41 protein-coding genes and 2 pseudogenes are annotated in these 57,671 nt (G+C 71.6%); 24 read left to right on the forward strand and 19 right to left on the reverse strand.

From position 1 onward, the window contains the following. Window positions 1-185 precede the first annotated feature (185 nt). Window positions 186-1,106, forward strand: a complete 921-nt coding sequence (locus tag ABZV77_RS16905) for a MerR family transcriptional regulator (RefSeq protein WP_356257624.1) — start codon at window positions 186-188, stop codon at window positions 1,104-1,106. Window positions 1,107-1,118: 12 nt separating this feature from the next. On the opposite strand, the pseudogene ABZV77_RS16910 reads toward ABZV77_RS16905, so the two are convergent. After that, window positions 1,119-2,039: pseudogene (locus tag ABZV77_RS16910) on the reverse strand (glycoside hydrolase family 16 protein); the annotation flags it as partial. Between the two features lie 176 nt (window positions 2,040-2,215). Here ABZV77_RS16910 and ABZV77_RS16915 point away from each other — a divergent pair. The 4 genes from ABZV77_RS16915 (at window position 2,216) to ABZV77_RS16930 (ending at window position 6,105) form a co-directional block, all read left to right on the forward strand. Further along, the gene (locus ABZV77_RS16915; RefSeq protein WP_356256723.1) at window positions 2,216-2,833 is read left to right on the forward strand and encodes a DsbA family protein; all 618 of its coding nucleotides are present in this window, start codon (window positions 2,216-2,218) and stop codon (window positions 2,831-2,833) included. 112 nt (window positions 2,834-2,945) lie between these two features. Then, window positions 2,946-3,338 (forward strand): MerR family transcriptional regulator, encoded by a 393-nt coding sequence (locus ABZV77_RS16920; RefSeq protein ID WP_356256726.1) that lies wholly within the window; start codon window positions 2,946-2,948, stop codon window positions 3,336-3,338. Further along, window positions 3,335-3,685: a thioredoxin gene (trxA, locus tag ABZV77_RS16925; RefSeq protein WP_356256729.1), complete on the forward strand. Its 351-nt coding sequence runs from the start codon at window positions 3,335-3,337 to the stop codon at window positions 3,683-3,685. The genes ABZV77_RS16920 and trxA overlap by 4 nt, the downstream gene beginning before the upstream one ends. A gap of 164 nt (window positions 3,686-3,849) precedes the next feature. Further along, the gene (locus tag ABZV77_RS16930; RefSeq protein WP_356256732.1) at window positions 3,850-6,105 is read left to right on the forward strand and encodes a helicase; all 2,256 of its coding nucleotides are present in this window, start codon (window positions 3,850-3,852) and stop codon (window positions 6,103-6,105) included. On the opposite strand, the gene glgB is transcribed toward ABZV77_RS16930, so the two are convergent. The 4 genes from glgB to ABZV77_RS16950 form a co-directional block, all read right to left on the reverse strand. After that, complete coding sequence (glgB, locus tag ABZV77_RS16935) at window positions 6,080-8,512, reverse strand: 1,4-alpha-glucan branching enzyme (protein WP_356256735.1); 2,433 nt, start codon at window positions 8,510-8,512, stop codon at window positions 6,080-6,082. The genes ABZV77_RS16930 and glgB overlap by 26 nt on opposite strands. Before the next feature lie 26 nt (window positions 8,513-8,538). Beyond that, window positions 8,539-9,975, reverse strand: a complete 1,437-nt coding sequence (locus ABZV77_RS16940; protein ID WP_356256738.1) for a maltokinase — start codon at window positions 9,973-9,975, stop codon at window positions 8,539-8,541. A gap of 140 nt (window positions 9,976-10,115) precedes the next feature. Beyond that, complete coding sequence (treS, locus tag ABZV77_RS16945) at window positions 10,116-11,843, reverse strand: maltose alpha-D-glucosyltransferase (RefSeq protein ID WP_356256741.1); 1,728 nt, start codon at window positions 11,841-11,843, stop codon at window positions 10,116-10,118. Then, window positions 11,840-13,876: an alpha-1,4-glucan--maltose-1-phosphate maltosyltransferase gene (locus tag ABZV77_RS16950; RefSeq protein ID WP_356256744.1), complete on the reverse strand. Its 2,037-nt coding sequence runs from the start codon at window positions 13,874-13,876 to the stop codon at window positions 11,840-11,842. Before ABZV77_RS16950 ends, treS begins: the two co-directional genes overlap by 4 nt. Window positions 13,877-14,188: 312 nt before the next feature. Here ABZV77_RS16950 and ABZV77_RS16955 point away from each other — a divergent pair. Next, window positions 14,189-14,356: pseudogene (locus ABZV77_RS16955) on the forward strand (nuclear transport factor 2 family protein); the annotation flags it as partial. Between the two features lie 54 nt (window positions 14,357-14,410). Here ABZV77_RS16955 and ABZV77_RS16960 read toward each other — a convergent pair. After that, window positions 14,411-16,738: a protein kinase gene (locus ABZV77_RS16960; RefSeq protein WP_356256746.1), complete on the reverse strand. Its 2,328-nt coding sequence runs from the start codon at window positions 16,736-16,738 to the stop codon at window positions 14,411-14,413. A gap of 114 nt (window positions 16,739-16,852) precedes the next feature. Then, entirely contained in the window at window positions 16,853-19,534 is a 2,682-nt protein-coding gene (locus ABZV77_RS16965) for a serine/threonine-protein kinase (protein ID WP_356256749.1), read from the reverse strand. Between the two features lie 158 nt (window positions 19,535-19,692). Here ABZV77_RS16965 and ABZV77_RS16970 point away from each other — a divergent pair, with 158 nt between their 5' ends. From ABZV77_RS16970 to ABZV77_RS16980, 3 genes are all read left to right on the forward strand, one after another. Continuing rightward, on the forward strand, window positions 19,693-20,994 hold the full coding sequence (locus tag ABZV77_RS16970; RefSeq protein ID WP_356256752.1) for a carboxylesterase family protein: 1,302 nt from the start codon (window positions 19,693-19,695) through the stop codon (window positions 20,992-20,994). Window positions 20,995-21,070: 76 nt separating this feature from the next. Continuing rightward, entirely contained in the window at window positions 21,071-23,701 is a 2,631-nt protein-coding gene (glgP, locus tag ABZV77_RS16975) for an alpha-glucan family phosphorylase (protein ID WP_356256754.1), read from the forward strand. A 33-nt stretch (window positions 23,702-23,734) separates the two neighbouring features. Further along, window positions 23,735-24,289: a hypothetical protein gene (locus ABZV77_RS16980; RefSeq protein WP_356256757.1), complete on the forward strand. Its 555-nt coding sequence runs from the start codon at window positions 23,735-23,737 to the stop codon at window positions 24,287-24,289. Window positions 24,290-24,382: 93 nt separating this feature from the next. Here the strand turns inward: ABZV77_RS16980 and ABZV77_RS16985 are convergent, their stop codons facing one another. The 5 genes from ABZV77_RS16985 to ABZV77_RS17005 form a co-directional block, all read right to left on the reverse strand. After that, window positions 24,383-26,002 carry a M4 family metallopeptidase gene (locus ABZV77_RS16985; protein WP_356256760.1) on the reverse strand — a complete coding sequence of 540 codons (1,620 nt, stop codon included), beginning with the start codon at window positions 26,000-26,002 and terminating at the stop codon, window positions 24,383-24,385. Window positions 26,003-26,320: 318 nt separating this feature from the next. Continuing rightward, entirely contained in the window at window positions 26,321-28,393 is a 2,073-nt protein-coding gene (locus tag ABZV77_RS16990) for a M4 family metallopeptidase (protein WP_356256763.1), read from the reverse strand. 489 nt (window positions 28,394-28,882) lie between these two features. Beyond that, the gene (locus tag ABZV77_RS16995) at window positions 28,883-29,755 is read right to left on the reverse strand and encodes a hypothetical protein (RefSeq protein WP_356256766.1); all 873 of its coding nucleotides are present in this window, start codon (window positions 29,753-29,755) and stop codon (window positions 28,883-28,885) included. Window positions 29,756-29,759: 4 nt separating this feature from the next. Next, window positions 29,760-31,652 carry an ABC transporter ATP-binding protein gene (locus ABZV77_RS17000; protein ID WP_356256768.1) on the reverse strand — a complete coding sequence of 631 codons (1,893 nt, stop codon included), beginning with the start codon at window positions 31,650-31,652 and terminating at the stop codon, window positions 29,760-29,762. Continuing rightward, the gene (locus ABZV77_RS17005) at window positions 31,649-33,538 is read right to left on the reverse strand and encodes an ABC transporter ATP-binding protein (protein WP_356256771.1); all 1,890 of its coding nucleotides are present in this window, start codon (window positions 33,536-33,538) and stop codon (window positions 31,649-31,651) included. The genes ABZV77_RS17000 and ABZV77_RS17005 overlap by 4 nt, the downstream gene beginning before the upstream one ends. A 278-nt stretch (window positions 33,539-33,816) precedes the next feature. Here ABZV77_RS17005 and ABZV77_RS17010 point away from each other — a divergent pair, with 278 nt between their 5' ends. The 5 genes from ABZV77_RS17010 (at window position 33,817) to ABZV77_RS17030 (ending at window position 39,048) form a co-directional block, all read left to right on the forward strand. Beyond that, window positions 33,817-35,388 carry a glycosyltransferase family 39 protein gene (locus ABZV77_RS17010; protein ID WP_356256773.1) on the forward strand — a complete coding sequence of 524 codons (1,572 nt, stop codon included), beginning with the start codon at window positions 33,817-33,819 and terminating at the stop codon, window positions 35,386-35,388. An 82-nt stretch (window positions 35,389-35,470) separates the two neighbouring features. After that, window positions 35,471-36,373, forward strand: a complete 903-nt coding sequence (locus tag ABZV77_RS17015; protein ID WP_356256776.1) for an ABC transporter ATP-binding protein — start codon at window positions 35,471-35,473, stop codon at window positions 36,371-36,373. Next, a complete protein-coding gene (locus tag ABZV77_RS17020; RefSeq protein WP_356256779.1) occupies window positions 36,370-37,140 on the forward strand; it encodes an ABC transporter permease in 771 nt (256 codons plus the stop codon). Before ABZV77_RS17015 ends, ABZV77_RS17020 begins: the two co-directional genes overlap by 4 nt. A gap of 68 nt (window positions 37,141-37,208) precedes the next feature. After that, complete coding sequence (locus tag ABZV77_RS17025; RefSeq protein WP_356257627.1) at window positions 37,209-38,426, forward strand: sensor histidine kinase; 1,218 nt, start codon at window positions 37,209-37,211, stop codon at window positions 38,424-38,426. Beyond that, window positions 38,416-39,048, forward strand: a complete 633-nt coding sequence (locus tag ABZV77_RS17030; protein WP_356256782.1) for a response regulator transcription factor — start codon at window positions 38,416-38,418, stop codon at window positions 39,046-39,048. Before ABZV77_RS17025 ends, ABZV77_RS17030 begins: the two co-directional genes overlap by 11 nt. A 19-nt stretch (window positions 39,049-39,067) precedes the next feature. Here the strand turns inward: ABZV77_RS17030 and ABZV77_RS17035 are convergent, their stop codons facing one another. The 3 genes from ABZV77_RS17035 to glgX all read right to left on the reverse strand — a co-directional run bounded on the left by ABZV77_RS17035 (window position 39,068) and on the right by glgX (window position 43,904). Further along, window positions 39,068-40,459, reverse strand: coding sequence for a carbohydrate-binding protein (locus ABZV77_RS17035; protein WP_356256785.1), 1,392 nt, complete (start codon window positions 40,457-40,459; stop codon window positions 39,068-39,070). Window positions 40,460-40,565: 106 nt separating this feature from the next. Beyond that, a complete protein-coding gene (locus ABZV77_RS17040) occupies window positions 40,566-41,519 on the reverse strand; it encodes a LysR family transcriptional regulator (protein WP_356256788.1) in 954 nt (317 codons plus the stop codon). An 87-nt stretch (window positions 41,520-41,606) separates the two neighbouring features. After that, on the reverse strand, window positions 41,607-43,904 hold the full coding sequence (gene glgX / locus ABZV77_RS17045) for a glycogen debranching protein GlgX (RefSeq protein WP_356256791.1): 2,298 nt from the start codon (window positions 43,902-43,904) through the stop codon (window positions 41,607-41,609). Between the two features lie 154 nt (window positions 43,905-44,058). On the opposite strand from glgX, the gene ABZV77_RS17050 reads away from it, so the two are divergent. From ABZV77_RS17050 to ABZV77_RS17080, 7 genes are all read left to right on the forward strand, one after another. Continuing rightward, window positions 44,059-45,270, forward strand: coding sequence for an Ig-like domain-containing protein (locus tag ABZV77_RS17050; protein ID WP_356256794.1), 1,212 nt, complete (start codon window positions 44,059-44,061; stop codon window positions 45,268-45,270). 223 nt (window positions 45,271-45,493) lie between these two features. Further along, window positions 45,494-46,735 (forward strand): Ig-like domain-containing protein, encoded by a 1,242-nt coding sequence (locus ABZV77_RS17055; RefSeq protein ID WP_356256797.1) that lies wholly within the window; start codon window positions 45,494-45,496, stop codon window positions 46,733-46,735. 88 nt (window positions 46,736-46,823) lie between these two features. Next, entirely contained in the window at window positions 46,824-47,591 is a 768-nt protein-coding gene (locus tag ABZV77_RS17060; RefSeq protein WP_356256800.1) for an enoyl-CoA hydratase-related protein, read from the forward strand. 273 nt (window positions 47,592-47,864) lie between these two features. Continuing rightward, window positions 47,865-48,368 carry an ATP-binding protein gene (locus ABZV77_RS17065; protein ID WP_055569791.1) on the forward strand — a complete coding sequence of 168 codons (504 nt, stop codon included), beginning with the start codon at window positions 47,865-47,867 and terminating at the stop codon, window positions 48,366-48,368. A 381-nt stretch (window positions 48,369-48,749) separates the two neighbouring features. Beyond that, window positions 48,750-49,538, forward strand: coding sequence for a polysaccharide deacetylase family protein (locus tag ABZV77_RS17070; protein ID WP_356256803.1), 789 nt, complete (start codon window positions 48,750-48,752; stop codon window positions 49,536-49,538). Then, on the forward strand, window positions 49,538-50,722 hold the full coding sequence (locus ABZV77_RS17075; protein WP_356256806.1) for a YncE family protein: 1,185 nt from the start codon (window positions 49,538-49,540) through the stop codon (window positions 50,720-50,722). The genes ABZV77_RS17070 and ABZV77_RS17075 overlap by 1 nt, the downstream gene beginning before the upstream one ends. A 90-nt stretch (window positions 50,723-50,812) precedes the next feature. Then, window positions 50,813-51,367, forward strand: a complete 555-nt coding sequence (locus ABZV77_RS17080; RefSeq protein WP_356256809.1) for a glycoside hydrolase family 25 protein — start codon at window positions 50,813-50,815, stop codon at window positions 51,365-51,367. Window positions 51,368-51,371: 4 nt separating this feature from the next. Here ABZV77_RS17080 and ABZV77_RS17085 read toward each other — a convergent pair whose 3' ends face one another. Beyond that, entirely contained in the window at window positions 51,372-51,857 is a 486-nt protein-coding gene (locus tag ABZV77_RS17085; protein WP_356256812.1) for an ABA4-like family protein, read from the reverse strand. Next, window positions 51,854-52,777, reverse strand: a complete 924-nt coding sequence (locus tag ABZV77_RS17090; RefSeq protein WP_356257630.1) for a hypothetical protein — start codon at window positions 52,775-52,777, stop codon at window positions 51,854-51,856. The genes ABZV77_RS17085 and ABZV77_RS17090 overlap by 4 nt, the downstream gene beginning before the upstream one ends. Before the next feature lie 207 nt (window positions 52,778-52,984). On the opposite strand from ABZV77_RS17090, the gene ABZV77_RS17095 reads away from it, so the two are divergent. Next, complete coding sequence (locus ABZV77_RS17095; protein ID WP_356256814.1) at window positions 52,985-53,635, forward strand: MerR family transcriptional regulator; 651 nt, start codon at window positions 52,985-52,987, stop codon at window positions 53,633-53,635. A 92-nt stretch (window positions 53,636-53,727) separates the two neighbouring features. On the opposite strand, the gene ABZV77_RS17100 is transcribed toward ABZV77_RS17095, so the two are convergent. After that, window positions 53,728-54,387, reverse strand: coding sequence for an NAD(P)-binding domain-containing protein (locus ABZV77_RS17100; RefSeq protein WP_356256817.1), 660 nt, complete (start codon window positions 54,385-54,387; stop codon window positions 53,728-53,730). A 231-nt stretch (window positions 54,388-54,618) separates the two neighbouring features. Here ABZV77_RS17100 and bla point away from each other — a divergent pair, with 231 nt between their 5' ends. Continuing rightward, entirely contained in the window at window positions 54,619-55,611 is a 993-nt protein-coding gene (bla, locus tag ABZV77_RS17105; RefSeq protein WP_356256819.1) for a class A beta-lactamase, read from the forward strand. A 39-nt stretch (window positions 55,612-55,650) separates the two neighbouring features. Here the strand turns inward: bla and ABZV77_RS17110 are convergent, their stop codons facing one another. Next, window positions 55,651-56,712 (reverse strand): aldo/keto reductase, encoded by a 1,062-nt coding sequence (locus ABZV77_RS17110; protein ID WP_356256821.1) that lies wholly within the window; start codon window positions 56,710-56,712, stop codon window positions 55,651-55,653. Between the two features lie 120 nt (window positions 56,713-56,832). On the opposite strand from ABZV77_RS17110, the gene ABZV77_RS17115 reads away from it, so the two are divergent. Next, a complete protein-coding gene (locus ABZV77_RS17115) occupies window positions 56,833-57,663 on the forward strand; it encodes a helix-turn-helix transcriptional regulator (protein ID WP_356256823.1) in 831 nt (276 codons plus the stop codon). Window positions 57,664-57,671 lie beyond the last annotated feature (8 nt).

Here is a 57,671-nt window from a genome sequence, read left to right on the forward strand (position 1 = left end):
TGGCTCCGCCACATGACCGGGGACTCCGCACACCGATCGCACGCACCGGCCGCCGCTGCGCCCGCGCTTCGCGCGAACGACGGGGGTTCAAAGACAGGCTCTGAGATCCGCGCGGGGCCGCCCCGCGCTCGCCGGTACCGTAGGAACTCCCCCTGAGGGAGGTTCAAGTGGTGTCGCCCGACGGCATGTGGAGCATCGGACAGCTCGCCGAACGGGCGGGCGTCACGGTCAAGACCGTCCGCTTCTACTCCGACCGCGGCCTGCTGCCCGAAGCCGCCCGCAGCGGAGGCGGCCACCGCCGCTACGGCCCCGAGGCCCTGGACCGGCTCCGCCTCATCCGCTCCCTGCGCACGCTCGATCTCCCCGTGCCCGACGTGAGCCGCGTCCTGGACCAGGAGGACGCGCTGGAGGACGTCATCGCGGGCCAGCTGAAGGAGGTCGGCTCGCGGCTGGCCGCGCTGCGCTGGCGGGAGGCGGCGCTGCAGCTCCTCACCGACTGCACGGTCGAGGAGCGCGCGGAGAGGCTGCGCCTCGTGGGGGGCCTGTCCACGCCGCCGGGGACCGCCGCGCTCGCCCGGTTCTGGCGGTGCTGGCTGCCCGCGCGGCTGCCGTCCCGGGTGGTCGCGGCCGTCGTCGACCGGGCCGTACCGGCACCGCCCGACGCCCCGGCCCCGTCCCAAGTCCTCGCCTTCGCCCGGCTGCAGGACTTCGTCACCGCTCCCTGCTTCGTCTCAGGACCCCGCGCGGGCACGGACTACGGCCAGCCCGAAGTGCACATGTCCGGCAAGGGGTACCGCCCCGCCGTGCTCTACGAAGGACTCCCCGAGGCCTTCGAACTGGCCGCGGCGGAGCTGCGGGCGGACCGGGCCCCGCACCGGGGCGAGGCCCTCGACTGCTTCGTGGCGGTCCACGCCGCGGCACTCAACCGCCGCGACACCGCCGACTTCCGCCGCACCCTGCACCGGATGCTCGCCGCGGAGCCCCGCATCGACCGCTACTGGCACCTCGCGGCCGAGGTGACGACCCCACCGCAGGCACTCCCGGACCCGACCCCGGGCCTCGCGGACAACTGGCTCCGCGAGGCCCTGGGCACCACGCCCGCTTAGACCGTCCTACGGCCGCGTCCACACCGCCACGTAGTCGACCGCCATCGCGTGGCCGGGCCGGGTCGCCGCCGTCGGGGTCGCGTGGCCCGCGACGCCGTCCGGGAAGCCGCCGCCCATCGCCACGTTCAGCAGGATGAAGTAGCCCTGGTGCGAGGTCATGTCGTCCCACGTCCGCTGGGAGAAGCGGTCCTGGCTCAGGGTGTGGAACTGCTCCCCGTCGACGTACCAGCGCAGCTGGTTGGGGGTCACCGAGCGGTCCCACTCGAAGCGGTACGTGTGGAATGCCGACTGGCAGGCGTCGCCGGGGCAGGCGCGGCTCGCGCCGAGGCCCTGGGTCTCGTTGCAGTCGCCGCCCGGGTTCACGCCGCAGTGCAGCACGCCCCAGACCGAGTTGATGCCGTTCACGTTCTCCATGACGTCGAACTCGCCTATGGAGGGCCAGTTCTGGTAGTTGCCCCGGTAGGGGGAGCCGAGGGCCCAGAACGCGGGCCAGTAGCCGAGCGCCGAGTCACCCGAGACGTCCGGCATCTGGACGCGCCCCTCGATGGCCAGCGTGCCGCCCTCCGGTGCCTTGAAGTCGCTGCGCTTCGTCTCGATCCGCGCCGAAGTCCACTTGCCCGACGCGTCCTTGCGCGGCGTGATCCGCAGGTTGCCCGACCCGTCGACGCTCAGGTTGTCCGGGGAGTCCGTGTACTCCTGGATCTCTCCCGTGCCCCAGTTGCCAGGACCGCCGGGGTAGCCGTGGCCGAGGTCGACCTGCCAGTTCTCGGCGGAGGGGGCGCTGCCCGCGGCGCCGTTGAAGTCGTCGCTCCACTTCAGCGACCAGCCGGGCGCGGGCGGTGGCACGTCGCCGCGTGCCGTGCCGGGCAGCATCAGCGTCCCGAGCAGGCCGACGGCCGCAAGAGCGGCGAGGAGCGGGGTCCTGCGCCTCATGCGGGGCGTACGGGGCGTGGGGTGGGTGTGGACTGTGCTCATCAGGCACCTCCGTGGGGGGTGGGAGTGTCGCGGTGAGAGCGCTCTCAGAAAGGTGTTGCTGGTTTTGTAGTTGTGGTCGAGCGGGGCGTCAATGGCTGTGCTGCGTCAACTTTCCGAAGGCGTACGGTAGTTGCGTGACTGCCACCCCCACCTCAGACAGCCGCGTCGACTTCTGGTTCGACCCCGTGTGCCCGTACACCTGGATCACCTCGCGCTGGCTGCGGGAGGTGGAACGCGTGCGGGACGTGGACGTCCAGTGGCGGGTGATGAGCCTGGCCGTGCTCAATGAAGAACTCGCCGTCGATCCGGAGGACCCGGAGGGGCTCTATGGGGAGTACATGAAGGCGCCCGGACGGATCTGCGCGGCCGTCCGTGAGCGGTTCGGGAACGCGGCGCTCGGCCGGTACTTCGACGCGCTCGGCGCGCGGATCCACGGACAGCAGGACTGGGCGGGCACGGCCGCCGCGCTCGCCGACGCGGGACTCCCCGCGGACCTCGGCGACGTGGCGATGACCACGGAGTACGACGCCGCGGTGCGCTCCTCCCACGAGGCCGCCGTGGCACTGGTGGGCCACGACGTCGGCACCCCCGTGCTCTCCGTGGCGGGCGCGGGCGCGCTGTTCGGCCCCGTCGTCTCCCCGGCGCCCAGGGGTGAGCGGGCCGGGCGGCTGTGGGACGGCGTGGTGCTGATGGCCGGGGTGGAGGGCTTCCACGAGTTCAGGCGGGCGTACGGGGAGCTGGACTTCGACTGACCCCTCCCAGCCCTCTCGACCCTCTGAGCCCTCTCGACCCGCTGAGTCCTCTGGGCCCTCGCCGGAAGAAACCTCTGGCCTTGACGCCCACGTCAAGGATTACCTTCGAGGCATGCGAATCGGCGAGCTCGCGGCGCGCGCGGGGACGACCACGCGGACGCTGCGCTACTACGAGTCCCGCGGGCTGCTCCCCGCGCGGCGGTCCGGCAACGGCTACCGCACGTACGACGAGGACGACGTGCGGCTCCTGGAGCAGATCAGGACCCTGCAGGACTTCGGGTTCGATCTGGAGGAGACCAGGCCCTTCGTGGAGTGTCTGCGCTCCGGCCATCCGGAGGGTGACTCCTGCCCCGCGTCGCTCGCCGTCTACCGCCGCAAGCTCACCGAACTCGACGCGCTGATCGGCGAGTTGGCGGCGGTGCGCGACCAGGTCGGGGCGCAGCTCGTGCGCGCCGAGGCGGCACTCGACGGCAGCCCCGAGCCGCGGTGCGAACTGACGGGATGAGGAGTGTGACGGCAGTGAAGGCAGCAGGCGTGGCCGAGGTGACGGACGCGGATTTCGAGGGGGAGGTGCTGCGGGAGGCGGACCGCCCCGTGCTCGTGGAGTTCACGGCGGACTGGTGCGGGCCGTGCCGCCAGCTGGCGCCGGTGCTCAGCGAGCTGGCGCGCGAGGAGGCGGAGCGCATCAAGATCGTGCAGCTGGACGTGGACCGCAGTCCGGAGACGGCGATCGCCTACAAGGTGCTCTCGGCGCCGACCATGATCGTGTTCCGTGGCGGTGAGCCCGTCCTGCAGATGGTGGGCGCGCGGGCCAAGCGGAAGCTGCTCACGGAGCTGGCCGACGTGATCTGAGCCCCGACTTCGACCCCGACTTCGAAAAGAAATCGCCCCGGACGAATTGACGTCCGGGGCGATTCTCTGCGTATATTGGATTCTTTCGCGAAGCTCTGCGCATTTGTACAGCTCGGCTTACGTGAGAAGTTCAATAAGAGCACTGTAACTGGCGAGGGGCTGAATTGTCAACCGAGGAATTGCGTGAAGAGCAGCAATTCGTCTCCGGGCTGTACGCACGCCTGGACGCGCTGCGCGAGGAGGCCGAGTCCGCCGTGCAGGCGTCGTTGTCGCAGGTGGGCAACGGTCTCCAGGCGCGCCTGGAGCGTGATGTCCTGGTGGCGGAGCGGTCCGGGCTGCTCGCCGCCTTCGACGCGGGGGAGAACGGACTGTGTTTCGGGAGGCTCGAATTCCGCGACGGCCGTGATCACCACATCGGGCGCATCGGAATCCGTGCATCCGACATCGAGCGCACCCCACTCGTGATCGATTGGCGTGCCGATGTCGCGCGCCCCTTCTATCTCGCGACGGGTCACACCCCGATGGGCCTGCGCAGGCGCCGGCACATCACCACCGAGGGCCGCGAGGTCACCGGCCTGCACGACGAGCTCCTCGACCTGAGCGACACGACCCGCACCGGCCACGAGGGCAGCGACGCCGACGAGGTGCTGCTCGCCGCGCTCGACTCGGCCCGCACCGGCCGCATGCACGACATCGTGCAGACCATCCAGGCCGAGCAGGACCGCATCATCCGCGCCCCGCACCGCGGCGTCCTCGTCGTCGAGGGCGGCCCGGGGACGGGCAAGACCGTCGTGGCCCTGCACCGGGCCGCGTTCCTCCTCTACGCCCACCGCGAGCTGCTCGCCAAGCGCGCGGTCCTGATCGTCGGCCCGAACCCGGCCTTCCTCGGCTACATCGGCGAGGTCCTGCCCGCCCTCGGCGAGACGGGCGTGCTCCTCGCCACGGTCGGCGAGCTCTTCCCCGGCGTTGAGGCGACCGGCACGGACAGCCCCGAGGCGGCCGAGGTGAAGGGCCGCGCGGAGATGGCGGACGTGCTCGCCGCGGCCGTGCGCGACCGGCAGCGCACCCCCGAGCCGGGCGAGCCGATCGTCATCGCGCACGACGACGGCGACCTGATCCTGGACTGGACGATCGCCGACCAGGCACGCGAGGCGGCCCGCGCGGCGGACGTCCCGCACAACCTCGGCCGCCCGCACTTCGCCTTCCGCATCATCGACGAGCTGACCGCACAGCTCGCCGAGCGCATCGGCCACGATCCGTACGGCGGGCCGAACTTCCTGGGCCCCGACGACATCGCCCAGCTCGGCAAGGGCGTCGCGGCCAGCGCCGAGGTGCACGCCGCCATCGAGGAGCTGTGGCCGACGCTCACCCCGCAGCGCTTCGTCGCCGACTTCCTGGAGGAGCCGACGGGCCTGTCCGAGCGGGACGCCGAGGTCGTCCGCAGGCCCTACGACGCGCCCTGGACCGCCGCCGACGTCGCGCTGCTCGACGAGGCAGCCGAACTCCTCGGCCACGACGACAGCGCGGCGCGGGCCGCGTCCGAGGCGGAGCGGGCGAAGCAGATCGCCTATGCGCAGGGCGTGCTCGACGTCTCGCGCGCCTCCCGGACGTACGAGTTCGAGGACAAGGACGAGGACGACGCCGAGGTCCTGCTCGCGCACAACATCATCGACGCGGAGCGGATGGCCGAGCGCCAGGAGGAGGCCGACCACCGCAGCGCCGCGGAGCGCGCGGCCGCCGACCGCACCTGGGCGTTCGGGCACATCATCGTCGACGAGGCGCAGGAGCTCTCCGCGATGGCCTGGCGGCTGCTCATGCGGCGCTGCCCGACCCGCTCCATGACGCTCGTCGGCGACCCGGCGCAGACCGCAGAGGCGGGCGGCTGCGGCTCGTGGGACAGCATCCTCGCCCCGTACGTCGAGGACCGCTGGGAGTACACGCGGCTCGGCGTCAACTACCGCACCCCCGTGGAGATCATGGAGGTGGCGGCCGAGGTGCCGCGCCTGGAGCAGCCCGACTTCATGCCGCCGAGTTCGGTGCGCTCCACGGGCGTACGTCCCTGGGCGCGCCGCACGGACGACCTCGCCGCAGCCGTGGCCGCCGCGGTGGCCGCCGAGGCGCGGGACGAGGGCCGTCTCGCGGTGATCGCCCCCCGCGGGCTCCACGCGGAGCTCGCCGCACAGCTGCCCGGTGTGACGGCCGGGCAGGCCCCGGACCTGACGCGGGCGGTCGTCCTGATCGACCCGCGTCAGGCGAAGGGTCTGGAGTTCGACACGGTCCTGGTCGTGGAGCCCGCGCAGTACGGGACGAGCGATCTCTACGTGGCGCTCACCCGGGCCACCCAGCGGCTCGGTGTCCTGTACGCGGAGGAGCTGCCGGTGGCGCTGAAGGACCTCACGCCGGACGCAGCCACACCGTAGCCAGCGGCGGCAGGGTCAGGCGCAGGGACGCGGGACGGCCGTGCGACGCCACCGGCTCCGGCTTCAGCGGGTCGGGGTTGGTGACGTCGCCGCCGCCGTAGCGCGCCTCGTCCGTGTTGAGGACCTCCTGCCACGCGGCGAACTCGTCCGGCACGCCCAGGCGGTAGCCGTGCCGGACGACCGGGGAGAAGTGGGAGACGGCGAGCAGCGGACGCCCGTCGGAACCCGCGGTGTTCTGCGCGGGGCACCGGAGGAAGGCGAAGACGTTGTCCTCCGCGGCGTCGCCGTCCACCCAGGCGAAGCCCCCGGGGTCCGTGTCGCGCTGCCACAGGGCGCCCTCGCGGCGGTAGACGGTGTTCAGCTCGCGGACGAGGTCCCGCACGCCCCGGTGGTCGGGCTCCGCGCCGTACGCCGGATCGAGCAGCCACCAGTCCGGGCCGTGCCCCTCCGACCACTCGGCGCCCTGCGCGAACTCCTGCCCCATGAAGAGGAGTTGCTTGCCGGGGTGGGCCCACATGAAGCCGAGGTACGCGCGCTCGTTGGCGCGTTGCTGCCACCAGTCGCCCGGCATCTTCGACACCAGCGACTGCTTGCCGTGGACGACCTCGTCGTGCGAGATCGGCAGGACGTAGTTCTCGCTGTACGCGTACACCATCGAGAACGTCATCTCGTTGTGGTGGTACTTGCGGTGCACCGGCTCCTTGGCGACGTAGTCGAGCGAGTCGTGCATCCAGCCCATGTTCCACTTCAGCCCGAACCCGAGGCCGCCGAAGCCGCCCGGGCCCTGGTGGTGCGTGGCCCGGGTGACGCCGTCCCAGGCCGTGGACTCCTCGGCGATGGTGACGACACCGGGGGAGCGGCGGTAGACGGTGGCGTTCATCTCCTGGAGGAAGGAGACGGCGTCGAGGTTCTCGCGGCCGCCGTGCGCGTTGGGCGTCCACTCGCCGTCCTCGCGCGAGTAGTCGAGGTAGAGCATGGAGGCCACGGCGTCGACGCGCAGCCCGTCTATGTGGAACTCCTCGCACCAGTAACTGGCGTTGGCGACGAGGAAGTTGCGCACTTCCTTGCGGCCGTAGTCGAACTCAAGGGTGCCCCAGTCGGGGTGCGCCGACCGGGCCGGGTCCTCGTGCTCGTACAGGGTCCTGCCGTCGAACTCGGCGAGCGCCCAGTCGTCGCGCGGGAAGTGCGCGGGCACCCAGTCCATCAGGACGCCGATCCCGGCCCGGTGCAGCGCGTCGACGAGGAACTTGAAGTCGTCGGGCGTGCCGAGGCGGGCGGTCGGCGCGTAGAAGCCGGTGACCTGATAGCCCCAGGACCCGCCGAAGGGGTGCTCGGCGACGGGCATCAGCTCGACGTGCGTGAACCCCAGGTCCGAGACGTACGCGGGCAGCTGCTCGGCGAGCTGGCGGTACGTCAGACCAGGCCGCCAGGAAGCGAGATGCACCTCGTAGACCGAGAAGGGCGCCTGGTGCACGGGCAGGTCCCCGCGCCTCGCGAGCCACTCCCGGTCGTGCCATTCGTGGTGCGACTCGTGCACGACCGAGGAGTTGGCGGGCGGCGCCTCCGTGCGGCGCGCCAGCGGGTCGGCGCGCTGGGTCGTCGAGCCGTCGGGCCGGGTGATCTCGAACTTGTACAGCTCGCCCTCGCCGACGGACGGCACGAACAGCTCCCACACGCCGCTGCCGCCGAGCGAGCGCATCGGGAATCCGGTGCCGTCCCAGAAGTTGAAGCCCCCGACGACCCGCACCCCCTGGGCGTTGGGCGCCCACACCGTGAACCGGGTGCCGGTGGCGCCCCGGTGGGTCATGGGCCGGGCACCGAGCGCCTTCCACAGCTCTTCGTGCCTGCCCTCGCCGATCAGATGCAGGTCGAACTCGCCGAGCGAGGGCAGGAAGGAGTACGCGTCGTGGATCTCCAGCTCCGCCTCCTCGTACGTGACGTGCAGTCGGTAGTCCGCGGGCACGGCCCGCAGCGGGAGGACTGCGGAGAAGAAGCCGTCGCCGTCGTCGCGCAGCTCGGCGCGGAGCCCGTCGGCGACGACGGCGACCGCCTTCGCGTACGGGCGCAGGGCCCGGAAGGCCGTGCCGCCGGGCACGGAGTGGGCGCCCAGGACGCCGTGCGGGTCGTGGTGGGTGCCGCTCAGGAGCCGGGCGCGGTCGCCTTCGCCGACGGGGGATTCGGTGACGGGTGGCTCGGTGCTGGGCGGCGCGGTGACGGGAGGTGCGGTGGCGGAAGGTGCGGTGACGGGCGCCGGTGCTTTCGCCGCCGCCTTCTTCGCGCTCCTTGCGCGCTTCGCGGGCTTCGCCGCCTTCGGGCTCTTCCCGCTCGCCGCACCCGGTCCGGCCGGGGTGGCCGGTGGAGTGGGGGCGGCGGATTCGTCGGACGGTTTGCGGGGGCGCGGGGTCACTGGGGAGGCCTCCTCCGGAGGAATGGTCAGTGGGCTTCGTCGGCGGGGCCGTCCCCGGCGAGACGGCGGACCGCCGCCAGCGGTACCGGCAGCCAGTCGGGGCGGTGGCGGGCCTCGTACAGGACTTCGTAGACCGCCTTGTCGGTCTCGTGGGCGCGCAGCAGCACGGGGTCGGTGCGCGGGTCGCTGCCCGCCACCTCCGCGTATCCCGAGCAGAACGCGGCCCGGCACTCCTCGGCCCACCCGGGCGACCAGGTGCCGTGGGACGCCGCGTAGTCGAAGGAGCGCAGCATGGCCGCCACGTCGCGGGCCGGGGGCTGGGGCAGCCTGCGTTCGGCGAGCGGCCGTGCGGGTTCGCCCTCGAAGTCTATGAGCGACCACTCGCCGTCCGGGGAGCGCAGACACTGCCCGAGGTGCAGGTCGCCGTGGACGCGCTGGGCCGTCCACGCCTGTCCCTCGCCGCCCAGGTCGGCCAGCGCCTCGAAGGCGGTGAGCAGCCCGGGGGCGTAGGGCCGCAGCGCGGGGACCGACTGCGCCGCCGCGGCGAGGCGCTCCGCCATGGCGTCGGCGACCAGCTCCACCTGTGCCCGGCCCAGCGTGACGGTCGGCAGCGCGGCCGCGAGGGCGGCGTGCACCTCGGCGGTGGCGCGGCCGAGCGCCCGCGCCTCACGGGTGAAGGACTCGCCCTTGTCGCGCATCCGCAGGGCGAGCTCCCAGCCGTCGTCGGCCCCGGCCAGATACGGCTGGAGCACCCCGAGGCTGCAGCTCTCCTCGGGCGCGGCCGGGCCGACCAGGTCGGCGAAGACCCACGCGGCGGGCGCGGGCACCCGTGCGCAGCCCTCCCGGGCGAGCTCCAGCGGCAGTTCGAGGTCGGGGTTGAGTCCCGGCACGACGCGGCGGAACAGCTTGAGGATGAACGTATCGCCGTACACGAGCGACGAGTTGGACTGTTCGCAGGTGAGCAGGCGCGGGGCGAGACCGGAGGGGATCTCGACGCCCATGTCGCGCTCGAAGCGGAGCACGCCGTGGCGTCCCGGCATCCGCAGCCGTTCCAGGAGCAGTCCGGCGAGCCGCGGGTCGTGCAGGGCGTCGTACACCGTGCTGCCCGCGAGCGGGCCTTCGACGACGTGGCCGATCAGGGCGGGGGCCAGGCGCGGCGGCAAGGTGCGGCGCACGCCGATCAGCAGCTGGTAGCAGTCGGTGAGGCGGTCGGCGGCGGTGCCGTCGAGCCCGGCGTCCTGCGAGACGGCCAGCGGGCGGCGCACCCGCAGGAGGAGGTGCAGCAGACCGGTCGGCGCACTGCGCGGCAGGATTTCGGTCGCAGCCACCGCCTCGAGGGCGCCGATGGGGCGGCCCTTTCCGGCGAACCACCGCTGCCTGGGCAGCCATTCGCGCAGCAGCGGATCGAGCGAGGCGAGCAGCGCCGTGGCGTGCGCACTGGGGTGGATGGCGGCTTCCGACATGGCGTCGCGTCCTTTCCGCGTCGCGGACAAGGCAGGGTGCGGGAGTGCCGGTGGTGCGAAATGGGGGTGCCGTTTGTTGCGTAGGAGTGCCCAGGGCGGGGCGGTGGAAACCGCCCCGCGAGGCGTCGCGCTGCCGGAGCCTACGCCGGTTCCGCGCGCAACCGGAACCAGTAGAACCCGTGTCCCGCGAGTGTCAGCAGGTACGGGAGCTCACCGATGGCCGGAAAGCGCACTCCGCCGATGAGCTCGACGGGATGGCGGCCTTCGAAGGCCTGGAGATCCAGCTCGGTGGGCTGGGCAAAACGCGAGAAGTTGTGCACGCACAGCACCAGATCGTCGCCGTCGTCCCCCTCGGCGCCGGTCGAAGGGGCTTCCCGCAGGAAGGCGAGAACTGCCGGGTTGGACGAGGGTAGTTCGGTGTACGAGCCGAGTCCGAACGCCGGGTTCTGTTTACGGATCTCGATCATGCGCCGGGTCCAGTGGAGCAGGGAGGAGGGGGAGGACATGGAGGCTTCGACGTTGGTGACCTGGTAGCCGTAGACCGGGTCCATGATCGTGGGGAGGTAGAGGCGGCCGGGGTCGCTGGAGGAGAAGCCCGCGTTGCGGTCGGGGGTCCACTGCATGGGGGTGCGGACGGCGTCGCGGTCGCCGAGCCAGATGTTGTCGCCCATGCCGATCTCGTCGCCGTAATAGAGGATCGGCGAGCCGGGCAGGGAGAGCAGCAGGGCGGTGAAGAGCTCGATCTGGTTGCGGTCGTTGTCCAGGAGGGGGGCCAGGCGGCGGCGGATGCCGATGTTGGCGCGCATGCGGGGGTCTTTGGCATATTCCGCGTACATGTAGTCGCGTTCTTCGTCGGTGACCATTTCGAGGGTGAGCTCGTCGTGGTTCCGCAGGAAGATGCCCCATTGGCAGCCGGACGGGATGGCGGGGGTCTTTGCGAGGATTTCGGAGACGGGGTAGCGGGATTCGCGGCGGACGGCCATGAAGATGCGGGGCATGACGGGGAAGTGGAAGGCCATGTGGCATTCGTCGCCGCCGTTTTGGAAGTCGCCGAAGTAGTCGACGACGTCCTCGGGCCATTGGTTGGCCTCGGCGAGGAGGACGGTGTCGGGGTAGTGGGCGTCGATTTCGGCGCGGACGCGTTGCAGGAAGGCGTGGGAGCGGGGGAGGTTCTCGCAGTTGGTGTTCTCTTCGGCGAAGAGGTAGGGGACGGCGTCGAGCCGGAAGCCGTCGATGCCGAGGTCGAGCCAGAAGCGCAGGGCGGAGATGATTTCTTCCTGGACCGCGGGGTTCTCGTAGTTGAGGTCGGGTTGGTGGGAGAAGAAGCGGTGCCAGAAGTACTGCTTGCGGACGGGGTCGAAGGTCCAGTTGGAGGCTTCGGTGTCGACGAAGATGATGCGGGCGTCCTGGTACTGCTTGTCGTCGTCCGCCCAGACGTAGTAGTCGCCGTAAGGGCCTTCGGGGTCGGTGCGCGATGCCTGGAACCACGGGTGCTGGTCGCTGGTGTGGTTCATGACGAAGTCGATGATGACGCGCATGCCGCGTTGGTGGGTGGAGTCGACGAATTCGACGAAGTCGGCGAGGTCGCCGAATTCGGGGAGGACGGCGGTGTAGTCGGAGACGTCGTAGCCGCCGTCGCGCAGGGGGGACTGGAAGAAGGGGGGCAGCCAGAGGCAGTCGACGCCGAGCCATTGGAGGTAGTCGAGCTTGGCGGTGATGCCCTTGAGGTCGCCGATGCCGTCGCCGTTGCTGTCCTGGAAGGAACGGACCAGGACTTCGTAGAAGACGGCGCGCTTGAACCATTCGGGGTCGCGGTCCTTGGCGGGTGTGTCCTCGAAGGTGTCCTGGACGGGCTCATTGACGATCATGGTGTGGATGACCCTCCGATCAACGGTGAGGACGGTCGCAGGACCGTGAGGATGTGCGCGGGGGCGCGGCCCGGTTCCAGACGCACGTAGTTGGCCCTGCCCCAGTGATAGGTCTCGCCGGTGAGCTCGTCGCGCACCGGCACGGACTCGTGCCAGTCCAGGCCGAGTTGCGGCATGTTCAACGAGACCGTGGCCTCCTGGGTGTGGTGAGGGTCGAGGTTGGCGACGACGAGAACAGTGTTCGAGCCGTGCTCGCCGACGGCCGTCTTCGAGTACGCGATCACCGCTTCCTGGTCCGTCTGGTGGAAGTGCAGGTCGCGCAGTTGCCGGAGCGCGGGGCTCGCGCGCCGGATGCGGTTGAGCGCGGTGATCAGCGGGGCGATCGTGTCGCCTCTTTGTGCGGCCGACGCCCAGTCGCGTGGCCGCAGTTGGTACTTCTCCGAATGCAGGTACTCCTCGCTCCCTCGCCGTACCGCGGTGTTCTCGCACAGCTCGAATCCGCTGTAGACGCCCCACGTCGGCGACAGCGTGGCGGCGAGCACGGCCCGCACCTCGAAGGCGGGGCGGCCGCCCTCCTGGAGGTAGGCGTGCAGGATGTCGGGGGTGTTCACGAAGAAGTTGGGGCGCAGGAAGTGCGCGGTGTCCCGCGACAACTCGGTGAGGTAGTCGGTGAGTTCGTCCTTCCCGTTCCGCCAGGTGAAGTACGTGTAGGACTGCTGGAAGCCGACGGCCGCGAGGGTCTGCATCATCGCGGGGCGGGTGAACGCCTCGGCGAGGAAGATGACGTCGGGGTCCGTGCCGTTGATGTCCGCGAGCACCCGCTCCCAGAAAACGACGGGCTTGGTGTGCGGATTGTCGACGCGGAAGACGCGTACGCCGTGCCCCATCCAGAAGCGCAGCAGCCGCACGGTCTCCGCGATCAGCCCCGGCAGGTCCTTGTCGAAGGCGAGCGGATAGATGTCCTGGTACTTCTTCGGCGGATTCTCCGCGTACGCGATGGTGCCGTCCGCCCGGTGGCGGAACCAGTCGGGGTGCTTCTCCACCCACGGGTGGTCCGGCGAGCACTGCAGCGCGAAGTCCAGGGCGACTTCGAGGCCGAGGTCGGCGGCGCGGCGCACGAACGCGTCGAAGTCGTCGAGCGTCCCGAGATCCGGGTGCACGGCGTCGTGACCGCCCTCCGGCGAACCGATCGCCCAGGGCACGCCGACGTCGTCAGGGCCCACCGAGAGGGAGTTGTCCGGCCCCTTGCGGAAGGTGGTGCCGATCGGGTGGATCGGCGGCAGATAGACGACGTCGAAGCCCATCTCGGCGATGGCGGGCAGCCGCGCGGCCGCGGTGCGGAAGGTCCCAGGAACGGGCGGCGCCCCTTGCTCGACGCGGGCGCCCTCCGACCGCGGGAAGAACTCGTACCAGGACCCGAAGAGCGCCCGGCGCCGCTCGACGAGGAGCGGCAACTCCTCGGAGGACGTGACGAGTTCACGCAGTGGATGACGGGCCAGCGTGTCCTGCACTTCCGGGGTGAGGGCGGCAGCAAGACGGGCCGCCGGTGAGCGGCCCGTATCGCGCAGTGCCCGGGCCGCGTCGAGGACGGCGGCCCGGTCGGTGCGGGGTATGCCGGTGGCGGCGCGTTCGTGGAGCCGGGCGCCCTCCTCCAGGACCAGATCGGTGTCGAGACCCGCGGGTATCTTGATCTGCGCGTGGTGGCGCCAGGTCGTGACCGGATCGCCCCACGCCTCCACGGCGTAGGTCCAGCGCCCTTCGGCGTCCGGCGTCACGTCGGCGCCCCACCGGTCGGTGCCCGGTGAGAGCTCCCGCATGGGGGTCCACGGTCCGGGGCGCCCCCCGGGGTCGCGCAGGACGACGTTGGCGGCGACCGCTTCGTGTCCCTCGCGGAAGACCGTGGCTGTGACCTGGAACGTCTCTCCCGGCACCGCCTTCGCCGGTTTTTGCCCGCCGTGGACGGCGGGCCGCACATCCAGGACGGGGATGGTGGGCTGCGAGGGCGAGCCCGGCGGGGTTGAGCCTAGAGGCATGTCTGACCGCTCCTGTCCGCTGCACGGATACGGGGGTGTGGAGGGTTCCGCGGTGCGTGCCGGCCTGTGGGCCGAATTGCCTACCGGAAGAGCCTTCCCACGCCCTTCGGGTGAGCAATCCGGCGCTTTGTTAACTACTAGTGCGTAAGGGCGCATGCAAGACCGGCCTCACCATGAATGGCAAGTGCGGACCGAATTCGCATATGCCGTATGGCTTGTTGAACCGTACGCATCCACCCTGAGGCATGCCGTACTGTGCCGTCGACCCACCGAGGCAGAGGTCCGAAAAGCGCCGGTGTGCGACGCGCCCGCGCGTCGTTCGCTCTGCTCGCGCCCTACTTCTCACCCGAGGTCGTCCTCCACCAGGCGGAGAACCTGCCGTACGGCGGCCAGTGGCGCGGCCACGACGGCATGGCGCGGTTCTTCCTCGCGATGAGCGAGGCGTGGGAGGCCTTCACCATCACGCGGCAGGAGTTCCTCGCGACGGGCCGTGAACTCGCCTTCCCCATCGGGTGAGCCGGGCTGTCGGTGCGGCTAAGGGGCGTAGCCGGAGAGGAATCTGCCGTCGTCCGTGGCGGTGAACAGGGCGCCGCCGACGTACAGCGGGGAGCGCAGGGACGGCGGGTCGTCGTACTCCGTCTGCCCGTCCGCCAGGGGGATGTCCTTCTTGCGGTAGGAGTTGACGTCGTCCCTGGTGGAGCGGCCCCACATCTCGTACAGCCCGACGGCGAGGACCCGGTGGCCCGTCAGGGCGAGGGACACGGTGTCCTGCGGGCCGCCGTACCGCCACAGGCGCTTGCCGGTGCGCCAGTCGAAGGCCGTCATGGTGTGGGTGACCGGGTCGTCGGGGTCGGGGCTCCCGGTGGCCACCACGAGGACGTCCGCGTCGCCCACGACCGGTGGCAGCGCGGGTTCGAGGCCGGGTGCCAGGGTGCGGCGCGTGGCGAGGGTTCCGGGATTCAGTTCGCGGACGCCAGGCGTGCCGTGGTCCCAGCACAGGATCGACCCGCGGTGGGCCAGGAGCCCGGAGCAGGACTGGCCGGGCGCGCGTCGGGTGACCTTGCCGTTCGCGGTGGAGAGGGCCAGGACGCCCTTGCCCTCGACGGCCGCGTACACCTTGCCGTCCTCGACGAGGAGCGAGGGCTGCACCTTGGTGGACAGTGGAGGCGACTTCCACAATTCGTGGCCGTCCTTCGCGCGGCGGGCGCGCACCTGCGCGTGACTCGGGCCCGTCGTCTCGTCCGCGAAGCCGAACTCGGCCGTGTAGACCACCCCGTTCGCGTACGTCAGAGCCATCACGACCGTGTCGGGCGCCGTCGGCTTGCGCCAGCGCTCGGCGCCCGAGGACAGGTCCACCGCGATCACGCCGCGTTCGCTCGGCACGTACACGCGCTTGCCGTCGCTCCCGGGCGGCAGTTCCTGGATGCCCTGGAGGCCGTCGGCCGTGACCGGGAAGCCGCGGGACGTCCAGTGGTGGGCGCCGGTCGCCGCGTCGAGGGCGGTGGCGGCGCCCTTGCCGTCCCGGCACACGAGCGTCGATGCGGCCAGCAGACAGCCGTTGCCCCGGTCGTCCAGGCCCTTCGGGCGCTGCACCGACCAGGGCTTCCAGCCCTTGGGCCGGGCGGACGCGGGCTTCTTCGCCGCGCCGAACTCACCGGAGTGGGCCCGGTTTCCGTACTCCGTGACGATGCGGGCGGTGGGGGCTGTGGGGTTGGCGGGGCTGGCGGGGGTGCGGCCGTCGGACGCCGACGCGCCCCCGCCGTCCTTCTCGCCGTCCCCGGGTATCAGCACCGCCGCCACGGTCACCGCGGCCGCCACCGCCGCGGCGGCGACGAACCACCATGCGCGGCGCCGGGGGGCCGGTGAGGCGGGTGGGGTCAATGGAGCCGGAGGAGCCGGAGGAGCCAGAGGGGGCGGAGAGGATGTGACCCCGGACGTCGTGGCCGCGTCCGCCAATGAGTGCCGGTCCGCCTCCCGTTCGCAGCGTGCCACCGCCTCCCGGTGCTCGGCGAAGAGCGAGAGCACCGGCGCGGGCCACGGCACGGCCGACCCGGCACCGTCCGTCAGGCGCTCGGCGAGCACCGCCGCGGTGGGCCGCTCGTCGGGCGCCGGGCGCAGACAGTCAGTGATCACTTCGCGCAGGCCGTCGGGGACCGCGGAGAGGTCCGCGTCGCCCTGCGCGATGCGGAAGATCACCGAGGCCAGTTCCTGGTCGTCGAAGGGACCGCGCCCCGTCGCCGCGAAGCAGAGCACCGCGCCCAGCGTGAAGACGTCCGACGCGGGCACCACCGCATGGCTGCCCTCCAGTTGCTCGGGCGCCATGAACCCGGGCGTGCCCACCACCATCCCGGCCGTCGTCAGCGCCGTCGCGTCGAAGGCCTGCGCGATGCCGAAGTCGATGAGGGTGGGGCCTTCGGGGGTGAGGAGTACGTTGCCGGGCTTGAGGTCACGGTGCAGGACCTCGGCCGCGTGCACGGCGGCCAGCGCGCGGGCGAGCCCGGCGCCCAGCGCGCGCACCGCCTCCGTCGGCAGCGGCCCGCAGCGGCGCACCGCGTCCGCGAGCGAGGGCCCGGCGACGTACTCGGTGGCCAGCCACGGCACCTCGGTGTCCGCGTCCCCGTCGAGCAGGGCCGCCGTGCCCTCGCCCGAGACCGCGCGCGCCGCCGCGATCTCCCGGCGGAACCGGATCCGGAACTCCCGGTCGATGTCCAGGTCCGGCCGGACGGTCTTGACCGCGACGAGCGGCGCGCCGGGCCGCGGCTCGCGGGCCAGGTAGACCTCGCCCATGCCGCCCGTGCCGATGAGGGCGAGCAGCCGGTACGGGCCGACCTGGCGCGGCGGACCGGGCAGGGGGTCGAGCACGAGTCCTCCAAGGGGGGCCCTGCGTAAGGAAGTTGAAGGCAGGGGGAGAGTCGGGACTGCGGTGGGGAAGAGTCGGGGACGGCGGTGGGGAAGAGCCCGGAACGGTCGTCTCGGTCAGGAAGGGAGCTGGACCGAGACGACCGTCCCCTGGTCGTACACGATCGTCGCGACCCCGCCCAGCGGCAGCACCGTCGGCGGCTTCGGCTGGTCGGCGATCACCGTGCCGTTGTCATCGGACGGCTTCGCGGCGCGGTTGCCGGGGGCGCCGGGGACCCGGACGGTGCGGACCTTGCCCCGCGCCGTCAACGGCACCGTCCGCAGCGTGGAGTTGTCGGCGGTCAGGGCGCGGCCGCCGATGACGAGGGCGCCGGAGGACACGGGGCGCTCGATGTCGTAGTCGACCACGGAGAGCGGCTCCCTGCGGGTGAGCCTGCCGTTCTTCGGGTCGGCCACGAGCAGCTTCCCGCCCGTCGTGTCGTAGGCGAGCGCCGCGCCGGGGGAGACCGCGCTCACCACGATGTCCTGGCCGGGGTGCCCGTCGGAGCCGACCGGCGGGGCCTTGAAGCCGAACTTGCCCTCGACGGCGAGCTTGCGGGCGTCCATACGGGTCACCCGGGTCTGCGGGTCGGCGGTCGGATCGTCGAGGTCACCGGCGGTGCCGAGCACATGGGTGCAGAGGATCTGGTCGTCGTCCGGGTCCGCGGTGGCGCGCGTGTCCGCCATGAGGGAGCGGCACTGGCCGTCGTCGAAGGTGCCGCCCACGCGGTCGCCCTTCTTCTCGTCGATCGCGACGACGCCGTCCCGGGAGTCGGCGTAGACCAGGCCGTCGTGGACGAGCGAGGCGGTGTAGTTGCCCTCCTCGGCCATGGAGAGGATCTTGTCGCTGAGTTCGTACGTCCACACGGGGTCGCCGCCACGCCGCACGGGGAACGCCTGGACCGTGGCGCCCGTCGGCCCGTCCGTGCCGTCCAGGGTGCCCTCGGAGGAGACGATCAGGTGGTCGTCGGTGAGCAGGGCGGACGTGGCCTTCTTCCCCGCCGGGGCACCGGCCGTCCACCGCACGTCGCCGCTCCGGGAGTCGCGGACCTGCACGCGCCCCTTGTACGCGATGACGGCCGTCCCGCCGCGCACCGCGGGAGCCTGTTCGTCACCCGGCATGAAGAACGCCCCGGACGGGCTGACGTAGGCCTCGCCGCCCACCCCGGCGTCCTCCGCCGAGCGGCCGTCCGAGGTCCACAGACGGTGTCCGTCGACGGCGCTGCGCGCCTCGTACGTGCCGTTCGTCAGCAGACACACGACCGCCTCGGTGTCGGCCGCGCAACTCATCGGCGCATGCCCGAACCTGGCCCGCCACGGCTTCCAGCCCTTGGGGCGCTGCGCCTCGTACTGCGGTACCTGGCCGCTGCGGTCGTCGGTGCCGCCCGCGTCGACCCCGGCGGTGGCGACCAGCCGGGCGGGGGAGACGGACGGCTTCGCGGCCCCGGGGGCCGCGGGCCCGCCCGTGGCGTCGCGGCCCGGCTTGCCGCCGCCCGCCTCGGAGCCGGAGCCGGAGCCGGAGCCGGAGTCCGACCCGGAGTCGGGGCCCAGCACGGCGAGCAGGCCGCCGACGACGGCGCCCGCCACGGCCACGGCGGCCACGGTCAGCACGGCGCCGCGACGGCCGATGCCGCGGCGGGGCGGCGCGACGGGCGCGGCCGAGCTCATGGTGGGGAGGCCGTGGGCGGGGAGGCCGGACGGTGCCGGGGTGGGCGCCGGGGCGTCGAGCGCCGTCGGGGTGCGCGTGGGGGTCTGCGTCGCCGGGTGCGCGGGGCCGGTCGGCATCGGGGGCAGGGGCAGCAGCGGGCGTCCCGAGGCGCACAACTGCGTGACGTCGCGCTGGATTTCGGCGATGAGGCCGAGGACGCTGCCCGGCCAGTGACCCCCGGATGCGCCACGGCCGCCGTCACCACTGTCACCGTCGCCCTGCAGCGCCGCCAGCCCCGCCGCCACCTCCTCGGGCCCCGGCCGCCCGCCCGGCTCACGCGACAAGCAGGCGGCAAGCAGCTCGCGCAGCTCCTCGGGGACACCCTCCAGCCGGGCCTCGGCCCGGGACACGCGGTACAGGACCGCCGCCACCGGACCTTCCCCGAACGGATCGTCGCCCGACGCCGCATAGGCGAGCACCGACGCCAGACAGAACACGTCGGAGGCGGCCACCACATGGCGCCCGCCCGCCACGTGCTCGGGGGACATGAAGCCGGGCGTGCCCACCAGCAGGCCCGTCGAGGTCATCGTGGTCGCGCCGAGCGCCCGCGCCACACCGAAGTCGATGAGCTTGGGTCCGTCCGCGCCGAGCAGGACGTTCGCGGGCTTGAGGTCGCGGTGCAGGGCTCCCGCGGCGTGCACGGCGGCCAGTGCGCGGGCCGTTCCCGCGCCGAGCGCCGCGACGGAGGCGACCGGCAGCGGGCCGTGCCGCCGCACCGCGTCGGCGAGGTTCGGCCCGGCGACGTACTCCGTGGCGAGCCAGGGCTGTCCGGCGTCCGCGTCGCCCGCGACGAGCCGGGCCACGAAGGGGCTGTCCACGGACTTCGCGACGGATATCTCGCGCCGGAACCGGGCGCGGAAGGCGGCGTCGCCCGCCAGGTCCTTGCGGATCGCCTTCACGGCGACGAGCGTGACCGGATCGTAGGGGCGGCCGGGCTCGTGCGGTCCGGGGGCGGCCAGGAAGACCTCGCCCATGCCGCCCGCGCCGAGCCGGGCCAGCGTCTCGTACGGCCCTGTCCGCGGCGGGGAGGAATCCCGCAGCTGCCCGATCATCCGTCCGCCCCCGTTGCCGCAGTTGGTGTAGTTGTCCTAGTTACTGACCGTCAAGTGCCGTGGCTGCACAGCAGGTTGCACGTTACAGCGAGTGCGGCGGGGTGGTCGGAGAGTCGCGGACGTTGCCCGGCAGGCCGAATGTGGTGTCGAGTGGTGTCATGGCCGACGCAGACCGTCCGCACCCGACCGTCACCACCGCCCATGGCCCCGTCCGCGGCGAACACCGCGCCACCGGGACCCGGTTCCTCGGCATCCCCTATGCCGCGCCGCCCGTCGGCCCGCTCCGGTTCGCGCCGCCCGTCCCGCCCGAGCCGTGGACCGCGCCGCTGGACGCCACCGCGTACGGGCCGACCGCGCAGCGCCGCGGCCTGGGCGACGGAGCCACGATTCCGGAGCACTCGGTCCCCGGCGACGGCATCCTCAACCTGAACGTCTTCACGCCCGCCCCGGACCAGGACGCGGCGCTCCCCGTCCTGTTCTGGATCCACGGCGGCGGCTACGTCGGAGGGTCGGCGGCGAGCCCCTGGTACGACGGGGCCGCGTTCAACCGGGACGGCGTCGTCCTCGTGTCGGTGGGCTACCGGCTCGGCATCGAGGGCTTCCTGCACCTGGCCGACGCCCTGGACAACCGCGGCGTACGCGACTGGATCGCCGCCCTGGAGTGGGTGCGGGACAACATCGCGGCGTTCGGCGGCGACCCGGCCAAGGTCACGGTCGCCGGGCAGTCGGCGGGCGGCGGCGCCGTCCAGGCGCTGCTCGCGACACCGGCCGCCCGCGGTCTCTTCCGGGCGGCGATATCCATGTCCGGCTCGCTGATCGAGCCGCAGGAGCACTGGGTCGGCCCGGCCGTGGCCGAGCTGTTCACACGGCGCACGGGGCTGCCCGCCACGGCAGCGGCGCTCCGCGACCTGCCGGACGAGCGCCTGCTGGAGCTCCAGGACGCACTGAGCGCGCCGGGACCAGGCCGCGAGCGGCTGCCCGGCCCGCTGCTCGGACCGGTCGCCGACGGGGAGCTGGTCCCGCGCCCCGTGCTCACGGAGCTCACCGAGGGCGACCTGGCGGCCGGGGTGCCGCTGCTCCTCGGGTACACCCGGCACGAGTTCCACGAGTTCGGCGGCCAGGAGCTGACCGACCTCGTCTTCCGGGGCCCCGCCCTCGCGGTGGCACGGGCGCGCGCCGCACGCGAACACCCCACATGGCTCTACGAGTTCGCCTGGCCCTCACCCGTGCCGGGGAGCCGCCAAGGGCTGGCCTTCCACTGCCTCGACCTGCCCTTCGTCTTCGACCTGCTCGACGCGGAAGGCGTCACCGCCGCCGCGGGAGACGCCCCGCCCCAGTCCCTGGCCGACGCGATGCACGCCGCCTGGGCCGCCTTCGTCCGCGATCTCGACCCGGGCGACACCTGGCCGCGCCACGCCCCTGCCGAGCCCGCGACCTTCGCGCCCGCCCACGCGCCGTAGTTGGCGGGGGGCGGTCACCGCTACCGTCGACGCGTAGGTCGATTCGTAACGTATTCCCCGTAGAGGTGGAGTCGCTGTGAAGGCCATCCGTCGATTCACCGTACGTCCCGTCCTGCCCGAACCCCTCGGCCGGCTCTCCGAGTTGGCCCGCAATCTGCGCTGGTCCTGGCATCCGCGCACCCGTGACCTGTTCGAGTCCGTCGACCCACGGCTCTGGGAGGCGTCGGGGCGCGACCCCGTGCGGCTCCTCGGCGAGGTGCCGCCCGCCCGGCTCGACGAGCTCGCGGGCGACGCCGACTTCCTGCAGCGGCTCGGCGCGGCCGCCGACGACCTGCGCGACTACGTCGAGGGGGAGCGCTGGTACCAGGAGCAATCCCGCGGCGACGGCCACCTGCCGGGCTCCGTCGCCTACTTCTCGCCCGAGTTCGGCATCACGGCCGCCCTGCCGCAGTACTCCGGCGGCCTCGGCATCCTCGCCGGGGACCATCTGAAGGCCGCGAGCGACCTCGGCGTCCCGCTCATCGGCGTCGGACTGCTCTACCGGCACGGCTACTTCCGCCAGTCGCTCTCCCACGACGCCTGGCAGCAGGAGCACTACCCGGTCCTCGACCCCAACGAGCTGCCACTCGCGCTGCTGCGCGAGGCCGACGGTGCCCCCGCCATCGTGGCGCTCGCGCTGCCCGGCGGGCGGTGGCTGCGCGCCCACGTCTGGCAGGCGCAGGTCGGCCGCGTCCCGCTGCTGCTGCTCGACTCCGACGTCGAGGAGAACGACCCGGGCGAGCGCGACGTCACCGACCGGCTCTACGGCGGCGGCAGCGAGCACCGGCTGCTCCAGGAGATGCTGCTCGGCATCGGCGGCGTGCGCGCCGTCCGGGCGTACTGCCGACTGACCGGCCACCCCGAACCCGAGGTCTTCCACACGAACGAGGGCCACGCGGGGTTCCTCGGCCTGGAACGCATCCACGAACTCGCCCACCAGGGCGTCGACTTCGATGCCGCGCTCGAAGCCGTGCGCGCCGGGACCGTCTTCACCACCCACACGCCCGTGCCCGCGGGCATCGACCGCTTCGACCGCGAGCTGGTCGCCCACCACTTCGGCCCCGGCGCCGAACTGCCCCGCATCGACGTGGGGGACGTCCTGCGGCTCGGCATGGAGACGTATCCGGGAGGCGAGCCCAACCTCTTCAACATGGCGGTGATGGGCTTACGGCTCGGCAGCCGCGCCAACGGCGTCAGCACCCTGCACGGCACGGTGAGCCGTGAGATGTTCGCGGGCCTGTGGCCGGGCTTCGACGCCCAGGAGGTCCCGATCGCCTCCGTCACCAACGGCGTGCACGCCCCGACCTGGGTGGCCCCCGAGGTCTTCCGGCTCGGCGCCCGGCAGATCGGCGAGCGGCGCACCGAGGACGCGCTCTCCGTCGGCGGCTCCGACCGGTGGGACGCGGTGGCCGACATCCAGGACGCCGACATCTGGGAGCTCCGCCGCACCCTGCGCGAGCAGCTGGTCCACGAGGTCAGGCGGCGCCTGCACGACTCGTGGCGCCAGCGCGGCGCCGCGACGGCGGAGCTGGGCTGGATCGACGGCGTGTTCGACCCGGACGTCCTCACCATCGGCTTCGCCCGCCGCGTCCCCTCGTACAAACGCCTCACGCTGATGCTGCGCGACCGCGACCGGCTGATGGAGCTGCTTCGCCACCCCGAGCGGCCCGTGCAGATCGTCGTCGCGGGCAAGGCGCACCCGGCGGACGACGGCGGCAAGCGGCTCATCCAGGAGCTGGTCAGGTTCACCGACGACCCGCGGGTGCGCAGGCACATCGTGTTCCTGCCGGACTACGGCATGGCGATGGCGCAGAAGCTCTACCCCGGCTGCGACGTGTGGCTGAACAATCCGCTCAGGCCCCTGGAGGCGTGCGGGACCTCCGGGATGAAGGCGGCTCTGAACGGCTGCCTCAACCTTTCGGTCCTCGACGGCTGGTGGGACGAATGGTTCGAGCCGGACTTCGGCTGGGCCATCCCCACGGCGGACGGCTCCGCCACCGACGACGACCGCCGCGACGACCTGGAGGCCGCCGCCCTCTACGACCTCCTGGAGCGCCGCATCGCACCCCGCTTCTACGAACAGGGGCCCGGCGGCCTGCCCGACCGCTGGATCGAGATGGTCCGCAGGACCCTGACCCGGCTCGGCCCGAAGGTCCTCGCGGGCCGCATGGTGCGCGAGTACGTCGAGCAGCTGTACGCGCCCGCCGCGCGGGCCCACCGCACCCTGGACCTCACGGCCGCCGCCGAGCTCGCCTCCTGGAAGGCCAGGGTCCGGGCGGCCTGGCCGCGGGTCGCCGTCGACCACGTCGAGGCATCGGCGAGCGGCACCACCGCCGAACTGGGCGCCACGCTCTCCCTGCGGGTGCGGGTGCACCTCGGCGAGCTGACCCCGGACGACGTGGAAGTGCAGGCCGTCGCGGGCCGCGTCGACCCGGAGGACCATCTCACCGACCCCTCTCCGATGCCGCTGAAGCCGGTCAGCGGGCCCGACGGGGAGGGGCGGCGGGTGTACGAGGGACCGCTCGCGCTGGACCGTACGGGACCGTTCGGCTACACGGTCCGGATTCTTCCGGCGCACCGCCTGCTGGGCGGCCGGGCCGCGGAGCTGGGGCTCGTGGCGGTTCCTTCCGAGGCGACGGGGGAGGAGGCAGGGGTTCTGATGCGGTGAGGCACGCGCACCCTGTTGCGGCAGGATGATGCGATGACCTTGCGTTCCGATGTGGCCGGGTTGCTTGCGGAGGCAGGCATCGTCGACGTGGACATGGACGATGCCATGGCGGACGATCACGTCCGATTGGCCGCGTACCTCCGTGTCGTCTCGGTGACCGCTGCTTCGCCGAGCCGCGACCGGGACCGCGCCCTCGTGGCCACGATCCTGCGCGACCCCGACGAGAGCGCGGCCAAGACGGCGGTGGTCGCCCTCGTGGACGAGATCGCGATGGGGGCGACCGGACCTGCCGAGTTCCGGCAGTGGTCGGCCGGAGTGCTGCCGGAGACCGGGCGGCTCACGGTGGAGTCCTTCCGCGAGTTCATCCGCCGCCGCGTCCACGACTGGCTGTTGTACCTGTCCGTCGAGGACGGTCATGTGCCGGAACCGGCCGAGTTGGCGGCGGTCACGGACTGGATGCAGCGCCATCTCGCCGAACGGTCGCAGTCGCCGGAGGTGCTCGCCGTGGTCGCCGGGGCGGCCCGGACCAGGAAGACGCGGAACATCGCGGCGAACCGGGCCGGAAGCCGCAGGCCGAGAACGCAATGAGGCGGCACCCGGAGGGAGGAAGGTGCCTCCGGGTGCCGCCCATTGGGGTGGAGCGGGTGCAACCAGGCAGTCAAAGCTGCTGGTTGCGGGGTGTTACTTGACCGCGACGCCGGTCCAGGCCGCGCCCACGGCCTTGGCCTCGGCCGAGTCCGCGCCGTAGAGGTCCGTCGCAGCCTTCAGGGTGCCCTCACGGGCCGCCTTGTAGTCCGTGGTCGTCGTGAAGTACGACGTCAGGGCCTTGAACCAGATCTTCTCGGCCTTGTCACGGCCGATGCCCTCGACCTTGGAGCCGTCGGCGGTCGGCGAGTCGTACTTGACGCCGTTGATCTCCTTCGCGCCGCTGCCCTCGGACAGCAGGTAGAAGAAGTGGTTGGCGATGCCCGAGGAGTAGTGGACGTCGACGTTGCCCGCGTCGGCGCTCCAGTTGTCCAGGGACTGGCCGTCCTTGGAGGGCTTGTCCATGTAGCGCAGCGGCGAGCCGTCGCCGTTGATGTCGATCTCTTCGCCGATGAGGTAGTCGCCGATGTCCTCGGGGCTCTTGGCGTTGAACTCGACGGAGGAGCCGAAGATGTCGGAGGTGGCCTCGTTCAGGCCGCCGGACTCACCGCTGTACTCCATGTTGCCGGTGGCCGAGGTGACGCCGTGCGACATCTCGTGGGCCGCGACGTCGATCGAGGTGAGGGGCTTCTTGTTGCCCTCGCCGTCGCCGTACGTCATGCAGAAGCAGCTGTCGTCCCAGAAGGCGTTGACGTACGAGTCGCCGTAGTGGACGCGCGAGGTCGCGCCCTTGCCGTCGCCCTTGATGCCCTCACGGCCGTGGACGTTCTTGTAGTAGTCCCAGGTGACCTGGGCGCCGTAGGCGGCGTCGACACCGGCGGTCTGGGCGTCGTCCGGCTTGCCGTTGCCCCACGTGTCGTCGTCGTCCGTGAAGATCTTGCCTTCGCCCTCGCCGTTCTCCAGGTTGAACGTGGAGTGGCCGCCGCGCGAGTCGTCGGTCAGGTCGAAGCCGTTGGAGCCCTTCTTCGAGCCGATCTCGACCTTGCCGCTGTACTGGCTGTTGCCGGTGGCGTTCTCGATCTCCTGCTTCTCGAAGAGCTTCTTGCCGGTGGCGGCGTCCGTGACGACGCGCAGGCGGCTCGGCGTGCCGTCCTTCTGCATGCCGGTCACGACGGTCTCGAACGCGAGGACGGGCTTGCCCTCGGCGGCCCAGATCACCTTGCGCGGCGACTGCGCGTCGGCCTTGGTGGTCTTGGCCTTCGCGGCGGTCGACTCGGCGGACTTGACGACCGAGGACTTGCCGAGCTTCGCGTCGGTGGAGGCGACCTTCACCGTGGCCTTGGTGGCCTTCGTGACGCTCTTCACCTTGCCGCTCTTGGCGGTGTGCACGACGAGGTCGCCGCCGAGGACGGGCAGGCCCTCGTAGGTGCGCTCGTAGCGGGTGTGGGTGGTGCCGTTGGCGTCCTTGACGACGTCGCGGACGACCAGCTTCTCCTTGGCGCCCAGGCCGATCTTCCCGGCGGTGGCGGCCTTGTCCGCGTTGGCGTCCTGGAGGAGCCCGGCGCGAGCCGTCGACGAGAGGGCGACCGGCGCGCCGGAGGGCCCGGCGGGCTGGGCGGAGGCGCCGGTGGTCAGGCCGGCGGCCAGCAGCGCTCCGGCGGCAACCGCGGTGGAGATCGCCAGCATCGAACGCTTACGGGATATGTGGGGGGTCACGCAGGCTCCTTCTGTGGGGGGCCCGGGCGGCGTGGGTGACTGCCCGGGCATGAAAGATGCGGTGCGGGTGTGACTCGTGTGTGGTGCGAGGGAAGAGTGTCATTCGAGCCAGGTACATGTCATCACTTGATCGCATGTTGGCCGGAAATCGTTCGTTGAGCGAGGGTCGAAGTACGCAATGCGAACAGATCGTGAATTCGTACGGGTATGAACAAGCGCGCCGCCCCGGGGAGTTGATCCACCCGGGGCGGCGCCGTCTGTCACCGCCCTCAGCCGTGAGGGCGGTCCGTGCTCGGTGTCCGAAAGGGACGTGCGGGTTTACGGGAAGGTGACCTTCCAGCTGTTGATGTAACCCGTGTCCTGCCTGGCCACGTCCTGAACGCGCAGCTTCCAGGTGCCGTTGGCCACCTCGGACGAGGCGTTGACCGTGTAGGTCTCCTTGACGTTGTCCGCCGAGTCGGAGGACGAGGCCGCCTTCAGCGGGTAGACCGACCCGTCGGGGGCGAGCAGGTCGACCTTCAGGTCACCGCGCCAGGTGTGCACGATGTCCACGCCGACCTTCAGCGCGCTCGGCGCGTTTCCGGTGCGTCCGGTGACGTTGACCGACGAGGTCACCGCGGCCCCCGCGTCCGGAATGTTCACGTCCGTGGTGTTCTCGAAGGACGTGCCGGGGGGCTCCTCGCCGCCGGGGCGGCTGCCGACGTTCACGGCCGCCCAGGCGTGGGCGACGGCCTTGTACTCGTTGCTCGTGGTGCCGTACAGCTCACCGGCCGCCGCGAGCGTCCCGGTGCGGGCCGCCGCGTAGTTGGTGGTCGTGGTGAACTTCGTGGTGAGCGCCTTGAACCAGATCAGCGAGGCCTTGTCCCGGCCGATGCCGGTCACGGGCAGCCCGTCGGAGGTCGGCGAGTCGTACTGGACGCCGTTGATCTCCTTCTTGCCGCTGCCCTCGCTCAGCAGGTAGTAGAAGTGGTTGGCGACACCCGACGAGTAGTGCACGTCGATGTTGCCGATGCCCGAGTACCAGGAGTCCTTGGACCCGCCGTCCTTGGAGGGCTTGTCCATGTAGCGCAGCGGGGTGCCGTCGCCGTTGATGTCGATCTTCTCGCCGACGAGGTAGTCGCCCTTGTCCTGCGCGTTGTTGGCGTTGAACTCCACGGCCGCCGCGAAGATGTCGGAGGTGGCCTCGTTCAGGCCGCCGGACTCGCCGCTGTACGTCATGTTGCCGGTCGCCGCCGTCACGCCGTGCGTCATCTCGTGGGCCGCCACGTCGATGGACGTCAGCGGCGCGGCGTTGCCCGAGCCGTCGCCGTACGTCATGCAGAAGCAGGAGTCCTGCCAGAAGGCGTTGACGTAGTTGTTGCCGTAGTGGACCCGCGAGTACGCGCCGACACCGTCGCCGCGGATGCCGCTGCGGCCGTGCACGTTCTTGTAGTAGTCCCAGGTGAGCTGCGCGCCGTAGGCGGCGTCCGCGCCCGCGGTCTCCACGTTGGAGGCCTGCCCGTTGCCCCAGACGTCGTCGGGACCGGAGAAGAGCGTGCCGGTGCCCGATGAGCCGTGGTTCAGGTTGTACGTCTTGTGGTTGCCGCGGCCCGAGTCGGTCAGGTTGTACGTGGAGCCCGACTGGACGGAGCCGACCGTCACCTGGCCGCTGTACTGCGTGTTGCCCGTGCCGTTCTCGACGCCCTGCCACTGGAAGAGCTTCTTGCCGGTGGCCGCGTCCGTGATGACGTGCAGCTCGTTCGGGGTGCCGTCGTGCTGCAGCCCGCCGACCACGGTCTCGTACGCGAGGGTCGGCTTGCCCTTGGCCAGCCACACGACCTTGCGCGGCGCCCGGTCCGCGTCGGTCTTCTTCGAACCCTCGGCCTTCGCCGCGCCGAGCGCCTGCTTCTCGGCGGCCGACGCCTTGATGTCCGCGCTCGTGTCGACGCCCTTGAGCTGCGCCTTGGCGGCCTTGGTGACGCTCTCGGTCTTCCCGGACTTCGCGGTGTCGATGACCAGGTCGCCGCCGAGGACGGGCAGGCCGTCGTAGGTGCGCTCGTAGCGGGTGTGGACCGTGCCGTCACGGTCCTTCGTGACGTCGCGGACGACCAGCTTCTCCTTGGCGCCCAGGCCCAGGTCGTCGGCGGTGTCCGCCTTGGTGGCGTTGGCGTCGCGGATGAGCTCCGCGCGCTGGGCGGGGGAGAGCTTGGCGGCCAGTGCGCCGGGGTCGACCTTGCCGAGCTTCTGGGCCGCCGCGGGGCTCGCCTTGACGGCCGGGTCATCGGCCGAGGCGGGGCCTGCCTGAACGGCGACCGCCAGGAGGGCGGCGACGGCGGAGAGGGCCCCGGCGGCGGTCGCACGAGTGCGGACCGAACGAGTGCGGGGGGTGTGTCTGTGGGAGGTGTTTCTCAACACGGACTCCTTCTGCGCGGCCGCGGGGGTGCGCGGCCAGAGCTACCGGGCGGCTGGATCGCCGTCCGGGCAGAGCAAGGCGGAACGCAGAACTGGGCGGTGCACAACGGGTATTGCGTGAAGAGAAACCGTCGCCTTGTTGAAAGCCGTGCGGCGGTCGAGGGGAAGAGTGGCACCGGAGAGCACCTGTTGTCAGGTGCGCATCAGTAGTTGGCCGGATTCAGTCCGTTGGCCGGTGGCGCGCGTTCGGTATCCGGAGTCGCGGCGGGGGGCCTGGGGTGGCGTGCCCGAGGGCCGTGCGGGGCCTGGACGTGTGTGGGTCACGCTCTCACACGGGCGTCTTGCGGAGTCCTGTTCGAAAGTGGTGCGCGACGCCGTGATCGGTGATGTGTGGCCGTATTTCGCCGGTGGCTCAGTTCTGTGGCGGATGGGAGGAATAGTGGCGATTGATGCCCATGGGGGCCGAAGTAGGAGGTGTTCGCGCCGAGTTCACCCGCGGCGCCCGCGCTCCTCCCGCGGCTCGATCCACAACGCCTCACCCAGGGCGCACAATTGCCCTCCCGCGGTCGACACCGCCACGCCCATCGTGTGTTTGCGGCCCGCCGTGGAGATCGGCCAGGCGTGCGTGATGTGCTCCTCGCCCGCGGCCACGGGGCGCAGCAGCGTCGCCGTGAGCGAGGCCGTGACCGCGCCCGGCCGAAGGCTCCCCGCGTGCACGCCCGCCCAGGCCGTCGGGCAGTCGAGGACGGCCCAGAGCAGCTCTTCCCGCAGCAGCCCGCGCGCGTCGGCGAACGCGGGATGCGCGGTCCACGCCGTCGCCACCACGTCGCGGCCGGGCACCGGCATGCAGTGCTGGCGCAGGCCCCGGCCCGGTGGACGCGGCCCGCAGCCGAAGCAGTCGACCACGGTCCCGTCCTCGGCGAGCCCCGTGAGACCGGTGGTGCGGAACGCCTCGGTGGCCGCCGCTGCCTGCTCCCAGGACGGCGCGTCCGGCGCGCCGGACAGGGGCAGGTCGGGCGCGGGCGTCGCCGTCGCGAGCACGGCGCCCTTCTCGTCGGTCAGCCTGGCCCCGCCGCCCGCGAGGCCCCCGAGCAGGAGGGGAGCGTCCACCGGGGTCGCGGCCCGGAAGTCCACCCGGACCGTGCGGGCCGCCGCGCGCCCTGCGAGCACCCCGGCGACGTACCCGCCGAAGGCGACGCCCGGGTATCCCTGATGGCTCGTGGGCACGGTGAGCACGTCGAGCACTCCTTCCGGGGCCGCCCGTACGCCCGCCTGCGCCTCCGCCTGTCCGCCCGCCTGCCCCTCCGCCTGTCCGCCCGCTTGTCCGTCCGGCTTCACGTCCGTGCTCGCGTCGTCGCTCATGCCGTCAGCTCACCACACTGTCCCGCCAGGCCCGGTGGAGGTCGGCGAACGCCCCCGTGCCCGCGATGAGTTCGTCGGGGCTGCCGTCCTCCACGATCCGGCCGTGCTCCATGACCAGGACCCGGTCGGCGATCTCCACGGTGGAGAGGCGGTGGGCGATCACCACGGCCGTGCGGCCGCGCAGCACCGTGTGCATCGCGCGCTGCACCGCCCGCTCGCCCGGGATGTCCAGCGAGCTGGTCGCCTCGTCGAGTATCAGCACCGCGGGGTCGGCGAGCAGCGCCCGCGCGAAGGCCACCAACTGGCGCTGGCCCGCGGAGATCCGGCCGCCCCGCTTGCGTACGTCCGTGTCGTACCCGTCCGGGAGCTGCATGATGAAGTCGTGGGCGCCGATGGCCTCGGCGGCGCGCTCGATCTCCTCGCGGGTGGCGTCCGGGCGGCCGATCGCGATGTTCTCCGCGACGGTGCCGGAGAACAGGAACGCCTCCTGCGTCACCATGACGACCCCGCGCCGCAGTTCGGCATGGGCGAGGTCCCGCAGATCGACGCCGTCCAGGAGCACACCGCCCTCCGACGGGTCGTAGAAGCGGGCGAGCAGCTTCGCCAGCGTCGACTTGCCCGCCCCCGTGGAGCCGACCACGGCGACGGTCTGCCCGGCGGGCAGCGTCAGGTCGAAGCGGGGCAGGATCTCGCCGCCCGTGCGGTAGGCGAACCGCACCCCTTCGAAGCGCACCTCGCGGCCCGGGTGGTCGGTCTCCAGGGCGGGCAGCGGGCGCGCGACGGAGGCGTCGGGCTCGGGCACGGTCGGGGTCTGGGCGAGCAGCCCCGCGACCTTCTCCAGGGACGCGGCCGCCGACTGGTAGGAGTTGAGGAACATGCCGAGCCGGTCGATCGGGTCGTACAGGCGCCGCAGGTACAGCACGGCGGCGGCCAGCACGCCGAGCGCGAGCCCGCCGTCCGCGACCCGCTGGGCGCCCCACAGCACGATGGCGGCCACCGCGGTGTTGGCGACCAGCCGCGAGCCGACGACATAGCGGGCCATCTCCAGCATCGCGTCGCCATTGGTCCGCTCGTGCCGGTGGTTGAGCACACCGAAGTCCGCGTCGTTGGCCCGCTCCCTGCGGAAGGCCCGCACCGGCCGGATGCCGTTCATGGTCTCCGCGAACTTCACGATGACGGCGGCGATGGCGGTCGACCGGTTGCGGAACATCACTCCCGCGCGCCGCTGGTAGAGGCGGATGAGGAGGTACAGCGGGACGAAGGAGGCGACCGCCACCGCGCCGAGCCCCAGGTCGAGCCAGAGCAGCATCGCCGAGATGTAGACGAAGGACAGGATGACCGTGAGGAGTTCCTGCAGTCCTTCGCTGAGCAGCTCGCGCAGCGACTCGACGTCGGTGGTGGAGCGGGAGATGAGCCGCCCCGAGGTGTACCGCTCGTGGAAGTCGACGCTGAGCGCCTGCGCGTGCCGGAAGATGCGGCCGCGCAGATCGAGCAGCACGTCCTGGTTGACGCGCGCGGAGGCGATGATGAACGCGTACTGGAGCGCGCCGGACGCGGCCGCGCAGCACAGGAAGCCGACGCCGATGGCTGTCAGCGGGCCGTAGTCGTCGGCGCGCACGGCGGGCACGCCGCGGTCGATGGCGTACGCGACGAGCAGCGGCCCCGCCTGCACGACGGCCTGCTGCAGGAGCAGCAGCACGGCGGCGAGCGCGACGCGGCGGCGCAGCGGCGAGAGCAGCGAGAACAGCAGGGCGCGGGTGGCGCCCACGGGTGCGGGCAGCTCGTCCTTGTCGAAGGGGTCGTCCGCCCCGGCGGATGGGTCGGGGAGGTCGGGTTCGTCGTCTCCCTCTGGGCCGAGGGGCTTCTCCTGGACGGATCCGGACGCGGACATGGTCATCGGGTGGCCTCCTCGGTGGGACGGCCGGTGGGGTGGCCGGTGGTGGGGGCGGACGGGGCCCCGGGTTCGGTCTCGGTATCTGCCCGTCCCTCTGCCTCTGCTCCTGTCTCTGCTCCTGCCTCGGCTCCTGACATCAGCCAGGCGTACTCCGCGTTCTCCCGCAGCAGTTCCTGGTGGGTGCCGACGGCGACGACGCGGCCGCCCGACAGCAGGGCGACGCGGTCGGCGAGCAGCACCGTGGAGGGGCGGTGGGCGACGATCAGTGCGGTCGTCTCCACGAGGACCCGCCGCAGCGCCGCCTCCACCAGCGCCTCCGTGTGGACGTCGAGCGCGGACAACGGGTCGTCGAGGACCAGGAAGCGGGGGCGCCCCACGACCGCGCGGGCCAGGGCGAGACGCTGGCGCTGGCCACCGGAGAGGCTCAGGCCCTGCTCGCCGACCTGGGTGCCGGTGCCCTGCGGCAGGGCGTGCGCGAACCCGGCCTGCGCCACGTCCAGGGCGCGGTCCAACTCGACGTCGCCCGCGCTCTCCTCGGCACCCATCAGCACGTTCTCGCCGACCGTCGCGGAGAACAGGGTGGGTTCCTCGAAGGCGACGGCCACGAGGGTGCGCAGGTGCGCGCGGTCCATCGCGGTGATGTCCTCGCCGTCCAGCGTGATGCGGCCTCCGGTCACCTCGTGCAGCCGGGGCACCAGCGCGGTGAGCGTCGTCTTGCCGCTGCCGGTCGCGCCGACGAGCGCCATGGTCTCGCCGCGGCGCACGTGCAGATCGATGCGGGAGAGGACGGCAGGGGCGTCCGCTGCCGCGTCGGGGTACCGGAACTCCACGCCGTCGAACCGCAGCCCGCCGCCATCCCCCGCATCCCCCTCCCGCGACTCGGCCACCGCGTCGCTCTCCGGCTTCGCGTCCATCACCTCGAAGTACCGTTCCGTGGCCGTCGCCGACTCCTGGCTCATCGCGAGCAGGAAGCCGATCGACTCCACCGGCCAGCGCAGCGCGAGCGCCGTCGACAAGAAGGCGACCAACGTGCCCGCCGAGAGCCCGTCGTCCGCGACCCGCACCGTGCCGAGCACCAGCGCCGCCCCGATGGCGATCTCGGGCAGCGTCACGATCACGCCCCAGATCGCGGCGAGCAGCCGCGCCTTGACCATCTCGGTGCCGCGCAGCGTGCGCGACAGCTCGCGGAACGCCCGCGCCTGCGTGCGGTGGCGGCCGAAGCCCTTGATGATGCGGATGCCGAGCACGCTCTCCTCGACGACCGTCGTCAGATCGCCGACCTGGTCCTGCGCCCGCCGCGCCACGGCGGCGTACCGCCCCTCGAAGTACGCCGTCGCGATGACCATCGGCACCACAGGAGCGAGCAGCACCAGGCCGAGCGTGAAGTCCTGCGCGAGCAGGATGATCACGCCGACCGCGATCGTCGCGCCGTTGACCAGCAGGAACATCATCGGGAAGGCGAGGAACAGGCGGATCAGCATCAGGTCAGTCGTGCCGCGTGAGAGCAGCTGACCGGACGCCCACCGGTCGTGGAAGGCCATCGGGAGCCGCTGCAGATGGCGGAAGAGGTCCGCCCGCATCGACGCCTCCACGCTCGCGAGCGGCCGGGCGACCAGCCACCGCCGCAGCCCGAACAGCAGCGCCTCCGTGACGCCGAGCAGGAGCAGCAGCAGGGCTCCCAGCCACACCCCCGTCGGATCCCGGTCGGCCACCGGGCCGTCCACCATCCACTTCAGCACGAGGGGGAAGACGAGCCCCGTGCAGGAGGCGACGATCGCGACAAGTGCCGCGATGATCAAGCGAGTTCGCACCGGCCGCACATACGGCCAGAGCCGCAGCAGCGTCCGTACGGTGGACCGATCCTTGGCAGGGGCATCTGATTTCGACATCAGGAGCGAGCCTACGGATCGCCACTGACAGAGCCCACCGAGTTTCGGACCGTACGGGGTACTGCGCTGGCCCTAGGTCCCCCCCCAGGTACTGAAGTGCTACGCCCTGAGGCCGATGCCCGCCCGCGGTCACTCCCACGACGGACCTGACACATCGTCACCGCTGGTGACGCCCTTGATCCGGCCGCTGCCTAGCGTGTGAGACGTGATCGCGACCGTCCGGCGGCAGCCCGGTGTCCCGGTCGCCCGCACCCCTCCACGCCGCCCGGAGCTCCGCCATGCCCGCACCCAGAACCCTGCTCAGGTCCGCACCCGCCCCCATGGCCCGGCCTGCGCCTGCGCCTGCGCCTGTGCCCGCGCCCGTGCCGACGCCCGCGGTCAGCACAGCGCTCGGCACGATCGGCCCGGCCGTCCTCGCCCTCCTCCTCGGCCTCTGGGGCATCACCCGCGAGAACAGCATGTGGCGCGACGAGGCCGCGACGTGGGAGGCCGCCCACAGGTCGCTGCCCGACCTCGCGCACATGCTGGACCGGATCGATGTCGTCCACGGCGTCTACTACCTGTTCATGCACGGCGTCTTCACCGTCTTCGGGGACAGCCTCGTCGCCCTGCGGCTGCCCTCCGTCCTCGCCATGGCCGGTGCCGCCGCCGCGGTCGCCGAGATCGGCCGCAGGCTGGCCGGGCCCCGTGCGGGTGTCGCGGCCGGTATCGCCTTCGCCCTCGTGCCGAGCACCCAGCACTATGCGCAGGACGGACGTTCGTACGCCCTGGTGGTGGCCGCGGTGGCGGTGGCCACGCTGCTCCTCGTGACCCTGGTGAACGACCGCGGGGAACCGGGCACGGCCGCCCGCCGCTGGGTCGGGTACGCGGCGGCCATGCTCGTCGCCGCGCTGCTCAACTGGTTCTCGCTGCTGGCCCTTCCGGCGCACGCGGCGACCGTCCTCATGGCGCACCGGCGCGGCACGGCCCCGCTCCTGACCCGCTGGCTGACGGCGGCCGCGGCGGTCGTCACCGGGGCGCTGCCGATCGTCCTGATCAGCCGCTCCCAGTCCGAACAGATCGCCTGGATACGCCCGCTCACCTGGTCGACCGCACTGGCGCCGCTGCTCGTGCTTGCCCTGGGGCTGCTGTGCGCGCACCTGTCGCGACGGTGTGCGGGGGCCGCGGCGACGCCCCGTACCGCGTCGGCCGTCCCCGCGGTCTCCGTCGCCTCCGTCGGCCTGCCCCTCCTCGCGTTCCCCGTCCTCGCCCTGCTGCTCGTCTCACTGGCCAAGCCGCTCTACCTCGACCGGTACGTCCTCTTCGCCAACCTCGGGCTCGGCCTGCTCGTCGGCGCCGCGACCGGCGCGCTCGTACGCTCCTGGCGCCCCCTCACCGCACTCGTCCTCGCCGTCTTCGCCGCGCTGCTGCCGCTCCAGCTCGACCTGCGCTCCCCGCAGAGCCGCGTCGACGACGTCCTGGCGCCCGCCGAGACGGTGGCCGGCACGACCCGGCCCGGCGACGGCGTGCTCTTCATCCCCTCCCTGCGCCGCGACACCGCCGTGGTGTCGCCCGGCTCCTTCATCGGCCTCGACGACTTGGCGCTCGCCCAGAGCCCCACCGCCTCCGGCACGCTCCAGGGCAGGGAGACCGCGCCCGCGCACATCCGCAGGGCGATGCTCGGCAAGCACCGCATCCTGGTCGTCACGGACACCGAGGGACACGGCGACTCCGGCGGCGCGCGGGACACCGTGAAGCGCAGGGTCCTCGTCGACCACTTCACCCGCTGTGCCGACACGGAGGTGCGCGGCCGCCGCGTCCAGGCCTACGAGCGCGGCCGCGGCTGCTCCGCGGGACCCACGGGGTCGTAGCCCCCCATCAACCGATCGGTTGATGCCTCTTCGAGCGCGATGGGCGATGCCCGCACCCCCGCCCACCGGCGATTCTCGACGCATGCCCCTCATCGAAGTGCACGGACTCAAGAAGGCCTACGGCGGCCGCACCGTCGTCGACGGTGTCTCCTTCGCCGTCGAGGAGGGCGAGATCTTCGGGATACTCGGCCCGAACGGCGCGGGCAAGACCACCACCGTCGAGTGCGTCGAGGGCCTGCGCGCCCCCGACTCCGGGGTCGTCCGCGTCGCGGGGCTCGACCCCGTCGCCGACCACGAGCGCCTCACCCGCATCCTCGGCGCGCAGCTCCAGCAGAGCGAACTCCAGCCGAAGATCACCGTCCGCGAGGCCCTTGAGCTGTACGCCGCGTTCTATCCCAACCCCGCCGACTGGCGGCCGCTCGCCGAACGCCTGCGCCTGACCGACAAGCTCGACAGCCGCTTCGGCAAGCTCTCGGGCGGCCAGAAGCAGCGCCTGTTCATCGCACTCGCCCTCATCGGCAACCCGAAGGTCGTCGTCCTGGACGAGCTGACCACCGGCCTCGACCCGCGCGCCCGCCGCGACACCTGGGAGCTCATCGAGGACGTGCGCGACAGGGGAGTCACGGTCCTGCTCGTCACCCACTTCATGGAGGAGGCGCAGCGCCTCTGCGACCGCATCGCGGTCATCGACAAGGGCCGGGTCGCCGCCCTCGACTCCCCGGCCGGGCTGATCAGCCGGTCCGCGAGCTCCACCGTCATGTCGTTCACGCCGTCCGCGCCGCTCGACGAGCGCGCCCTCGCGGCGCTGCCCGCCGTCACCTCGGTCGAGCAGCACGACGGCCGCTACACCCTGAACGGCACCGACGAGACCGTCGACGCCGCCATCACCCTGCTCGCCCGGCACCACATCACCGCGCACCAGCTCCGGGTCGCCGACGCCACGCTGGACGACGCGTTCCTCGATCTGACGGGAGTACCGGCATGACCGCCGCCGCACCGCACACCACCGGCAGCAGCGGTGGATCCGCCGTCCTCAAGGCGGAGTTCCGGCTCTTCCGACGCGAACCCGGCGCCGTGTTCTGGATCATGGTGTTCCCCACGATCCTCCTCGTGATCCTCGGCTCCATCCCCTCCTTCCGCGAACCCACCGACTCGCTCGGCGGCAACCGGATGGTCGACGCGTACGTACCCGTCACGGTGCTGCTCGGCCTGATCATGGCGGGGCTGCAGGCGATGCCGCCGCTCATCACCGGCTACCGCGAGCGCGGCATCCTGCGCCGGATGTCCGCGACCCCGGTGCGGCCCTCCGCCGTCCTCGGTGCGCAGATGAGCATCTACGGCACGTCCGCCCTCGTCTCCGCGCTGCTCTCCCTGACCGTCGGCCGTCTCGTCTTCGACGTGACACTGCCGAGCCAGATCTTTGGTTACGTCCTCGCGCTGGTCCTCGCCATCCTGTGCGGGCTCGCCCTGGGCGCCCTGATCTCCGCGCTCGCCCGCACCACGAAGGCCGCGTCCGCGATCGGCTCCGCCGTCTTCTTCCCGATGATGTTCAGCGCGGGCGTGTGGCTGCCGGTCCAGGCGATGCCCGACACGCTCGCCCACATCGTGGAGATCGCCCCGCTCGGCGCCGCCGCCCAGGCCCTCGGCGAGGCCGCGGCGGGCGACTGGCCCGGCTGGACCCACCTGGGCGTCCTCGCCCTGTGGGCCGTGCTCCTTTCGGCGGGGGCCGCGCGTTGGTTCCGGTGGGAGTGACCGACCACACTTGGCCCGTGAGCACGAGCACGGCAGACGCCACGGAACTGATCGAGCAGCGCTGGGGGATGTTCCACCGCTGGGGGCCGTACGCCCTCCTGGGCTTCGGCCTCCTGATGTCGATCGCCACGAGCGGTGTCGTCGGCATGGACCGGCGCGACTGGTACGTGGCCGGGTCCCTGGTCGCCGCGGGCGCCGCACTGCAGCTGTGGCGCGGCACGAAGGTCCACTCCGAGCGGGGCCCGACGCCCGCATCCACCGTCTACTACGTGCTGCGCTGGGCGATCGCCTTCGTCCTCACCTGGCTCAACCCGTTCTTCGCGTTCTACGCCGTGGTCGGCTACTTCGGCACCGAGCGGATGCTGCCCCCGCGCCTGGTCAAGCTCGGCCGGTTCGCCACCGCCGTCATCATGGCGGGCTCCCAGTCCGGCGGGCTGCCGCCGGACGACGAGCTCGGCTGGGTCGTCTTCGGCGGCCTGCTCGCGGTGAACATCGCCCTGCTCGTCGTCTTCGGCCACCTCGCGGACCAGGAGGACCGGCGCGCCCTCGACGCGGCCGCCACCATCGCCGAGCTGGAACGCACCAACACCGCGCTGCAGCAGGCGATGGACGAGAACGCCGCGCTTCACTCCCAACTCCTCGTCCAGGCGCGGGAGGCGGGCGTCGCCGACGAGCGGCGCAGGCTCGCCGCCGAGATCCACGACACCATCGCGCAGGGCCTCACCGGCATCATCGCCCAGCTCCAGGTCGTCTCGGGTGCCCAGGACGAGAAGCTGGCCCGCGAGCACCTGGACCGCGCCGCCGACCTGGCCCGGCACAGCCTCGGCGAGGCCCGCCGCTCCGTCCACAACCTGTCACCCGCGCCCCTGGAGCACGACAGGCTCCCCGAGGCGCTGGAGAAGACCGTCGCCCAGTGGGCGGAACGCACCGGGGTGCGCGCCGACTTCACGGTCACCGGCACCGCCGAACACCTCCACGACGAGATCGAGGCCACCCTCCTGCGCATCGTCCAGGAGGCCCTCTCCAACACCGCACGGCACGCGGGCGCGGCCCGCCTCGGCGTGACCCTGTCCTTCATGGGCGACGAGGTCACCCTGGACGTGCGCGACGACGGCCGCGGCTTCGACCCCCTCGCCACCGTGGAGCGCACCGGCACCGGCGGCTTCGGCCTCGACGGCATGCGGGCCCGCGCCGAACGCATCGCGGGATCGCTCACCGTGGAGTCCGAGGCGGGCGGCGGCACCGCGGTGTCCGCTCGCGTACCGTTGGTGCGCCATGAGCACTGAAGTGATCACTCTCATCGTCGTCGACGACCACCCCGTCGTCCGCGACGGCCTGCGCGGCATGTTCCAGTCGGCCCCCGGTTTCCAGGTCCTCGGCGAGGCGTCGAACGGCGTGGAGGCGGTGGCCCTGGCCGCCGAACTCGACCCCGACGTCGTCCTGATGGACCTGCGCATGCCGGGCGGCAGCGGCGTCGACGCGATCACCGAGCTCACCCGCCGCGGCGCCCGCGCCCGCGTCCTGGTCCTCACCACGTACGACACCGACTCCGACACGCTCCCCGCGATCGAGGCGGGCGCGACCGGCTATCTGCTCAAGGACGCCCCGCGCGACGAGCTGTTCACCGCGGTCCGTGCGGCGGCCGAAGGACGCACCGTCCTCTCGCCCGCCGTCGCGTCCCGCCTCGTCTCACGCGTGCGTGCCCCCGGCAACGAGCCGCTGAGCACCCGTGAGAGGGAGGTGCTCGCGCTCGTCGCCAAGGGCACGTCGAACCGTGAGATCGCCGTCGAACTCTTCATCAGTGAGGCCACGGTCAAGACGCACCTCACCCACATCTACGGCAAGCTGGGCGTCAAGGACCGTGCCGCGGCCGTGGCGACGGCGTACGGCCGCGGCATCCTCGGCTGACCCTGCGGGCCCAGGCCCGCTACGCCTGCTGCCAGAGCGCCGGAGTGCTCGGCGGCTCCCAGCCGGGCTGCGCCTGGTGACCCTGGAGGCAGCGGTACGTGGAGCCGCCGTAGGTGACCGTGTCGCCCGCGGCGTACACCTTGCCCGCCGCCCAGGTGCCGCCCGGCTCCGGGTCACCAGGGCCCGGGTCGCCGCCACCGCCCGTGGTCTTCAGGGTCAGACCGTACTGCTGCAGCAGCGGGTTGATCGGCTGGTAGTAGGTCGTGCCGCCGCTGGAGCAGTTGCCCGAACCGCCCGAGGTGACGCCCTGTGCCTGGCTGCCCGAGATGAAGGAGCCGCCCGAGTCGCCGGGCTCCGCGCAGACCGTCGTCCTGGTCACCCCGCTGATGGTGCCCTCGGGATAGGTGACGCTGGTGTTGTGCTGCGAGATCGTGCCGCAGTGCCACCCCGTAGTGGAGCCCGACCTGCAGATCGACGCACCCACCGGGGACTGGGTCGAGCCCCCGACGCCGACCCGCTGGCCGCCCTGGCCCTTCACGTACGGGGTGGCGGTCCACTGCGTGTTCGTGGCGACCCAGGCCATGTCGTTGCCGGGGAAGATGGAGGCCTGGAACGTGCCCTGGGCCACCTGGTTGTACCCACTGGTCGCCGTGCCCGCGCGCCCGCAGTGCCCCGCCGTGGCGAAGCCCTGCTGAGTGCCCTTGGTGATCGGGAAGCCGATGGAACAGCGGCCGCCGCCCATGTAGTACGCCTCGCCGCCCACGAGGTCGTACAGCGGACGCGGCCGCTCCGCGCTCCTTTCCACGCGTATGAGAGAGGCGTCCACACCCGACGCCGAGACGAGTGACTTCGCTGCGCTGTTCTTCAGGGCCCGCACCACGACCGCGTTGGAACGCACGTCGACGTACCAGACGGGCGCCTCACGCGGCGCCGCCTTGCGTGCCGCACGGTCCAGGCGGGCCTTGGCCGCGTCCAGTTGAGCGACCGAGTGATCGACGACCGCGGCCCGCGCGCCCCGCGCCTCGATCGCGGGCACGTCGCCGGAGTCGGTGGTCGCCACGGTGAGCCCCGCGGAGGTGGCACCGTGCACCCAGGCGCCCGCGAAGTCACGGCCGAGCGCGTTCCGCAGGGCTCCCGCGACGGCGCCGGCCTCGGCCTCGTTGACCAGACGGGCCTCGGCCTGCGCCGACGTGAGGCCGAGGTCGCGCTGCATGGCCTTCAAGACTCCGGGAGAGGTCTTGTCGACGGCGGCGCTCTCGGCGGGGGAGAGCCGTGGGGAGGAGGGAGGGGAGGAGGGGGAAGATGAGGGAGAAGCGGACGCGGCGCCGGGCAGCCCGGCGAAGACCAGCGCACCTGCCGCGGCGACCGCGGCACACGCGGCGGCGACACGTCTGTGATGGGTGGGGAGCATACGAGGTCTCCTCGATCTGCCAAGGACGAGCGGGGATCGCCCACACGGTAGAACCCTCAACAGCCCCCACCCAGCTGTCATTCGACCCCGGGTGGCGACGTTATGGTCACGGGGCCGGCGGCGACGGGGCCGACAGCCAGGCCGTGTAGCTGTCGCTGCGGGCCGCCGCCTCCGTGTGGGCCGCACGGGCCTGGGCGAGGACCGCCGCCGCCGTGTCGTGGGCCGGTGCCGCCGGGTGCCAGCCGAGCAGATGCCGCCAGTACAGCGGCGCCCCCACGAGCGGCCTTGTCACCAGGCCCGGCGTCGGCGGGAACGTCGCCCGGCACAGCCCCACCGCCCGCCCCACCTGCACCAGATGCACGCACGACGCGACATCCGTCTCGTACACGCGCGTCGGCGTGAACCCCGCCCGCGCGCACGCCGCGGAGAAGCAGTCCGCGAAGCAGCCGTCGCCCGGCACGTCCGTCCACGCCTCCTCCGCGAGCTGCCCCAGGTCGATCTCCTGAAGACCGGCCAGCGGATGGTCGGTCGGCAGCATGACGAAGACGGGGTCGCGGGCCACCTCGCGCCACACGAGGAGCTCGTTCTCCGGCGGCGCGCTCGGCCCGCACGTGCCGACGAGCGCGAAGTCGAGGCTGCCCGCCGCGGTACGGGACGCGATGTCCCGCTCCGACCAGGAGGTGTGGGTCGTCACCGGCACCCCGGGGTAGGCCGCGGCGAGCCGGTCCACCAGCGCGCCGAGCAGCGGCCCGTGGATGCCGCCGAGCCGGAACCCCGCCCCGCCCTCCCACGCCCGCACGAACTGCTGGGCCTCCTCCCGCAGCCCGCTCACCGCGGGCAGGACCACCCGGGCCCGCGCGAGCACGAACTCGCCGAGCGCGGTGGCCCGCACACCGTGCCGCCCGCGCTCGAAGAGTGCACCTCCCAGGGCACGCTCGATCCTCTTCAACTGCGCGCTCAGGGCGGGCTGGGCCAGCCCGAGCGCGGTGGCGGCCTTGGTCAGGCTGCCCGCGTCGGCGATCGCCCGGATCGTCTTGAGGTGCCGCAACTCCAGGTCCATAAGGTGAGCTTGGGGTCACCCAAGGGCCGGGGCAAGACTCAGGTCCGGACCAAGACGGCGCATTCGGGGACCGCCACGGCGCCGCCGTCAGTTACCGGTCACCCTCAGCAGCACCACCGACCGCCCCGCCACCGTCACCGCCTCACCCGCCCCGTGCACCGTGCCGGGCGCGGCGCTCTGGTCCTCCAGGGCCGTGTCCACCACGACCTCGTACGCCTCGGCCCACGGCGGACCCGGCAGCACGAACGTCACCGGCTCCCCGTCCGCGTGCAGCACCGCGAGGAAACTCTCGTCGACGATCGGCATGCCCAGCGCGTCACGGCCGGGTATGTCGCGCCCCGACAGATACATGCCGAGCGTCGCCGCGGGCGCGTACCAGTCCGCCTCCGTCATCTCCCTGCCGTCCGCCGTGAACCACGCCAGGTCCCGCAGCCCGTCCGCGGAGTGCGCACGCCCGGAGAAGAACGCCCGCCTGCGCAGGACCGGATGACGCAGCCGCAGCCCGATCAGGCGGGACGTCAGCGCGAACAGCTCCCGCCAGCCGGGCTCCTCCCGCAGCCCCCAGTCGACCCAGCTGATCTCGTTGTCCTGGCAGTACGCGTTGTTCGAGCCGCGCTGCGTACGGCCCATCTCGTCGCCCGCGACCAGCATCGGCACACCGGTGGAGAGCAGCAGCGTCGTCATCAGGTTGCGCAACTGGCGCCGCCGCAGCGCCGTGACGTCCGCGTCGTCCGTCTCGCCCTCGGCGCCGCAGTTCCAGGACCGGTTGTCGTCGGAGCCGTCCCGGTTGCCCTCCCCGTTGGCCTCGTTGTGCTTGCGCTCGAAGCTCACGAGGTCCCGCAGCGTGAAACCGTCGTGCGCCGTCACGAAGTTCACCGACGCGTACGGCCTGCGCCCGCCCCACGCATACAGATCGCTCGACCCCGAGAGCCGGTACCCCAGATCGCGTACGTCCGGCAGCGCGCCCCGCCAGAAGTCCCGCACCGCGCCCCGGTAGCGGTCGTTCCACTCCGTCCACAGCGGCGGGAACGCCCCCACCTGATAGCCCCCGGACCCCACGTCCCACGGCTCGGCGATCAGCTTCACGCGCCGCAGGACCGGATCCTGCGCGATCACCGCGAGGAACGGCGAGAGCATGTCGACGTCGTGGAAGGAGCGGGCGAGCGCCGCCGCCAGATCGAAACGGAACCCGTCCACCCCCATCTCCGACACCCAGTACCGCAGCGAGTCGGTGATCAGGCGCAGCACGTGCGGCTGGACGACCTGCAGTGTGTTCCCGCAGCCCGTGTAGTCCGCGTACCGCCGTGCGTCGTTCTGCTGCAGCCGGTAGTAGCCGCGGTTGTCGATGCCCTTCAGGGACAGCATCGGGCCGAGCTCCCCGGCCTCCGCCGTGTGGTTGTAGACCACGTCGAGGATCACCTCGATCCCGGCCTCGTGCAGCGCCCGCACCATCCGCTTGAACTCGCCGACCTGCTCGCCCCGCGTCCCGGACGCCGCATAGGCCGCGTGCGGGGCGAAGTAGCCGATCGAGTTGTAGCCCCAGTAGTTGCGCAGGTCCCGCCGCAACAGATGGTCCTCGTGCGCGAACTGGTGCACCGGCAACAGCTCGACCGCCGTCACCCCGAGACGTACGAGATGGTCGAGCGCGGCCGGGTGCGCCAACCCCGCGTACGTGCCGCGCAGTTCCTCCGGGATCCCCGGATGCCGCTTCGTGAAGCCGCGCACGTGCAGTTCGTAGATGACCGAGTCCGCCCACGGCGTCTTCGGCCTGCGGTCGTCGGTCCACTCGTCGTCCGGCGCGTCGTCGTGCACCACCACGCCCTTGGGGACGAACGGCGCCGAGTCCCGGTCGTCGCGGACCGTGTCCGCCACGTGCTGCTGGGGCCAGTCGCGCACGTGTCCGTACACCTCGGCGGGCAGCCGTCCGTAGTCGTTTCCCGGGCCGCCGTCCACTGCGCGCGCATATGGATCGAGGAGCAGCTTCGCCGGATTCCAGCGGGCCCCCGTCCACGGGTCCCAGCGGCCGTGCACGCGGTATCCGTACCGCTGCCCCGGCCGCACGCCCGGCACGAAGCCGTGCCAGATCTCGTGCGTCAGCTCGGTCAGCGGACAGCGCGTCTCCACCTGCCCGGCGTCGAACAGACAGAGCTCCACCGCCTCCGCCCCGCCCGCCCACAGCGCGAAGTTGGTGCCCGCCACCCCGTCGGGCCCCACCCGGAAGCGGGCCCCCAGCGGTGTCGGCGCCCCCGGCCACACGGGCCGGGGCGGTGCCGCACGGGGCGCCGCTCTTCCGTTCCCGTGCACCGTCGGGGCGGGCCGCTCCGTCGTGCCGCTCCCCATCGCCCGCGCCTGCTGCACTGCCCCTTGCTCGGGTGCGCTCGACACCTGTCGGCCTCCTGCGGCTCCGTCGGTCGACGCGCGAAGAAGGGCGTGCGGCGTCCCGGCCGCGGCTCCCCATACGTCGTCCTCCCCATGGTTCTGCCCACCGTGCGCGTCGCACTCACGTTTCCCCGGCAGGGGGAGTGTCGTTGGGACCCACGTGAGACAGGATGCGAGGCGCGCACGGCGCGCAGGGGCGGCGCTGGCCGCGGTACTGACATGGGCAGGGCTGCTGGCCGGGGCGGCGGGCTGCTCCTCCGGCGGGGTCGACGGGTTGATGGGGAAGCCGCGTTCCCCGGCGGACGCGATCCGGGTGACGCCCGACGACGACAGCAAGGGGATCAGGGCGGACGAACGCATCGAGGTCGAGGTCCCCGACGGCCGCCTGGAGTCGGTGAAGGTCGTCCGGACGCAGGACGCGCAGGAGTTCGACGTGCCGGGCCGCATCGACGAGGACGGCATGACCTGGCGGCCGGTCGACGAGGGCCCGCTGGCGCTCGCCGCCACGTACAAGGTCGACGCCGTCGCCATGGACGGCCACGGCCGCCGCTCGGCCCGGCACACCACCTTCCGTACCTACGTCCCCGACGAGCGCTTCATCGGATACGTGACACCGGAGAACCGCGCCACCGTCGGCACCGGCATGATCGTCTCCCTGGAGTTCAACCGGGAGATCGAGAACCGCGCGGCCGTGCAGCGCGCCATCCACGTCACCGCGCAGCCGGACGTCGAGGTCCGCCCGCACTGGTTCGGCAAGAGCCGTGTGGACTTCCGCCCCGAGAAGTACTGGAAGCCCGGCACCAAGGTCACCGTCGGCCTGCGCCTGCGTGACGTCCAGGCCGACCGCGGCGTCTACGGCCTCCAGGACAAGAGCTTCACGTTCACGGTCGGCCGCCACCAGGAGTCCCTGGTCGACGCCGCCGAGCACACCATGGAGGTGCGCAGGGACGGCGAGCTGCTCTCCACCGTGCCGATCACCGCGGGCGCCCCCAAGACCACCACGTACAACGGGAAGATGGTGGTGTCGGAGATGCTGGAGGTGACCCGCATGAACAGCCGCACCGTCGGCTTCGGCGGGGAGTACGACATCCCGGACGTGCCGCACGCGATGCGCCTGACGACCTCCGGCACGTTCCTGCACGGCAACTACTGGTCCCCGGACGCGCCCGGCAACACGAATGTCAGCCATGGCTGTGTGGGCCTGCGCGATGTGAAGGGCGGCAGCTCACAGACGCCCGCGGGCTGGTTCTTCGACCGGAGCCTCATCGGGGACGTCGTCGAGGTCATCAACAGCAATGACAAAAAAGTCGCTCCTGACAACGGCCTCAGCGGTTGGAACATGGAGTGGAAGGACTGGGTGAAGTCCAGCTGATCCCCCAGGTGATCGCCAGGTGGTCACCGGGTGACCGGCGGTGGACCACCAGGTGATCATGGTCTGCCCGCGCCCCTGGGCAGTTGGAACTGAACAGTGACATTGGCGGGGACTGTTCGCCGGGAACGGTGTGGTTATCTATCGCTGGCGCGTGTCCGAAACGCGCAGGTGCACTGGGGTGCGGGCCCGGACCAGTCCGGGCTCGGCGAGGGGAGACGACATCTTGAACGGGCGACCGATATCGGGGACGTCGGTTGGCGCGCGGCTGCGCGCGCGACGGCGGGGCGCCAGAACGGCAACGGCGGTGGTGTCGGGGGCGACGCTGCTGTTCGTCGCGGCATGCGGAGGCGGCTCGGACTCGGGCGGCGACGGTGACGGCAAGGGCGGGGCGGACAAGAACGCCCCCTCGGCGGCCGTCGTCTCGATAGCCCCCAAGGACGGCGCGGACGCGGTGGCCACCAGCGGCGCACTGAAGATAGGCGCCGACAAGGGCAAGCTTTCCGAGGTCAAGGTCGAGGACAGCAAGGGCAACCCGGTCCCCGGCAAGATCACTTCGGGTGGGGCCAGCTGGACGCCCGCCCACCACCTCGCGGCGGCCACGAAGTACAAGGTCCACGCGGTGGCGAAGGACTCCGACGGCCGTGCCTCCGCCAAGGACTCCGTCTTCACGACGCTGACGCCGAAGAATACCTTCGTCGGCCAGTTCAATCCGGAGGACGGCTCGAAGGTCGGCGTGGGAATGCCGTTCTCGGTCAACTTCACGCGCGGCATCACCGACCCGGAAGCGGTCGAGAAGGCCATCGAGATCAAGACCGAGCCGTCGGTGCCGGTCGAGGGCCACTGGTTCGGCAACGACCGCCTGGACTTCCGCCCGGAGAAGTACTGGAAGGCCGGGACGAAGGTCACCGTCAAGCTCAACCTCGACGGCGTCGAGGGCCGCCCGGGTGTCTACGGCAAGCAGGCCAAGACCCTGAAGTTCACCATCGGCCGCAGCCAGGTCTCCACCGTCGACGTCAAGACGCACCAGATGAAGGTCGTCCGCGACGGCAAGCAGGTCAAGAAGATCCCGATCACGGCGGGCGCCCCGGGCACCACCACGTACAACGGCGAGATGGTCATCAGCGAGAAGCTGCAGGTGACCCGGATGAACGGCGAGACCGTCGGCTTCGGCGGCGAGTACGACATCAAGGACGTCCCGCACGCGATGCGCCTGTCGACCTCCGGCACGTTCATCCACGGCAACTACTGGTCGGGCGGCGCCTTCGGCAACACCAACGCCAGCCACGGCTGCATAGGCCTGAGCGACGTGCGCGGCGGCTACAGCAAGAAGACGCCCGCGGGCTGGTTCTTCAGCAACTCGATGATCGGCGACCTCGTCGTCGTGAAGAACTCCGCGGACAAGAAGATCCAGCCCGAGAACGGCTACAACGGCTGGAACATGTCGTGGGAGAAGTGGAAGGCGTAAGCCCCACCCGCACTTCCCGTACGGGGCCCGGCGCACTGTGACCAAGTGCACCGGGCCCCGGTGCGTTAGTCCCCGTTAACCTGCTGCCATGACTGCAACCCTCGAAGTCGCCGAAGGCGTCGGCACGATCCGTCTCGACCGTCCCCCGATGAACGCCCTGGACATCGCCACCCAGGACCGCCTCAAGGAGCTCGCCGAGGAGGCGGCCCGGCGCGACGACGTGCGCGCCGTGGTGATCTACGGCGGGGAGAAGGTGTTCGCGGCGGGCGCGGACATCAAGGAGATGCAGGACATGGACCACGCGGCCATGATCGTGCGCTCCGGGGCCCTCCAGGAGTCCTTCACCGCCGTGGCGCGCATCCCCAAGCCCGTCGTCGCCGCCGTCACCGGCTATGCGCTGGGCGGCGGTTGCGAGCTGGCGCTCTGTGCCGACTTCCGCATCGCCGCGGACAACGCCAAGCTCGGCCAGCCGGAGATCCTGCTCGGCGTCATCCCCGGCGCGGGCGGCACCCAGCGCCTGGCCCGCCTCGTCGGCCCGTCCAAGGCCAAGGACCTCATCTTCACCGGCCGTCATGTGAAGGCCGATGAGGCGCTCACCATCGGCCTGGTGGACCGCGTCGTGCCCGCCGCCGAGGTGTACGAGCAGGCGCACGCGTGGGCCGCGCGGCTTGCCCGGGGCCCGGCCATCGCGCTGCGCGCCGCCAAGGAGTCCATCGACGCGGGCCTGGAGACGGACCTCGACACCGGCCTCGCCATCGAACGGACCTGGTTCGCGGGGCTGTTCGCCACCGAGGACCGCGAGCGGGGCATGCGGAGCTTCGTCGAGGAGGGTCCCGGCAAGGCCAAGTTCGTCTGAACTGGGCTCCGTGGGCGCCCTTTTGAATGTACGTCAGCATCGGCGTCCCCCGAAGGGGCGGATTATGGCCGACTTAACGGAGGCTTAAGCGCGACGGTTCCGGAGCTGTAAGTGATCATGTATGAGCGGGAAGTCATCGCAGGTCACAGCAGCTCCAGCGGCCCTTAACTGCCACCGGCATATGCCAAAGAGGTCCCCCGGAATGGTTGATTCCGGGGGACCTAATCCGCCGGAACGGCCACAGGGAGCGCTCTGGGCGGCCATGATGGGGGCATGGCGGGGCTGGAGGGTGACGAACGGCCGCGGCGGCACGGCAGTGCGACCGCGGCGCGCTGGTCGCCGGCGGTTGAGGACGAACATGCGCTGAAGGCGCTCGAGTTGTTCGGCAATCCCACGGACGCGGAGGTTCCGCTGCCGTCGCGCCCGGAGTCCGCCGCCATCGCGCGCCGCCTCGCCCAGGTCGTCGTCCTGCGCCACTGGGGACTCTCCCCGAAGCTCACCGAGGACGTCGTCCTCCTCGTCTCCGAACTCGTCGGGAACGCCGTGCGGCACACCGGTGCCCGCGTCTTCGGCCTGCGCATGCAGCGGCGGCGCGGCTGGATCCGGGTGGAGGTCCGCGATCCGTCGCGCGGACTGCCCTGTCTGCTGCCCGTCGGTGAGATGGACCTGAGCGGCCGCGGCCTCTTCCTCGTCGACAAGCTGTCCGACCGCTGGGGCGTCGACCTGCTGCCGCGCGGCAAGACGACGTGGTTCGAGATGCGGGCCGCCGACCGCTGATCCTGGATACGCGAAAGCCCCCGGCGGCCGTGGTCGGCGCGAAGGGGGCCTTCGTGAAGCGCCGTGGATGTTGGGGTGTGATCCACAGCCGCTGATGACGACCTGGGCCCGGGTCAATGGGGGTCGTGTTCCCGACTATGGCAGACGGGCGCGACTGATCCAAAAGCCTCTATCCGTCCATACGCGGGCAAACCGTGACAGTTTAGAGGTGAATCCTTGGTGAGATGGGACACCTGCCTGGTAAACGCTGGCTAAGCGGAGGCTGTGACAGGCGATAAGCAAGGGGCGAGGGCGTGATCCCGGACCCCGGACCGCCGACCCGTGGCGGCGCCAAAGCAGGCAATCAGCATCTTTTCCATGTTTACCCCATTAAATGGTCGGGTGATCGAGACCGACCGCCGCAGAGTCCTGCGCGCGGGCGCCGGACTGGTCGCCGCGGGCGCACTCACCACCGGGTGCGCCGCCACCGGCCCCGCCGCCCCCGCACACGACCGCCCGCCCGCCGCCACGACCCCCCGCCCGGCCCGGCCCGCCCCGGCCGCCGCCCCCGCACCCCGCCGCTTCCCCGGCCAGCCCGCCCAGATCACCCACGGCCCCCGCACCCGCCCCCAGGTCGCCCTCACCTTCCACGGCCAGGGCGACCCGGCGACCGCGAAGGCCCTGCTCGCCCAGGCGGAGAAGGCAGGAGCCCACGTCACCGTGCTCGCGGTCGGCAGCTGGCTCGACGACCATCCCGACCTGGCGCGCCGCATCCTCGACGGCGGCCACGACCTGGGCAACCACACCCATCACCACCTCGACATCAACGCCATGTCCGAGGCCGACGCCTACGCCGAGATCACCGGCTGCGCGGACCGCCTGCGCCGCCTCACCGGCTCCGTCGGCACCTGGTTCCGCCCCTCGCGCACCCCGACGGCGAGCCCCCTCGTCGAGCGGCTCGCCCGCCGCGCGGGCTACCCGCACGTCCTCTCGTACGACGTCGACTCCCTCGACTTCACGTCGCCGGGCGCCTCGGCCGTCACCCGCACCGTCACCGGTGAGATCCGCGCGGGATCCGTCGTGAGCCTGCACTTCGGGTACGCGGACACGGTCGCCGCGCTGCCCGCCGTCCTGACCGAACTGGAACGCCGCGGCCTGCGCGCGGTCACGACCACGGAGCTGCTGACCTGATGTCCCTGAACCTCAACCTCACCCGGCGCACCGCGGCCGTCCTCGCCGCCGGTGCGGCCCTGGCCGTCCTCGCGGGCTGCGGCTCCGACGAGCGCGCCAACGAAGCGCTCGGCACCGAAGGCGTCCGCAAGCCCGCCAAGCCGAAGGCGGCACCCGGCCTGCCCGGCATGCCGCCCGTCCTCGACCCCAAGGACGTCTACGCCGCCGACCGGCCCAACGCCCTCCAGCCCGTGGCCAAGAAGTTCCTGCCGCGGGTGTACGTCCCCAACACCGGCTCCAACACGGTGTCGGTCATCGATCCCAAGAAGTTCGAGGTCATCGAGACCATCAAGGTCGGCAACCAGCCGCAGCACGTCGTCCCCTCCTGGGACATGAAGACCCTCTGGGTCAACAACGACCTCGGCGACAGCCTCACCGCCATCGACCCCGTCACCGGCAGGACCGGCCGGACCGTCGAGGTGTCCGACCCGTACAACCTCTACTTCACGCCGAACGGCAAGCACGCCATCGTGATGGCCTCCATGGACCGCGAACTCGTCTTCCGCGACCCGAAGACCATGAACCGCGTCAAGACCGTCCCGGTCACCTGCGCGGGCGTCAATCACGCCGACTTCTCCATGGACGGCCGCTACTTCATCGTGTCCTGCGAGTTCTCCGGCGAACTCCTCAAGGTCGACACGGAGAAGATGGAGGTCGTCGGCCAGCAGAAGATCCCCTTCAAGGGCGCGATGCCGCAGGACGTGAAGATGTCCCCCGACGGCAAGACCTTCTACATCGCCGACATGATGGCGCACGGCATGTGGGTCCTGGACGGGAAGAAGTTCACGACACCGAAGCTGCTGCCCACCGGCAAGGGCTGCCACGGCCTGTACGTCAGCCGTGACTCCAAGGAGATGTACATCTCCAACCGCGGCGAGGGCACCATCTCCGTCTTCGACTTCCCGAAGAACAAGCTCACCAAGAAGTGGAAGCTCCCGCAGGGCGGCAGCCCCGACATGGGCGGCGTCTCGGCGGACGGCAACACCCTCTGGCTTTCCGGACGTTACGACTCCGAGGTCTATGCCATCGACACCCGGACCGGAGTGCAGCTGGCTCGCATCCCGGTCGGCAACGGTCCGCACGGCCTCGCGGTCTATCCGCAGCCGGGCCGGTATTCGCTCGGGCACACCGGGATCTTCCGTTGAACGATTGATGGTTGACGGTTGGCCACGGCCGACAGCGGGCACCAGACGGGCAGTTCAGATACCTGCCTTCCGCCCACTCTGGAGGCGCCCGTGATCCGTGGCATCGATGTCAGCTCGCACCAGTCGAACTTCGACACGGACGGCCTCTCCTTCGTCTTCATAAAGGCGACGGAGGGCCGTTCGTACATCAACCCGAAACTGTCCGCCCAGACGAAGCGCGCCCGCGACGGCGGCTGCGTGGTCGGCTTCTACCATTTCCTGTGGCCGGGCAACATCAAGGCACAGGCGGAGTATTTCGTGAGCAAGGCGCCCGAAAAGGCGGGTGACTTGCTGGCGGCGGACTGGGAGTGGACGGGGGAGCACACGGCCGCGTCGAATGCGGAGAAGGACCGGTTCATTCGTGAGGTAAAGCGACTGAGGCCCTCGCACCGGGTCATGTTGTACGCGAATCGAGATTTCTGGTTGAACCGTGATGACACGTCCTACGCGGGCGATGGACTGTGGATCGCCGATTACGTGACGCCGGGCAAGCCGCGCATCCAGGCGAAGTGGAAGATCCACCAGCACACGTCGACACCGCTGGACAAGAACGTGGCCGCCTTCGCGAGCGAGAACGCGCTGCGGGAGTGGGCGACGTCCGCTTGACCGCTCACCCCAGGCCCGCACGGCGGTTCCTCGCGGAGCCGCCGTGCGGGTGGGGAGGCGCTGCGCGTGCGTACCGGCCGTCGATGGCCGCCCGCAGCGCGAGGAAGATCAGCAGTGCGAACGGTGAGAGCAGGATCGTGAGGACCAGCAGTGGTCCCATCACCAGGGGGTGCAGGCCGAGGCGCCGTGCCTCGTGGAACATCCACTGACCAAGCAGCAGGTCCCAGGCGATGACCTGTGCCCAGATCGCCCCCGCCCCGCTCGCGCTCGCCGTCAGCTCGCGGAACCCGTCGAGGTCGGGGCTCCTGACGGCGGCCCACAGCTCGGGCAGGACGGGGATCGCCAGTGCGAGGTAGACGGCCAGGACGGGCGCGACCGTCAGGGGTGACGCGGCGATGCGGACGGTCGGGCCCCACTTCGGGGCGAAGATCATGAGGAACCAGACGGGGGCGGCCAGGAGGAAGGCGAGGTCGAAGAGGAATCCGGTCATGCGGCGGGCTCGACTCCCTTGTGGAGAACGGGAGTTGGGTCGTCGGGGGGTGGGGCGGCCGGAGTGTGGGGGAGGCGCTGCGCCCAGTACGTCGACGCCGTCGTGGCGCAGGCGATCAGGGCCGCGGCCGTCAGCGTCACGCCGTCCGGGCGGTGCAGGGGCTGGCCGCGCAGTGCCTGCCAGGTGAGCAGGGCGAAGAGCGCGGCGTACGCACCCGACGCGACCAGGACGAGCCGCAGCCGTACGCGTCCGTCGGCGAAGCGGGCACAACGCGGCGCGAGTGCCGTCAGCGCCATCAGGAGCAGCGGCAGGAGCTGCAGGGCGTGCATGCCGAAGAAGTGCGGGATCCGCAGGTCGCCGCCGGTCGTCGACCAGCCGGTCAGCGGCATGCCGGGCCCGCCGTCCGGCACGCCCACGCTGTGCGCGCCGACCACCGGCGACTCGCCGCGCACCTGGCCGGGCGCGGGCTGCGTCATGAGGAAGCCGACCGCGGCCCCGGCGAGCGCGAGAGCGACGCCGCAGCGCATCGCCCACGCGGAGGCGCGGTCGGCGATCCTGGCGCGCAGCAGCAGGATCGCGATGGCGAGGGTCGCGAGCCAGAGGATGACGACGGTCACGGCCATCACGTTGAACAGCACCTCGTCGAACGGGGTTTGGTGGTTGAAGTGGCTGCGCTTCCCACGGACCACCTGCCCGGTGATGACCAGCATCTCGACGACCCCCGTCGCGGCGACGACCGTGCCCGCCCACCATCCGGCGCGGCGCCCGCGGTCCATCAGGGAGAGCAGCCAGGCGAGCGAGAGCGAGTACGCGATGAAGGAGACCGAGAACTTGAACGGCTTGGACCAGATGCGTGCGCCGACGAGGACCCGGTCGTCGACGACGAGCCCCGCGGCGGAGACGGCGGTCAGGGCGACCATCGTCGCGGAGAACAGCACCAGTGGCCGGTGCCAGGTGCGCCATAAGGGCGTAGGGGACATGAGGGTGCTCCTCAACGCAGGAATGGATAGCGGTGCTATCCGCTATCTGATAGCGCCACTATCTATGATGGGAGCGGTGGATGGCAAGGACGGGACCGGCCGACGGGGCCGGTGAGGGCGAGTGAGGAACGGGAGCGTGGACGCGGCGTGCGCATCGGTGAGTTGAGCCGCAGGACCGGCGTGCCGGTGCCGACGATCAAGTACTACGTCCGTGAAGGGCTGCTGCCGCAGGGCGAGTTGAGCAGCCCCAACCAGGCGCAGTACGGCGAGGAACACGAACGGCGCCTGCGCCTGATCCGGGCGCTCCTGGAGGTCGGCGGCCTGAAGGTCGCGGCGATCGCGGAGGTGCTCGGCGCCGTCGACGACCCGGCGCAGCCGCTGCACAAGGTGCTCGGCGCGGCCGCGAGCCGCCTCGGCGCGGAGGGCGGCGCGGACGACGACGCGGAGGCGGCCGTCGCGCACGCCGCCGTCGAGGAGCTGCTCGCGCGACGCGGCTGGCGGGCCAGCCCGGCGAACACCGCCGCCGAGGACCTCGCGCGGGCGCTGGCCGCCATGGGCAGGGTCGGACACGGCGCGTTCACGGAGCTCCTGGACGAGTACGCCGACGCCGCCGAACTCGTCGCCCGCGCCGACCTCGGCTACGTGGCCCGGCGGGGCGCGGTCGAGGACCTGGTGGAGAGCGTGGTGATCGGCACGGTTCTGGGGGAAGCGGTGTTCAACGCCATGCGGAGGCTCGCGCATGTGGATGCCTCGGCGCGGTTGTACGGGGAGGGCGGGGCGGTCGTCGGGGGGCGGTGAGACGTGGCCGACTCCGGCGGCGCGGATGCGCTGGGGGAGTCGGCCACGTTCTAGGGCCTGTTAGGTGCTCAGGTGCCCGGGTGCCCGGGTGCTCAGGCGCGCCAGTCCGCCGTACGCTCCCGGGACGCCGCGTCCAGCGCCTTGCGGATCTCGTCCGTCCCACCGGTGTTGCCGTACACGGGAGTTCCGGGCTGCTGGCGCCAAGAGTCGTCCTGGCCGCCGTTGTCCACGGTGTCAAAGCCGAGCTCGTCGATCAGGTCGCGCACGGTCTTCTTGGCGGCCTCGTCGTCGCCGGACACGGGCAGGGCGACGCGGCCCGCGGCGCCCTTCGGCAGGGGCTTGTCGAGGATGTCCTGGGCGTACGTGCCGTTGAAGGCCTTGATGACGGGGTGGCCGATCTGCCGCTCCGTCCAGCGGCTCTCCGTCAGGCCGTCCTCGATCTCGGCGATCTTTCCGTCGCGCTGCTGCGGGTAGTAGTTGCCGGTGTCGATGACGGCGACGTCCTCCGCCGCGCCGTCGAGGAAGCCCGCGGGCAGGCCGGGGACGGCCTTGAGCGGGATGGTCACGACGACGACCTCCGCACCGAGCGCGGCCTCCGCGACGGTGACGGGCTTCGCGCCGGTCTCCTCGGCGAGGGCGGTCAGGGTGTGCGGACCGCGCGAGTTCGCGACGGAGACGTCGTGGCCGAGGGTGGTGAGGCGGCGGGTGAGGTTGCCGCCGATGTTGCCCGCGCCGATGATGCCGATCTTCATGACTGACTGCCCTTCCGGTGTTCCGCTGTCTTAACGGAGGCAACCTCCGGAACGGCGGGGATATTCCGGCCCCAGACCTCGCGAGCGCAGGTGACCCGTTCGGCATCATGGACATGGCCATGGTCATCGCCATGTCCATGGCCTGGTCGCCGGTCAGTAACGTATGTGCGGCCAGCGGCGAGGAGCCGGACGGCGGCGACGCATCCATCGAGTGAAAGCGAGCAGGGGTCGATGAGCATCGAGCAGTCCGGTCCGCCCCGCCGCGCCCTCCTGATGGCCGCGGCGCTCCTGCCGCTCGCCGCGTGCGGCACGGACGACCGGCCCGGCTCCGGGCGCTCCGCCACACGCTCCGCCCCGGACCCTGCGCCGGACAGCTCACGCCCCGCTTCCCGCCTCGCCCCCCGTTTCGCCGCGCTGGAGCGGAAGCACGGCGGCCGCCTCGGCGTCCACGCCCTGGCGACCGGCACCGGAGCCACCCTCACCCACCGCGCGGACGAACGCTTCGCGTTCTGTTCCACCTTCAAGACGCTCGCCGCGGCGGCCGTCCTGCATCACCGTCCGCTCGGTCACCTGGACAAGCGCGTCACCTACACCGCCGCCGACGTCGACTCCATCTCGCCCGTCACCGAGAAACACATCGCGACCGGCATGACGCTCCGGGAGCTGTGCGACGCCGCCATCCGGTACAGCGACGGCACCGCGGGCAACCTGCTGATGCGTGAGATCGGCGGCCCGGCGCGGTTGACCGCCTACCTGCGGGGACTCGGGGACAGGACCAGCCGCATGGACCACTACGAGCCCGAACTGAACGACGTACGCCCGAAGGACCCGCGCGACACGACCACGCCTCGGGCCGTCGCCGCCGACTACCGCGCTCTCGTCCTCGGCGATGCGCTGCCCGCCGAGAAGCGCGCTCTCCTGGAGGACTGGCTCCTGCGCAACGCCACGGAGGTGGGCGAGCAGAGGATCAGGGCGGGACTCCCCAAGGACAAGGGCCAGGACAAGGGCGAGGACCAGGGCAAGGGCAAGAACCAGGGATGGCGGGTGGCGGACAAGACCGGCACGGGCAACTGGGGCCGGGCCAACGACATCGCCGTGGTCTGGCCCCCGGACGCCGATCCCCTCGTACTGGCCGTCATGACGGACCGCCCGGGCCGCGACGCGCCACCCGTGAACGCCTTCATCGCGGAGGCCACGGAACTGGTCGTCGCCGAGCTGACCTAGACGGCTCCCGCCGGTAGAGCCTCGGCGCCCGAACGGGTCTCAGCGGCGCGGCTCGATCTTCAACTCGCCGCTGTTGAACGTGCGGCCCCTGTCACTGGCAAGGAGGTCGTGCGGGTAGCCCAGCCCGATCGCGCTGGCCTCTTCGAGGCGGGCCAACTGGGAGCCGGTGAATTCGACTTCCAGGGCGCCCAGATTGTCCTCCAGTTGCGCGGGGGTGCGGGCTCCGATGATCGGTGCCGTCACGCCCGGGTTTTGCAGGGGCCACGCCAGCCCGACCTGGCCGGGGGTCCTGCCCTGCTCCGCGGCGATTTCCTGCACGACGTCCGCGATGGCGAGGTTGCGCTCGGTGAGCGCGCCGTTGGCCCTGTTGAACTCCTTGCGGGTGCCGTCGGTGTCGGCCTGCGTCGCGGTCAGGTCGTCGCGGCTGTACTTGCCGGTGAGCAGCCCGCCGGCCAGTGGTGAGAACGGGACCACGCCCAGTCCCATCTCGCGTGCCATGGGGAACAGGTCACGCTCCCCGGTACGTTCGATCAGGTTGTACTCGGCCTGCAGCGCGACTAGCGGTGACCAGCCACGCAGATCGGCGATCGCCTGCATGCGGGAGACCTGCCAGGCCGGGGTGTTGCAGATCCCCACGTACAGGACCTTGCCCTGCCGGACCAGATCGTCCATGGCGCGCAGGAACTCCTCGACCGGCGTCGTGAAATCCCAGACGTGCAGGTAGAGCAGGTCGAGATAGTCGGTGTTCAGCCTGCGCAGACTGTCCTCCACCGAGCCGAACAGGGCCTTGCGGTGATTTCCCCCGGAATTCGGATCGCCGGGCCTGCGCAGCGTCGAGAACTTCGTCGCCAGCACCAGGCTTTCGCGGCTGCCGCGGGTGAACTCGCCAAGGAGCCGCTCGGAGCTGCCGTTGGTGTAGGTGCTTGCGGTATCGATGAAGTTGCCACCGCGCTCGACGTAGAGGTCGAACAGCTTGCGCGCCTCGTCCCGCTCGGCGCCCCAGCCCCACTCGGTGCCGAAGGTCGCCGCGCCCAGCGCCAGCGGTGAGACCCGCAGCCCGGAGCGGCCCAGCAGCCGGTAGGTGTCCAGAGTGAGCGACATCGTGTCCTCCTGTGCTTGTGATCCGTTGCCGGAACCAAGCCTGTGGCTGCCACGAGCCGGGAGTAAGGGAGAGAAGTTCCTGGGAAAGCCGGTCCTACCCTGGCAGTAGCATCGAACGCGATGACCAGCACCGTGGACACCACACAGGAGCTTGCCGCCTTCCTGCGGACCCGGCGCGAGCGCCTGGATCCGCAGGATTTCGGTCTGGCTGCGCGCCGGAAGCCCCGGCGGACCCCGGGACTGCGCCGCGAAGAGGTCGCCGAACTGGCCGGGGTCAGCATCGACTACGTCGTGCGCCTCGAACAGGGCCGCGGGCTGCGGCCCTCGGCGGACGTCGTGGAGGCGCTGTCCCGAGCGCTGCGCCTGACCCCCGACGAACGCACCTACCTCTTCGACCTGGCCCGGCAACGCCCCCGCAACATCGGCAAGTCCGCCACCACCGCGCCGCCCCAGCTGGCCCGGCTGGTCGCCGACCTGTCGCCGTTGCCCGCGATGCTGATGAACCACCGCTACGACATCCTGGCCTGGAACGGCGAAATAGCGCGTCTGCTCCTGGATTTCGACACGCTGCCCCCGTCGCAGCGCAATGCGATGTGGCTGTGCCTGATGCATCCGGGGATGCGCGACTTCTACGTCGACCGCGAACGGGTCGTACGGGAGGGGGTCGCCCACCTGCGTGCCGCGTGGGCCGCGCATCCCGAGGACCAGGAGCTGGCCGACCGCATCACCGAATTCACCCTCCGTGACGAGGAGTTCGCGCACTTCTGGGGAGAGCGGGACGTCAAGGTCAACGGCCGCGGGCACAAGGTGCTACGGCATCCCGACGCCGGGGTGCTCTCCGTACAGTTCGAAACGCTCATGCCACTTCAGGATCCGGACCAGCTGCTGGTGATCTACCGCGCCGCGGACGACGAGAGCCAGTCGGCACTGGACCGGTTGCGCCCACGGTGATGCCGCGG

It is taken from the genome of Streptomyces sp. NPDC004732 (genome assembly GCF_040609235.1).
GTDB lineage: Bacteria > Actinomycetota > Actinomycetes > Streptomycetales > Streptomycetaceae > Streptomyces.

Excerpts from the sequence above, each read along its gene's own strand:
- ABZV77_RS16905 (WP_356257624.1), top strand. The coding sequence starts at position 186 with ATGTGGAGCATCGGACAGCTCGCCGAACGGGCGGGCGTCACGGTCAAG.
- ABZV77_RS16920 (WP_356256726.1), top strand. The coding sequence starts at position 2,946 with ATGCGAATCGGCGAGCTCGCGGCGCGCGCGGGGACGACCACGCGGACG.
- trxA (WP_356256729.1), top strand. The coding sequence starts at position 3,335 with ATGAGGAGTGTGACGGCAGTGAAGGCAGCAGGCGTGGCCGAGGTGACG.
- ABZV77_RS16940 (WP_356256738.1), bottom strand. The coding sequence starts at position 9,975 with ATGTCGGAAGCCGCCATCCACCCCAGTGCGCACGCCACGGCGCTGCTC.
- treS (WP_356256741.1), bottom strand. The coding sequence starts at position 11,843 with ATGATCGTCAATGAGCCCGTCCAGGACACCTTCGAGGACACACCCGCC.
- ABZV77_RS16950 (WP_356256744.1), bottom strand. The coding sequence starts at position 13,876 with ATGCCTCTAGGCTCAACCCCGCCGGGCTCGCCCTCGCAGCCCACCATC.
- ABZV77_RS16965 (WP_356256749.1), bottom strand. The coding sequence starts at position 19,534 with ATGATCGGGCAGCTGCGGGATTCCTCCCCGCCGCGGACAGGGCCGTAC.
- ABZV77_RS16970 (WP_356256752.1), top strand. The coding sequence starts at position 19,693 with ATGGCCGACGCAGACCGTCCGCACCCGACCGTCACCACCGCCCATGGC.
- ABZV77_RS16980 (WP_356256757.1), top strand. The coding sequence starts at position 23,735 with ATGACCTTGCGTTCCGATGTGGCCGGGTTGCTTGCGGAGGCAGGCATC.
- ABZV77_RS16995 (WP_356256766.1), bottom strand. The coding sequence starts at position 29,755 with ATGAGCGACGACGCGAGCACGGACGTGAAGCCGGACGGACAAGCGGGC.
- ABZV77_RS17000 (WP_356256768.1), bottom strand. The coding sequence starts at position 31,652 with ATGACCATGTCCGCGTCCGGATCCGTCCAGGAGAAGCCCCTCGGCCCA.
- ABZV77_RS17005 (WP_356256771.1), bottom strand. The coding sequence starts at position 33,538 with ATGTCGAAATCAGATGCCCCTGCCAAGGATCGGTCCACCGTACGGACG.
- ABZV77_RS17010 (WP_356256773.1), top strand. The coding sequence starts at position 33,817 with ATGCCCGCACCCAGAACCCTGCTCAGGTCCGCACCCGCCCCCATGGCC.
- ABZV77_RS17015 (WP_356256776.1), top strand. The coding sequence starts at position 35,471 with ATGCCCCTCATCGAAGTGCACGGACTCAAGAAGGCCTACGGCGGCCGC.
- ABZV77_RS17020 (WP_356256779.1), top strand. The coding sequence starts at position 36,370 with ATGACCGCCGCCGCACCGCACACCACCGGCAGCAGCGGTGGATCCGCC.
- ABZV77_RS17025 (WP_356257627.1), top strand. The coding sequence starts at position 37,209 with ATGTTCCACCGCTGGGGGCCGTACGCCCTCCTGGGCTTCGGCCTCCTG.
- ABZV77_RS17030 (WP_356256782.1), top strand. The coding sequence starts at position 38,416 with ATGAGCACTGAAGTGATCACTCTCATCGTCGTCGACGACCACCCCGTC.
- ABZV77_RS17035 (WP_356256785.1), bottom strand. The coding sequence starts at position 40,459 with ATGCTCCCCACCCATCACAGACGTGTCGCCGCCGCGTGTGCCGCGGTC.
- ABZV77_RS17040 (WP_356256788.1), bottom strand. The coding sequence starts at position 41,519 with ATGGACCTGGAGTTGCGGCACCTCAAGACGATCCGGGCGATCGCCGAC.
- ABZV77_RS17060 (WP_356256800.1), top strand. The coding sequence starts at position 46,824 with ATGACTGCAACCCTCGAAGTCGCCGAAGGCGTCGGCACGATCCGTCTC.
- ABZV77_RS17065 (WP_055569791.1), top strand. The coding sequence starts at position 47,865 with ATGGCGGGGCTGGAGGGTGACGAACGGCCGCGGCGGCACGGCAGTGCG.
- ABZV77_RS17075 (WP_356256806.1), top strand. The coding sequence starts at position 49,538 with ATGTCCCTGAACCTCAACCTCACCCGGCGCACCGCGGCCGTCCTCGCC.
- ABZV77_RS17085 (WP_356256812.1), bottom strand. The coding sequence starts at position 51,857 with ATGACCGGATTCCTCTTCGACCTCGCCTTCCTCCTGGCCGCCCCCGTC.
- ABZV77_RS17090 (WP_356257630.1), bottom strand. The coding sequence starts at position 52,777 with ATGGTCGCCCTGACCGCCGTCTCCGCCGCGGGGCTCGTCGTCGACGAC.
- ABZV77_RS17100 (WP_356256817.1), bottom strand. The coding sequence starts at position 54,387 with ATGAAGATCGGCATCATCGGCGCGGGCAACATCGGCGGCAACCTCACC.
- bla (WP_356256819.1), top strand. The coding sequence starts at position 54,619 with ATGAGCATCGAGCAGTCCGGTCCGCCCCGCCGCGCCCTCCTGATGGCC.
- ABZV77_RS17110 (WP_356256821.1), bottom strand. The coding sequence starts at position 56,712 with ATGTCGCTCACTCTGGACACCTACCGGCTGCTGGGCCGCTCCGGGCTG.
- ABZV77_RS17115 (WP_356256823.1), top strand. The coding sequence starts at position 56,833 with ATGACCAGCACCGTGGACACCACACAGGAGCTTGCCGCCTTCCTGCGG.